Below are 52,938 nucleotides of genomic sequence, written 5' to 3'. Positions count from 1 at the left end.
GTGGCTCCCACCCAGGAAGGTACTGGCCCCCAACGGCAATATCAAAGGTCCCCAACGGCAATAATGGGTGGTCCCCAAACCGTCGAATACTCACCCCAGCAAGCCCTCAACGAATCCTGCAGCTGCGTCACTTACCCAACTGCTACCAAGAGGCTCAGGTCATGTCGTTCAGTCTACAGATCCTGAATCGACTGAACTACTCTTTCACAGTTATTAGAATCAATAAATGCAAATGCATTCTTCGCACGCTCTTGATAAATCTCCGCTCCTATGAAACCAGAGTCCGACAGCGAATCAATATTTTTCACTACTTCGTCTATTGATTTCAAAGTAGGACCAAAGCCAGCGGTCTCGTAATTGAAGTAGCCCTTTCGATAGCTGTGGCTACCGGAGAATATCGCTTCAGAGTCAAATTGGAAGTACAGAACCGGAGAACCTACAAAAGCTGCGTCGAACGCAATCGACGAATAGTCCGTTATAGTCATTGCGGACTTAGCAAGTTCGTCCTGCAGACTGCGTTGACTCGAGTCAAACACCCTGATGTGCTCGGGGAAGTCAATCACGTTGATAAGATCGCTCATTGCAGGGTGTGGAATGAAGACAAGATCCAAATTGTTACTTTCGGCTATAACCTTTAATCTCGGGTCGTTCAGGAGACCCATCCAGTTTTCCCCGAACTGTGACTCTTGGAAAATGGACTTCTTCTGTTCAAGGCTGCCCGCTTCGTTCATGTCGTCTCTTAGTGCCTGCCGCCACGTTGGCATGATGACCACTACGTTCCGGTCAATCCTGTCTCTTGTCCCACGCTTCTCAAGGAGGGCGTCAAACCTTGGCAATCCAGTAAGTTTAGTTTCCTTAGACGTGAACTTATATGGTGAGTAGTCACCAGCAATAGACTCGTATTCAGGCTTCGTGGACGTGACAAACATTGCCAAGTTTTTACCGTTCAACCACCGGGACAGATCGTCCTTAATAACGCCGTGCTGCAGGAAAATAATTTTTGCGGGACTAGAACCAAATCGTTTCTCGTCCAATGGATACTGAACACCATGCGTTGCATCTGAGGAAATCTGGAACTGAGCGGCGAGCGACAGAGCCACTGCCTCCCTCGATCCGTATTCCACAAGACGAAATCCCTCGTTAGCCAAACGAGTCCAGTCTTGTGAGGATCGCTGCAAAAGAAACCATGCATTTATGTCAGGACGGTTCTTCATCAAGTATCTGTATAGGTGCTCACCGTTGTCATCCGCTTTATCTACACGGTCCATGACAACCCAAGCATTCTCATACTTAGCCCTCATCGCCGCTGAATTTGCCCATGCCAGGGTGGCTTTATCAGCGTGTTTTTGGACCTTCGATTGCACCTGAGCCACCTTGCGTACGACTACCCGCTTGCCCACATTTAGAGTGGCTTGTGCGGCATTCCCACCATGAACCAAACGATCAATGGCTACGCGATTGGCAAGCTTGGCACGAATGACATCCGCGTGCCGAAGCTTATTCGAAACTGTGGCAACTCTCTTATTCAGCGTTGAGGAAGGTGCTGTTTGGGCGGTGGCAAGTTTGGCCGCCTCAGCTGGAGTTAGTGCTAAATCTCCTGACAGCACCGGGCGACCCCAACCCGGACGCTTCGGAGACTCAAAGCGAACAAACTCATTATTGAGGAGAACAGTGGGTCGATCGCTGGTAGTCAGCCAGACAGAGCGCTCAACCATGAAATTCTCGCCGTAGTAAGCGTGTATGACAGATTTGGTCTGACTAGGAGCAGTTATCGTCCCGTTAACCATAAACAACTCAGTGGGGGCCACGCCTCGGTAAGTATAGACGATTCGGGTCGGAGAAGTGCCCTCCTTAGACCACAGGTAGGCCCGCTGTACCTTCAGGCCCTGTCCTTTGTAATAGGCAAGAATCGCTTCCCGGGTGATCCAGGACCACGGTGTAACGTTATATCGGTCGATCGTGTCCCGTTCAATATAGGAGAACGTCTCTTGTAGTAGTTTGAGAAGCAACGCACGTTGATCGTTACTCAGCCAGGCCGTTGAGCTGTTCATTTTCTTGTCTTCAGACAAATACCATTGAATATCGTATAGGACCATATTTTGCGCCCAAACGGGCACATGGCCCAACCGCTCTTGTAGACCTTTGAAGAGGCCCAAGTAGCCGTATCGAAGAACTTCATCGTAGCGTTCAGGATGCCCCCACCCCGACTGAACTAACGACGATCCATCTCCTCTTTTTCTATACAGATATCTTGCGCTCGAGACTAAACCGACGACAGGCCGCTCCAGGTAACTCATAAAACGACCTATAAATTCGCCATCTTCAAATGTGGGTCTGATTCTCTCATCGAAACGAAGTTGATGCTTGTCAATTATCGACCTTCGCATGAAGATCGTAGCTCCGCCCAATTGTATGTTGTGGGGGTCTTGGTCCAGGTCTACAAGGCGATCTCCAAAAAAATACTTCCTCGCCAAAGGGTGATTGTCAGAGATCTTTCCTGTTTTCTCCTGCCAGATCATAACTCGAGTGGTGAGGATGGAAGCCATTTCACCGGTATCACGCTTTATGAAATTTTCAACATTTTCGAAATATTTTTCTTGCAGTGCGTCATCCGGATCAGAGAAAGTGATCCACTGGTTTTTGGCCATCCCAATGCCAATATTTCGGGCTGAAGCAGGGCCACCATTCGATTTGGTCGTATGACGGATTATACCGGGGTACTTTTCTGACCATTTTTTGACCTTGTCATATGACCCGTCAATGGACGCATCGTCGACAACGATTATATCCAAATCTTCGAAAGGGAATGTCTGTCTTTCAAGGGACGTCAGGAAAGTGTCGACATAGTTCTCAACGCCGTAAAGCGCCACTACTACAGAAAAAAGGCCTTTAGTCATGCTTCCTCATTAATGCTAGGATGTAAAGTTGACGTAAAACGTCCGACGCGGGTAAGTGCATTTTGCTAAAAACTTCCAACTGTTTGGCAACAATCCCGACGCCATGTAATTTCACTAATCAGGGCTTTGTCGGCCTGGGGATCGTTGTGTAGTTGATCAAGTGCCGAGGCGTAATTATGGAATGCCGATTCCCGATCATTAATTAGTTCGAAATTCCGCCCTGCAGAGATGTAAAGCGACGCTAGAGAAATATTTGGTTTGTCAAGTTCTACGTTCTCCGTCATGAGCGAAATCAGCATGGAATATTCTGTTGCCGCTAGCGCATGGGAACCCATGCTCTCCGCAGAAGCGGCTGACGATGCTTTGGCCCTTACAAAGAGATCGGCGTTTCGATAAACAGAGTCCTCCTGTTCAAAAGGAATGGACTCGAAGAGGTTGCGTGAGCCAGTGAAGTCCCCGGCTCTAGCCATTGCCTCACCATACTTCACTAATTTTTCAAGCTCGACACTATTTATGGGATCGAACTGTGATGCTGGCAGTTTGACGCAAATCTTGTACCACTTAGCAGCGCGCTTGTACTGACCCAACGCACTTAGCGTGTCACCAATTTCCGACATAACGTTGAGCTTGAATTTTCGATTGGACGTTGCGAAGCCACTTCCGCTTTCGATGGAAAGGAGATGGTCCAAGCACATTTCGTTATTGCCCACTAGTTGCCACGCCTTTGCCAAGACGAATAACGCTTTATAGTTCAACGGATGGGCAGCACCGAGATGCTGTTCAATATCATTTTGCAAACTGCTCATGATATCAATGGAATCCGCATTCATATTGTCTAGGTCTAGTTTGAATGTGACGTATCGGGCGAACAGATTGAGTTCATCGTTCTCGCCACTTACAACATCGATCCGCCCGAGCACAGGTAATACGACCGATCTTGCCGTCTCGGTCGCTGCCATATCGCTGCAAAGGCTTGCGAGATGGAGGCGATTTCTTAGATGCGTGTCTTCCCACATGTCGACGTCATTGGGTTCCAGCTCAACGAGCAACTGTCTCAACGCGAGTTCATCGCCGTTCAGTCCGCCATCGTTTAGAATTTTGCATTCGATTTCAATAGTTTTCCGGACAAGCGGAGTATGGGATCCAAGTGAATATTGGCCACGTCGGCGGAGGCTGCGTATAGATTTGAGACGAGACTTCGTTCCAGTCTCTTTGGAGACCGAAACCAGATCAATTCCATGCAACAGTCCCGTTGTAGAGATGGCGAGGTCTTCGGTCGTATGAAGACGAGTCACCTTTTTCAACGCTTCTCGCGCCTCATCCACGAACTGCAGCTCTTGGCATGTGTATATGAAACCTACAAGCGCAGACTCGCCGAGCAATATCATGGCGGGAAGTGCAGGAGCCTTGGAGTCATCGACCAGTTTTTTGAACATGGCGTGTGCAGCACCGATTCTTCCCGACTGCACCATCGACCAGGCACGATGAACTTGGGTCTCCCACCCAGCATCATCCGTTATGACCAAGCGTCTCGAACTGGTTCGGATCGCCTCACCCAGCACAATCCCGCGAGTAGCAGCGTCGACAAGGGCATTGACGTAGACAATAGCATTATGAGCATCAGGGTCGCGGAGTGGCGAATCTTCTAGATCCAGCTCATCATTAAGGCTCTTGACTGCCTCATAGTTGCCAGTCTCCACGCAGGTAAATGCGTGCAGCACACGGAGCTGAAAGAATTGACTCGGCACTTCACCTACTGCCTCGCCCGAAGACCCATCGATGATACGGCTCAGAAGTGCTGATGCTTTTGTGAATTCTTGGGAAAGGGCTAAATACCTAGCGGCATCCGAGGCCACTCGAAGCTGGATTTCTGTGTCCCTTTCCAATCGATGAAGGATGGAGAGGGTTATAGACGCGGCTTCGGAAATTCGCCCCCGCCGGAAGTACGTCAACGACAATACAGCCTGGGTTTTCGCCAACATCTCTTCAGGGACGTCCTGCCTCTGAAGAATATTTTCTAAATTGTTCTCATCATATTTATCATCTCCAAGCAAAAGATGCATTTCGGCCGCTAAGACCTCTATCTCAAACGAAAGCCAGCTCTCTGACACGCCGGATTGAGATAAACCAGTCTGCACACTTTTACAAAGAGCTAGGCCGTAGCCAGCCTCACCGCGCCTACCAACTTCACTAATGAATGCTAATAATTTATTATTCAGGACTGTATCAGTGTAGTCGGACGCACGGATGGCTGCTAAAATCTTGCTCTCCTTCAGTGCTCCATCTGAAGGGTAAAGGTGCGGTGCAAGTATTTCCGGGAGATGAGCTGTATTCATAATCCAATTCTATCAGTAAATTTTTTTATCATTTGATGCTGGCGTCTTTATGCAAGCATGGCGGTTCGCTTAATTGAATTCAGCTACACATTCGAAATTACCCTGCATAGTGCCTGCAAAACCCTTCCGCTAGCTCGGCCATCATCTAGCGGTGCGTAAGTATTCTTCACGTGGTACGACCCATCCGCATCGTCCGCCATCCTGCTCATTTCGGAAATTAATTTAGAAAGTTCAACCAAGGATTCGCTGTGATTCCCGCCAAATATCTGGCGCGCATCAATATACGTTCCCCGCATATTCTCATACTTTCCAATGTCCGGGATGTAACCAAAAATGGGCTTTCCTGTAGTGGAATAATCAAAAATGATGGAAGAATAATCCGTGACGAGGCAGTCTGACGCCAAGATCAAATCATTAATTTCCGGCCAGCCGGTCACATTTATGATGGACTCATTTAGTTTCGATCCCATCACGGCATCACTGTTATGGTGTGACCGTACAAGGAATTTGAAATTCTTGCCTATGAGGGCGGTTAATTTTCCAATGTCCAGGTCATGTTCTCCGACATTTGAGCCGCCTAAATATACATCATCTCGCCAAGTGGGTGCTAACAGCACGGCAATGTCCTGCTTACCAATACCCAGGGCAGATCTGAGCTTGTTCCTACTCTCAAGGTTGTTGAAAAGCGCATCATTTCGTGGATAGCCCTGAATGATCATGTCTCCATTAAAATTGAAGCTCTTTTTGAATATGTCTGATGCATATTCACTTTGAGCGACCATGGCAGACCACTGAACGGACTCATTAGCCAACACCCTCCGGTAGCTAGGTGAAGTGTATGTCCTGGGCGTGTCGGAACCGATTGTTTTTAGAGGAGTGCCATGCCATGTCTGAAGGTAGACCTGTGCGACGTCCTTTCTAAAATAGAAAGGGAAATTGTTGTTGTTGATGAGTAACTTGGCCGTCGAAACCTTCTGATACCATTGTTCCGTATTTCTTATTAGGGCGATTCCGTAGTTGGGAATAGGAACCGAGTGATCCACGACTGAAAAATAGAAGGGTACTTCAGGGTGAAATTTGTGGAATTCGTCCGCCAAAGCACGTGGACTGTCCGTGGCGAAGGTTCCGCTAAAACTCTCGATGACCACGTGATTCTCTGTTTTCCTGTCCTTCTGGAAATGCTGCTGCATCCGGCGCTGGTGATACTTGCTACGCTCCATTTCCGACAGAGGAGCGGCGATTGTGACAGCAAATTTTCCGGCCTCGGTTACCCACGCCGTGACGTTGGCGTGTCTGAGTCGCTGGTGAAGAGGCGTGACGAGAACGACATCACTGGACGCGCCAATGGACACCGGAGGGGAGCCATTTTTCTGAAACCTAAGCGTGTAAGCGCCGGAGCTGTACGAAAATACATCTTGTCCCCAGGAGCGATGGTTGAGTTTGAAGGTGTAGCGTATTCGGGCGTTGTCCAGCCTGGTACTGGAGCTCGGCCTAATCAAGGTGCGCCGGGTTGATAGAAACACCCCTGCTGTTTCTGAATGGTCTCCCCAGTCCATGGTGACCTCAAAAGCGTCTTCTGCCGGGGACGTTGTGAATGCAACGACATATGGAATTACCTTGGCAGATTGCATGGTCGGGTTTTTCGGCATCTGGTGCAGTGAACTGAAATTGGTGCCCTCGATCTTCAGCTCGATTTGCACACTCTCTACTTTCGAATCCCCCAGGTCTTGAAGGCTTGCCACGCGGAACCCTGATGATGCGTGAGATGCGTAGGGATCACCAGCAAGTACATCGATTTCATTATTGATCCGCGGATGGAGTTGGGCACCATGTTTGGAGCCGTCAATAAAATTGAATGTACACCTGGTATGGAAAGTAAGCCCTTGAATGTCGAGGCCACGTAAATAGGCGTACCCCTCTAGGAACTGGCCGTGCCCGTCTTGATGATCGCGCCATCGAATGCCGGAGTCAAAGGTGAGAAGTTCCGGTGCACATTCCAACGGTGCCATGTTCATAGCCTGGTTTATGTGACGCCAGTAGTTAGGAACTGCGACAATCCGGTTCTTATCCAGCCGGACCTCATACCCATGCCCCGAGTCGATCCGGTCGACAATGACTTCCTCGACTTGATCTCTTAGGCCCAACCGTGCCAGTTCCAGGAATACGCGCGCATGGGGGTCCATGCGTTGCATGGTCTGTGCCGAGATGAGTCCCCGCGATTGGAACTTCAGATATATCCGCTGAACTGCGCTGCTTAGCGCTTCCCAGTAGTCATCTCCCCTGTTGGCCACCAGATCAAAATATGGGACCAGGTCACTGCCAAAAAGCCTCAGATACCAAACCTGAGCCGATTCGTCGGGGCCTTCATTGAGGATCAAATCCGAAACCTCGGCGGCCACCGTTAACCTGTCCTGGAGGTTTTTTAGCTCGCCTTTACCCTGCGTAATGGACGATGATCCTGGACGTTGTCTCCAGCTATAGACGTTCTCCGCAAGTACATCGAAAGCCCTTGCGCGCAGGAAAGCACGGGCTGTGGTCTCTTGGTCCTCATAGAGAATGCCCTCTGGGATAGGGGCAACGCTCAAGTCCCAAAACGTTTTACGAAATAGCTTGTTCCACAGGAACACGTCATCGAGTATTGCCGGGAACTCTTCGAGTGATATAGCAATCCGCTCAGTTGCGTGCAACCTCGCGGCTTGCTTGGTTGAAACTTTTTTTTTGCCTATCAGGCGGTCAGATGATCCCACCACGAAGTCAGAGCCTGATGCTGTGATTTTGTGCATCATAGTTTGATAGGCGTTAACAGCCACCACATCATCCGAATCAGCGAACGTTAGGAAATCCCCCCAGGCATTATCGATGGCGACGTTGCGGGCACGGCCGTTGCCGCCGTGCTCCAAGGATATGATCCGGATGCGCTTGTCCCAGCGGGCATACTGCTGTGCAATCGCCATGGACCCGTCGTTGGACCCGTCGTCGACCACAATGATGTCCAAATGTGGATAGCTCTGTGAAATCACGCTATCCAAACAAGCGGCGAGGTAGTTTTCAACGTTAAACACGGGGATAACAACAGACAATGTTCCCAAGTTCGCCGCACGTTTCCCTGCAGCGCGTGCGAGAACCTGGCGCTGTGCAGGGTGTATCGCGGTGCGCAGCTTGCTCTTCACCCTAGCCGGCACCAAGGCAGCCATTCTTGTGCGTGTACTTCTCATGGCTGTGTGCCTACTTCGTTACCAGCTGGGGCCAGAAACCGCCCGTGTCCACCACATGTTTGCCGTTCAGCGTGCTTGGATCAATGTCCCCGAATTTGTCATGCTTTACCAACAGGGCAATGACATCTGCGGTGTTCAGCGCGTCATCCCTGGAGTTCAAGGAAACATTGGGTAGATCCCGCAGGTCCCTGGGAAGCACCGTGGCATGAGGTTCCATGACTTCGATAGTCGCATCGGGGCGGGCAAGGGCCAACTTTCGCACAATGCCAACGGCGGGTGACTCTCGCATGTCATCTATGTTGGCCTTGAAAGCAAGGCCAAGAGCTGCGATCACCGGCGACGAGATTTCTGCAATGGGCGCTAGAATCTCGCGCACCACGTGGTCTGGCTTGGCATCGTTGACTTCACGTGCCGTCCTGATGAGCCGGGCATTTTCCGGGTCCGCGGCAACAATGAACCAGGGATCTACTGCGATGCAGTGGCCGCCGACGCCTGGGCCGGGCTGCAAAATGTTAACCCGGGGATGGTGGTTGGCCAACTTAATGAGCTCCCACACGTCGACGCCCAAGTTCTTGCTGATAATGGACAGCTCGTTGGCGAAGGCGATATTGACGTCGCGGTAGGAATTTTCCACCAGTTTGGACAGCTCGGCGGTGGCCGCATCTGTCTGAAGGATCTCCCCCTGGCAGAACGTGCCATAGAGGGCGGTAGCAGCCGCGGCTGCACCAGCGTTGAGTCCGCCTACGATCCTGTCATTGGTTACGAGCTCAATCATGACCTTGCCTGGCAGGACACGTTCGGGGCAGTGCGCAAACATTACGATGGGACGTTGGTTTGAACCGTCCAGGCTCAAATCCGGACGGGCTGCCAGAATCACAGTGGCCATATGTTGCGTGGTCCCGGGAGGTGAGGTTGATTCGAGGATGATCAACTCGTTGCCCTGTAGTTTGGGGGCAATGGCGCGGGCAGCGTCTTCGATGTAACTTAGATCTGCTGATTTATCAGCCAGAAAGGGCGTAGGGACCGCAACTATGAAGACGTCTGCCTGGGGAGTTTCCTTCTGAGCCACCAACCGTCCCTGGGCCACGGCTCCGGCAACTTGGATTCCCAGGTCCGGTTCCACGAAGGGTACCTCGCCACGGTTAACAGCGTCGACAGTGGTGGAGGAGACGTCCACGCCAATGACTTTCAGCCCGTTGGCTGCCAAAATGGCTGCCGTGGGAAGTCCAATGTAGCCCAAGCCAATGACGGCTACCGTCTCCATGCTGGAGACGGCAGTGCTTTTTTCAGATATCAACATGTTTACTCGGTTCCCCATAGAATTTTAAATCGCCGGAAGCTAGAAGTTCGGCGTCGTTGACTTGCCAGGTGTGTCCATTGCCGGAGCGCACCTGATAAAAATTGAAGCGGTCTGCCGAGTAGATCTGCAGACCCGCTTTGCCCGCGCTGCGCAGGAATCCCGTGTCTTCACCCAGGCCGACAGCTTGAAAGGCATTCTCTGTAAAGGAACGGCGGTGCCCCATAATGGTGGGTCCCATGATGAAGTCAGTGAAGCGATGTTCCTTGTGGCCAAAACGCAGGATGGTGGCTTGGGAATCCTGCAGATGCATGTAGTGCGCCTGCTTCCCCACTATGTCCGCCCCGGAATAGTCAAGAGCGAACAATTGGTCGGACAGGTAATTTGCCCCGTAGTGGTCATCGTCATCCATCTTGGTCAGCACATCGCCCCCTGAGGCTTCCACACATAGGTTCAGGCACTCCCCCAGAGACACGCAACGGGGAGCGGTGAGGTGGACGACATCGGAGACGCCATGCTTGCGCTGCTGTTCCGCGATCTCCCGCTCCGTGACCTCAAAACCATGAGTAAGCAAGACCAATTGGGCAGCCACACCGCTTTGTGAGCCCACAGTACGGAAAATTCTGTCCAGTTGTTGCGGCCGGACGGTGGGAACCAATGCAGACACGGCAGGACGCACCGTTGGGGTTGCACGGTGCGGCAGCGCGCTCTGCAGGACCGTTTGCACCCGGTGGGCATAGGTGTGTTCTTGCCATATGCGGCGCTGTGCCAAGTGCGCAGTGCGGTCATTGAGCTCAGGGTTGGCTACCAGAGCTCGCGTCAGCAGGCCTGCTTCTTCTCGTGCATGGGCAACGGGCACTTCATCGGCAGTGAAGAACTTCCGGATGGCAGCACTTGGTGCCGACACCACGGGTGTACCTGCAGCAGATATTTCGAAAATTCTACGAGCGCACATGCTGGGCGATTCCACCACGGAGTTGACGTTCAGGAACACTTTGTAGGCCTTATAGGCCGTCAACATTTGCGGGTAGGTCAGCGATCCCACCACACGGGAATCCAATGGCGCCGGGAATTGATACTCCGGATTCCCGCCAAGCTGCCGGGAGAAGATCTCAAGTCCTGTTGCCATTTTTGCGGACGCGTCCATTGCGCCGGCAAGCAACAAGTCCATCTGCTCACGGCGTTCGGGATACTTGTGGGCAAAGTACATGCCTCCGAAGGCAACATCACGCTGATGCCATCCCCTGCGGGGGCGTACGGGATTGTGCACGGAAGGCTGTGCGGCGAAGGGTAGGACCGCTATGCGCTCGTGGCCCAAGTCTTTCTTGTAGGAATCGATCCGATCGGCATCAGAGGTGTAGACAAAGTCAAAGAGTTTGGCCGCTGGAAGAAAGTCGTCATAGTGCGGCGGGTCCTCCTTGTTCCAGAAAACGCTGGGGATCTTGGCTTCCCGGCAGGCCTGCAACATGGAAATCAGCTGGGCATCAGGGCCTTCCGGTCCGCCAATTTTTCCCCGCCAGAGACGTTCGTTGCCGGCCCAGGCGGACTCAACGAAAATGAAGTCCAGACCGGTCAACTGTTGTTGCCAGGATGCGGGGTTCAAGGCCACAGCTGTCCATTCGAAGCGGAAGGCCATGGCGGAGAAGTCATCCAGGATCACGCCCACGCGTAGATCGGCCCGACGCGGCGGGGCAGCAGGAATTGTGGCCTCGGAAAAGGACAAACGCCGTTTCTTGCCGCGGCCAATCCAGCCGCCTTCGGCTCCCTGCACACCAGTGGGTGCGGCAAGTCCCAGATCAACGCGGCGGCGGTTCTGCCACTCTTTGACCTGCTGGGGCCCACCAGCGCGTAGATGCCATAGTGCCGTTTTTGCCTCTGCTGCGGAATACATTAGCCGGCCACCTGCCGCAGTGGAGCATTGACAACCTGAATTTTGTTCATGGCGGCCATGGTTTCCGAGCGCATCTTTTGAGCCGTGATGTTGTTGCCCTTGGACAGGTGCTTGGTGAAGGTCATGTAGGCCTTGGCCACCTCCCGGGGATCGCCATCCATGATGAGATCTCCCTTGTCCAGCCAGACAACGCGGCCGGTCATGGACTTGATGGTGTCCAAGCTGTGGCTGACCAGGAGTACGCACCCGGCCTTGGAGCGCAGCTCGTCCATGCGCTTCTTGCTGCGGGCAGCAAATTGCGCGTCACCGGTATTCAAGGCTTCATCGACCAGCAGGATCTCCGGGTTGGCGCACGCTGCAATGGCAAAGCGCAGACGTGAACCCATGCCGGATGAGTAGGATTTCATGGGCAGGTGGATGGACTTCTCCAGGCCGGAGACCTCCACGATCTCGTCGAACCGCTCATCAATTTCCTCCCGTGTCAGTCCCATGGCGAGGCACCCCAAAACAACGTTTTGGTCTCCGGAAAGTTCAGGAACCAGCGCTGCGTTGACTCCCAGCATGATGGGGGTGCTGGACGCGTGAATGGCGCCGTGGGTGGGACGTATCTGGCCGCTCACCAGCTTCATCAGGGTGCTTTTGCCTGAGCCGTTACGGCCAATGACACCGACGGATTCGCCGCGGTTCACCACCAGGGAGAGCTCGTTCAGCGCGTTGACGGTTACCGTATTTGGCAAGGGATTGAATCTACGCAAAATCTTGAGCTTTGGGTAACGGGTATCCACCACAGCTTCTGTAGATGCAACCCGGTACCGCATGGCGACGTTTTGGGCCACAATGCACGGTGCTGGCTGGATGTTGGTGAGAAGATCAACCACGGACATAGGATTCCTCGGCTTTCCAGAAGTAGAGCATGCCGATGACAAACAAGCCCAGGGACCATGCAGACAGCAGGATCCAAGAATGGAGAGCGGGAACGGTGCCATACAAAATGCAGTCGCGTGCTATGTCAATAATGATGAACATGGGGTTTATTTGCATGATGTTCAGCAACACGGGATGGTCAATGAACCGCTCATAGGAAAAGAAAATAGCCGAGAGGTACATCAGTGCCCGCAGGGCGAAAGGCAGCAAGTGGGTGATGTCATTAACGCGAGAGATGAGACGCGCAAGTATCAGCCCGAGGCCCAGGTTGAAGAGGAACTGCAGGGCCAGCACTGGAATGAGAAGCAGCCACAAGCTGGTGATGTTTTCTGTGGGGGGAATGACCAGCACGATCAACAGCATGGCCAAGAGGAGGGGCACATTGGACAGCAGCTCACGCAGGTTTGCGCCAATGGGCAAGGCCGCCCGCGGGAAGCTGAATCCCTGCACCAGGGACCGGTTCTGGGTAATTGAGCGGGCCCCACTGGTTATGGCGCCTGCCGTGATTTGATACATGAAAATGCCAATGACAAGGTAACCGATAAAGTTTGGAATGCCCTTGCCGGTTCCTAAAATGAGCCCAAAGATCAAGTAATACGTTGCGCCGTTGAAGAGCGGATTCAGGATCAGCCAGGCGCTGCCCAACTTGTCCCGGCGCGTTCCGCTCTGGACACGGGCGCGGGCATCGTAGAAGATGAACTCGCGAAAGTCCCACAGCTGGACCAGATAATCCAGAAAACGTGGACGGGCTCCGACGCGCTGGAGTTGACCCAGATCAATGGGCACCTCCTGTGGCGCGCGGGGCGTAATAGTCTCTTGGGCAGCCGTCACGAGGCTAAACTCCCTTGTTCCAGTTCAATCCGCAAACGATGGTAAAGGTCGGCGTACAGTTGGGCGTTGGCTCCCCAGGTGCGGGTTTCCAGGACGAGCTCCCTGCCCTTGGCGCCCAGCCTTTGGCGCCCAGCGGGGTCGTTGAGGAGTTCAGCCAGCGTTGCGGCCAGTGCCTCAGGATTGCCCGCAGCGCTGAGTCTGCCGTTGACGCCGTCGAACACTATTTCCCGCAGGGCTGGCAGGTCACTGGCCACAACAGTCCTGCCACTGGCCAACGCCTCCACGGGTTTTAGTGGCGTCACGGCACGTGTCACGTCCAGGTCCTTGCGCGGCACCACGAAGATGTCCATGGCCTGGTGGTACAGGGATGTTTGTTCGCGGGGTACGCGGCCGGGGAAGATGACAGCCTTGGCCAATCCCAAGCGCGCAGCCTGCTCCCGCAGTGCAGCTGCAGCGGTGCCGCCGCCCACCAGCAGCAGCCTCAGACGGGGGAACTGGGGTGCCAGCAAGGCAAAAGCAGCCACCAGATCATCCAGACCCTCATAGTCCACGAGCGAACTGACAGTGCCAATGTAGTTCAGGACCGGATCCAGGCCCAGGGCGGCACGGGCGGATTCGGGGGAACCCGGTTCTGCCAGAAAGTCACCGCCTACGGCGTTGGGCGCCAACACGATCTTGTCCGCGCCAATGCCCTGTGCCTCAATGCTGGCCTGCATGGCCGTACCAAGGGTGGCCACCGCGCCGGCCGCCTTCATCACTGATGCCTCTGCGCCTTGGAACGCCAAGTAACGCTCGCTGTGCTTCGCCGACTCATGGCGCGTGGACGCCCATGTATCCGCCAACTGTCCGCGCACCTCATATACCCACGGGATGCCGAGAGCCCGTGCCACGGCACCCACCACCAGGCCGTTGACGAAGTGCGTGGTGGTGTGCAGGACTTCAGGGCGGAACTCCAGCGCCACCTGCAGCAACGCTTCCGCCTCCTGCTGCAAACGGGCATCGGCTGTCCTGGCCAGCGTGGCCGGGATCAGGCGTCGATACACCACGCCCTCCACCTCATCCTGCGGCTGGGACAAAATCCTGCCCACCTGAACGGGATAGCCCAGGCGTGTCACGGCCAGCACCTGCGCACCGGCAGCCTGTTGCGCGGCCAGAATGGAGTGGCTGCGCTGGGCGTACCCGCTGCCCGTGTGGGGAAGGGAATTGGTGAGAAAGTGCATCACCCGTCCGGAGACGGGTGTCATGGGAACCGAGGAAAGCTTGGGCTCCCAGCCGCTGAAGGTGGCTAGCTCCCCCGCCAGACGCTCGCGCTGGCGCCCGGCGGCACCACCTTGCCCGGCCAACGCGGCCACGGCCCCGCTCATGTCGCCGTCGTACCATCTGCGCCGGGCCAGGGTGGAGCTGTACCGCCGTGCAGTGCGGGCCAGGGGCAAGAACGTATCCGCCCACTGCGGCAACCCGGCTCCCAAAGCCACATCAGCAGCCCATCGGGCCGTATTGGCCGATGGATTGTGTGTGGCAGCCTGCCTGAACTTTTGTTCCAAGCCAGCCAGGTCTCCGCGGACATAGCAGGCCACCAGGGCCGGCGCCGAGCTGGAACGGGACATGACCTGGGTGACCGCCTTGGCCACCGGCTGCACCAACCCGGCAGGAAGGCGGCGGGAGAGTTGCAGGGCCAGCACAATGGGATCGTCGGCCACATGGTGCAGGACGGTGGAAGCCGCTAGCCGAATGTTATGCAAAGTACTCATTGGCGGCGTTTCTTTTCCTGGACCAAGCCAGAAATCAACTCCATGTAGGCCGCCGCCAGCACTGGATAATCAGCGTTCTCCTGCACCCACTCCCGGCCGGAGGAACCGGCCACCAGCCGCGACCGGTCTGCAGCCAACTCCCGCCACAAGGCGGCAATTTTCTCCGGCTTCCAGGCAACCACGTCTCCCCCGTCGGCATCTTCGACGATCCGGGCGGCCTCGCCGCGCACAATGGCCGTGACATGACGGCCAATGGCCAGCACTTCGTAGGTTTTGGAAGGAACGGTGGCCTCAAATGACTTCCAGTCATCCCGCAGGGACACAATGCAGGTATCTGCGGATTTATAGCGATTGAGGACGTCCTGCCCTTGCAGGGACGGGTGGAAGGTCACGGGAGCCTGCAGTTCTGCTGCAAGGATCATCAGTTCGGGACGGTGGGTGCCGTGGCCCACCATGTGCAGATGCATGGAGTCGCCCACCAGGGCGCTGGCGCGGATGATGGCATCCAGCCGCTGGCTCTGGCCGTGGTTGCCCAGATACAGCGCCTCAAATGTGTCCCGCTCGGCCGCGGGCGGCTCAAAATGCGGCATGGAAGCCAAATCAAGACCATTGCTGATGGTGGTGACGTTTTTCACGCCACGGTTCCGCAGCGTCTGCGCAAAACCCTCGGTCACCGCCACCACCAGATCGGCACGCATCTGGATGGCTTCCACCACGCGCTCGATCAAACTTTTGACATTGCCCTTGACCAGGCGCGCATCGCGGGCCAAATCCGGCCAAGCGTCACGCATTTCCACAATGAGCGGGACATGGCGAATCTTGGCCACAATGAATCCGGCCACCAGAATGGGCAGGCTTGGCGCCGTCACCACAACCACATCAGCCCTGCGCCACATCAAACCCGCGGGAATGGACATGGCAGCTGAAAACACCTGATCAATCAGGCGTGCGGCATGGAAATTACCACTGTGCGGGATAAAGGGAATGCGGATAAGACGTTCTCCGTGCGGTCCCCGCTGGACCTTGAATGCGGCGCCGGCAACCTTGAGCGGCAGTTGCCGTCTGCCATGAGGGAAATGGGCTACGGGAGTGACGACATCAATGGTCCATGAGGCTTTCCGAAACTCACGGATGAGGGAACCCCAGCGGCGCTGCGGCGGGCTGTGCTCTGGCCAGTACGAGTGGATCAACAACATGATGCGCAAGGGTTTGGGTGTTTTACCGTTTGAGCGGCGCGATCGACGTGAAGACGGAGACGTTGTCTCCGATGATGTTTGCGACAAAGACGCTTACTCTCCGACCTTCAGTGCCGTGGACGGGCCGCGTTTGCCACCGTGGCGCATGATGCGGAAGTACCCGAATCCCAACAGCAGCAAGAATGCAATAACCAGAGCCTGAACCACGGGTGAGCTTCCAGTGGCAACCACGGACTCCGTGATTTTCTGGGCTTGGACCTTCAAAGGTGCCGCAGCAGCTTTGGACTGTGTTGCCAGCGGCGATGGGGTTGCAACCGGCGCCACGGCGGCGGTCTCCGTAGGTGTTGCTTCCTCGGTGGGAAGCACAATTTCCTCTTCAGGCTCAGGTGTCTCCACAGCTTCCGTGGTTTCCACAGTGGCTTCAGGCACTGGTTCGCGCGATGGCGCCGGCGCGGGGGCTGGCACTGGTGCCGGTGCTGGGGCTGGTGGCGCAGGTGGGGGTACGACGATTACCGGCGGCGCAGGCTTGACCGGATCGGGCGGAGTCTCGGAATCGTTCGGGACATCCGTTGGCTGCCCTGGTGTGGTGGGCAACTCCGGCTCCGGTGACGGTGTGGCATCCGGAAAGTCAGTCGGGGTCGACTGCGCCGGTGGCTCATCATTCTCGGCCGCATGGGTGCCGGGAACAAAGAAAAAAGTCGAGACTATAAGGGACGCAAGCAGCACCGCTGTGCGAAAAGACCTCTTCTTTTTGCCAATTTTGGCCACAATTATCCCCCAGTACGGCAACGCATTTTTGCGCAGTGTAGAACTTTGCTTGATCCCTTAGGACCAAAACCGGCCACTGAGATAAACGTCGAATACCTTGATTATGCCACAATGTGGAAATCCCACCACTTGCTCGTTCAACGCCCGTTCAGCATCCGTTCACCTAAAATTCCGGCGGGGCCCGGAATCCCAGCTCCCAAGCCCCGCCGTCAATAACCGGATTGCGCCGGAAAACCCCTAGTACGTGAAGTTCATGACCGTCACGGTGCCCGCCGTCAGGGCAAAGCTTTGTTCTTGAACTCCCGGCTTGAAATTCATGGGCGCCGGGCGCTGGGCATTGTCCACTGGAGCGGTAGCCGCACCGTCAATGGCGACGCCGTCCTCTGCCCCGTATGAGGGTCCCGTCATCTGGGTCATGGTGGCGGTTGCCGGGATATTGGGCAGCTTCAGCGTCACCTGGGTTTGCGCGGACTGCGTGGGATCATTTTGGTTAATGAAGACCACCGTGGTGCTGCCGTCGTCCTTTTGGATAGCGTAGGCCTGATTAAGGCCGCCGCCTTCATTGCTGAGCTGCAGGAACTTTCCAGCACCGATGGAGGAAACCATGGAGATTCCGTAGTAGTTGGCCCGCACGCTCATGTCGCCGGTGGGTTGCAGGTAGGCGCCGTCGGCGCAAACCATGGACATGGGCGGGCCTCCTTGGCAGGTGATCATGGAGCTGTGGAAGTCGGCCTGGCCTATGCCCGTTTGGGCCGTGCTGAGTGCAAAGTCCGCCGCCCAGAGAGCTGAGGCATAAGTTTTAGTGGTCTCATTGCCGCCGGTGCAGGCAGAGATGCCGGACTCCGGAATCCATATGGGCATGCCAGCAGCATTGCCCTTGTCCACAAAGGTCTTGGCGTACTTGACCACTTCCTGGTTCATGGTGGACGACATGAGATTGGCCATGGTGGGCGCATCTTCTGCCTTGCCAGTGGTGCAGCCCGTAAGCGGGTAGTGGTGGAAAGTCAGCACCTTCTTTTGCTGCATGGGGATTCCAGCCCATTCGTCGGCCCAGTTGGCGGAGTAGGTGCCGGGACCGGAGATGGGGACATTGGGGGCCGTCTTGTACATAGCCGCCGCGTAGGCTTCAGCTTCCTGGGCGAACTGGTCCACCGTGTAGGCGCCCGCCCGCCTGTCTCCGTCGCCGAAACCGTTGGGCTCGTTTCCAATGGTGATGGCAACCAAGCGGTCGCCAAAGATTTCAGCACCGTACTTGGCCATGTCGGCTGCACGCTCGGGGTTGTAATGACCCAAATCCACGGACAGGCTGATGTAGGCATCTGCAGCTTCCAGCATGCCCATGATGCGCTGCAGGTCTTCCGGCCCGGCGGAGCGGACGGGGTGTGCCTTGTCTCCGGAGTAGTCGGCCGGGATGGCCTCACCCGTCGATGTCCAAAAGAAGCGCCTGTCCACCGCATTGCCACCAAAGCGGAGGACTGGCTGGTGCAGGCCGCGCAGGATCTGCACCATGGTCTGATTGTCGGCATTAAGGTTGGGATCCGCCAGGTCCGTGGCTTCCAAGGACAAGCCCACCTGCGAGGAGGACAACTGCGTACCCACCGGCTCATTACCGATGGTCACTGTTTGTGGATCCACCGGTGTTTGCGGTGAGCCGGCAGGCGGTCCGGCCTGTTGGTAAAAGCTGCTGACGGGCGGGTACGTCTTCACGGGATCCGGTGCGACCGCTGAGAAGGTGGGGGCGGGCGCCGTTGTTTGCGCAGCCTGGCTGTCCCCCTCGTCATTAAATAGCGGAGGCAGAATCACTGCCGATGCTGCAAGCAGGACGGCAACGGTGCCGCCGGAAATAATCCAAGCCTTCTTCTGACGCAAAAGTGCTCTCCAACTACTCAATACTGCTAGGGGTTCAGCGTTTGAGCCTACCAGCGGAAATAAAAAAGACCCCGGCTCCACTGGAGCCGGGGTCTTTCCTTATGCATTTATCTAGACTTTCTTTCGCGTCAAAAGTCCCCAAATTACAAGGACAATGAGCGAACCGCCAATTGCGAGCAACCATGTTGAAAGCGAGAAGAATTCTTTAGTGTCAACGCCAAACAAGGCGCTGCCAATCCAACCGCCCAAAAGGGCTCCAACAATACCCAGCAAGAGGGTTGCGAGCCAGCCGCCACCCTGCTCGCCCGGCTTGATCGCTTTCGCGATGGCACCGGCAATCAGGCCCAAAATGATCCAACCAATGAAACTCATGTCTTTTCTCCGTTCGGATGAAGTCTGTATGTCTCAGCATTAAATCGCAATGCACTCAGCTACCTTACAGCCTTCTGTAGTAGCTTGACTCCGCCACGCCCAAAATTTGCCTCCCAGGGGGGCAAGTGAGATGTTGTTCACTTTTTTGCCACTGCGTCCTGAACTTGAGGGGCAGCCGCGCACCACGTGATGCTCCGCTGCCAGCTCCGCCAGGCCGTCAACTCTGTGGCTAGTGTTGGGCTTCCTCGGCTGCTGCCTTTTTAGCTGCCTTCTCGGCATCCTTTTGCGCCCTGATGACCTCGGATTCGTGCTGTTCCTCGGCCTTTTCTTGGTGGATGACCTCGGCCAGGAGTTTTTCCATTTCCTTGGCCACGCCGGCCGCGGAGGCAGGATTTTGTCCGGTGACCAGGCGTTCGTCCACCACCACCATCTCCTCAAAAACGTCGGCAGCCACATGGGTGGCGCCCCGCTCCTGGAGCTGGTCGGCCAGGAAGAAGGGAATGACCTGGTCCTTCTGGGCAGCGACTTCCTCGTCATTGGTGAAGGCGGCCACCTTGCGGCCCGAGACCAGGCGGATGCCATTTTCCAAGGTCACGTTCAGCAGGCCTGCCGGACCGTGGCACACGGCGCCCACCACGCCACCGGCGTTGTAGATGTTGGCCACCAGGTCGCTCAGGCCTTCACTGTCCGGGAAGTCCCACATGGTGCCGTGGCCGCCCACGAGGTAAACGGCGTCGTACTGTTCTGCATCGATGACGTCAACGCGGGCAGTGTTGAAAAGCCCGGCCCGGGTGGTTTCATCTTCCGTGAAGGCCACCTGGATGGGATCTTGTGCATCGACCTCGTCCTGGGGCGGCTGGCCACCTTGGATGGAGGCAAAATCGACGAAGTGGCCGGAATCCTTGAAAACCTTCCAGGGATGGGCGGCTTCCGCGACGTTGTACCCGGTCGCCTCGCCCGTGTCAGCAATCTCGGAAACGCTGGTCAGTACCATGAGGATTTTCTTCATGAAGTGCTCCTTTCGTCCACCTTCCACCCTAGGCGAGTCCAGCGGCCCCTGCCACCAACCCTGCCTGTCCACGGCGGGGCCACGGCCCTGGGGATCAACGGCGCGGGGCAGCGGCTAGGCTTGAATCATGCGTTTTTTTGCCTCCCCAGCCCTTCGTTCCATCCCCGTGGCAGTCACAGCAATTCTGCTCCTGAGCGCCTGCTCGCCGAAAGTGACCCTGACTGAGGCGGCGGACGCCAACAATCCCGCCTGCGCCCCCATGATGGTGGCCCTGCCGGATGAGCTGGCCGGCGCATCCCGGCGCGCCACCACGGCGCAGGCAACCGCCGCCTGGGGCGAACCTGCAGCAGCGGTTTTGCGCTGTGGAGTGCAGGTGCCGGGGCCCACCACCGACCGCTGCGTCACCATCAACGGGGTGGATTGGGTCATCAAGGAGGGTGCGGAATCCTGGACCTTCACCAGCTATGGCCGCGATCCCGCCACGGAACTGGTGCTGGAGGAAAACAGGGTCCCCTCGGACACCGCCCTGTCTGAAATTTCCGCAGCGGTGGCAAAAATTCCCGCCGACGGCGGCTGCGTGGGCCGCGAAGACCTGCCTCCAGCCCCAGCGGCCTAGGACTTGATGCCCAGCCTCCACATCGAGGTGACCTCATGGGCGCGCGCTGCATAAAACGGGTCACTGGCATCCATGGCCTTGGGGTGGGCAGCAGTGGTGTCCACGCGCCCCAGCACTTCCAGGCCGGCTTGGGCAATCCAGGCCAGCAAATCCGCGCGCGAGCGCAGGCCCAGGTGTTCGGCGAGGTCGGAAATGATCAGCCAGCCCTCCCCCCCTGCGTCCAAGTGCTGGCCCAGCCCGGCCAGGAAGGCCCTGAGCATGCGGCTCTTGGGATCGTACACGGCGTTGTCCAGCAAGGTGTTGGCCGTGCCCGGCAGCCAGGGCGGATTGCACACCACCAGCGGCGCCCGGCCCGGCGGGAACATGTCACCCTGCACCACCGTGACGGCGTTGTCCAGGCCCAGTGCATGCAGGTTCTCCTCGGCGCAGGCCACGGCGCGCGGCTCGCTGTCGGTGGCCACCACCTGCTGCACGCCGCGCTTGGCCAGGATGGCAGCCAGCACCCCGGTGCCCGTGCCAATGTCGAAGGCCAGCGGGGCCGGTTGCCCCGCCACCACCGGCAGGGCGGTTTCCGCCACAAGCGCCAGGTATTCGCTGCGGATGGGGGCAAAGGTGCCGTAGTGGGGGTGGATTTTTGCGTCCAGTTCCTGCACAAAAAGCCCATTGCGGCGCCATTCGTAGGCCCCCACGGCGCCGAGCACATCCTGCAGCGGCGTCACTGTGGGTTCCTCCACCGCACCTGCCGCCGACATCCACGCCTGTGCAATGTCCGGAGCGCGGCGTAAAGCCACTGCCGGCCCCGGCACCAGGGGGATGAGCACCAGACCCAGCATGCGCGCACGGTGCGCACGCCCCTGCCGGTAGCGGTAAAACGCCTTGGCCACGTCCTCATCCTTGGCGCGGGCAAAGGTGGGCAGCCTTCTGGCCATGGCCGAGAGCAATTGGCGGGCATTGTGGTAATCGCCCTGCCACAGCATGGCCGTGCCATGGGCGGCCAGCCGGTGGGCGTCGTCGGCCGTAAGGGAATCATTGACGGCGACGACCTTTTTGGGGGCCGCCGCTCCGCTGGCCGAGAACCAGGAAGCAGTGTGTTCGCCGCCGTCCCCGCTCCAGCTCACGCCAGGAGCCGGTTGAAGAATGCTCATGAGACGGGCTCCTTGAAAAGGTTCGGGCACCAGGGACTCATGCAGTGCCTGCGTGGTGGGGGTGTGCACCAGTTTAGCCGGTGGGGGCGTGTTCCCCGCCCCGGGCCCAGCCGTGTCCGGAACCATGGCACCGAAGACCAGTGCGGCGCTCCCAAAGAACATTGGTTGTGCACAATTGAATTGTGTGCAATGCTTTTTCCATGGCAATTGTCAATGAAATGGTCTGCTTTTCCCTGTACTCCGCCACCCGCGCCACCACCCGGGCCTATACCCAACTCCTGGAGCCCTGGGGTTTGACCTACACCCAGTACCTGGTGCTGGTGGTTTTGTGGTCCGAAGGGGAGCAGCCGGTACACGCCTTGGGCGAGGCACTCCAGCTTGATTCCGGCACGCTGTCACCGCTGCTGCGCCGCATGGAGGACAAGGATCTGATTGTCCGCCGGCGCAACAGTGCCGACCACCGCCTGGTGAGCGTCTCCGCCAGCGGCAAGGCACAGGAACTGCGGGCGGAACTGGCCCACATTCCGCCCACCATAGCCCGCGGCACCGGCCTGCCGGACATGGCTGCGGCGCGGGCCTTCATTGACACCCTGGCGCAGCTGACGGCCACCATGCGCCACATTGCCGAGGCACCGCACTAGGCGCTCCATAATTTTCCAGGCAGCGACGTTGTCTGGTTACCGGAAAAATCACTGAAAGGCAGCAGAAATGCAAGCTCTGTACACCGCTGAAGCACTCTCCACCGGCCAGGGCCGGGATGGCCGTGTGGCCACCACCGACGGCCAGCTGGACCTGGTGGTGGCCCCACCCCGGGAACTGGGTGGAACCGGCGCGGGCACCAACCCGGAGCAGCTCTTTGCCGCCGGCTTCGCCGCCTGCTTCCACTCCGCACTGCATGCCGTGGCGCGGGGCAGGAAAATCAAGGTGGAGAACTCCTCCGTGGGCGGCCGCGTGCACATAGGCTCCAATGGCGAAGGTGGTTTCCAGTTGGCGGTGGAGCTGGAGGTGGTCCTTCCGGACATGGAGCCGGCGCTCGCCCAGGAACTGGCCGACGCCGCCCACCTGGTCTGCCCGTACTCCAACGCCACCCGCGGCAACATTGAGGTCACCGTGCGCGTGTCCGATGACTAGGCAGCCCCGGAACTTCCTGGCCAGGCTTGCTGGCCCGCAGCCGGCCACATCCAAGCCGCGGACCGTGGCCCGCGTTGTCCTGGGGGCGATGCTGGCCTTCGCCGGCGTCAGCCACCTGACGGTTTCCCGGCAGGAGTTCCAGGCCCAGGTGCCTGAATTTGTGCCCCTTGACCCTGATTTTGTGGTACTTGCCTCCGGCGCCGTGGAAATCACCCTGGGTGCGGCCCTGATCCTGCTCGCCAAGCGGCGTGTCCCGGTGGGGTGGGTGGTGGCCCTGTTTTTTGTGGCCGTCTTCCCCGGCAACCTGTCCCAGTGGCTCAACGCCCGCGACGGCTTTGGCCTGGATACCGACGCCAAACGTTTTGCGCGCCTGTTCTTCCAACCCGCGCTGGTGGCCGCGGCCCTCTGGTCCACCGCAGCGTGGCGCGACAGGCCCCGGAAGCTGCCCTGACAAAAATGCCCGCGGCACTTGGGCCGCCCGCTTGTGGGCGGCCCAAGTGCCGGGAGCCGGCACGGGTATGGCTAGCGCAGGCCCACCGGGCGGTTTAGGGCCAACTGCAGCAGTTCGTCAATGAGCTCGGAATAGCCCAATCCTGTTGCTGCCCACATTTGCGGGTACATGGAGCTGGGGGTGAACCCTGGCATGGTGTTGATTTCATTGATCAGCACCTCCCCGGCAGCGGTGTAGAAAAAGTCGACGCGGGAAAGCCCCTCAGCCCCCACGGCGTCAAAAGCCAGCGCGGCCTGCTCCCGGACACGGGCAAGGTCCGCTTCGGGCAGATCCGCCGGGCAGCTCAGGCTTGCGGCGCCGCCGGAGACGTACTTGGCCTCAAAGTCATAAAAGGCGTGATCCGAATCCACCATGGCAATTTCACCGGGCAGGGACACCCGCGGCCCCTCGTGTCCCCGGCCCTGCAGCACCGCAACTTCAATTTCACGGCCCACAATGGCCGCTTCAATGACCAGCTTCAAATCATGTTCGCGGGCAGCGGCAATGGCAAGATCCAGGCCCGCCAAGGAATCAACCCGGGAAATGCCCATGGAGGATCCGGCCCGGGCGGGCTTGACGAAGACGGGGAACCCCAAGGCCGCCACGCGCTGGCGCACCTGCTCGGGATCCACGCTCCACTGCCGGTCGGTGACGGCAATGTAAGGGCCCACAGCCAAACCGGCGGCTGCAAAAACCACCTTCATGAAGTGCTTGTCCATGCCCAGCGCCGAGGCCAGCACCCCGGCACCCACGTAGCGGGTGTCGCCCAGTTCCAGCACCCCTTGGACGGTGCCGTCCTCACCCCACGGCCCATGCAGCAGCGGGAACACCACATCCACCGCACCCAACTCCTGCAGCGGCTCCCCCGCCACGGAAGCCACCAACTGCTGGCTGCCGCGCAGATGCGCCAGGGCGAGGGTCCGCTCCCCGGCCTTGACCTCCGGCAGCTCGCCGGCCGTCAACGACCAGTTTTTGATTTCATTCCCCACCAGCACCCACTGGCCATTTTTGGCGATGCCGATGGGGACGACGTCGTACTTGCTGTCATCGATGGCCCCCAGCACGCCGGCGGCCGTCACGCAGCTCACGGCATGTTCGCTGGAGCGCCCGCCAAAGAGCAGGGCCACGCGGATGGGGGCAGGGGTGGCCGGTAACTCATTGCTCACGGGTCAGTCGCCTTCGGATTTCAGTTGGCGGGCCAACAGCAGCGGACCCAAATCATCGACAGTCAGTCTACCTTCCAACACACCCACCACTGCATTGGTGATGGGCATATCCACGCCCATCTTCGCGGCAAGATCGGACACCGCGCGGCCGGACTTGATGCCCTCGGCCGTCTGGGTCATGCGGTTGTTGACCTCCTCAAGGGTCAGCCCCTCCCCCAGCATGCGGCCTGCGGTGTGGTTGCGGCTCAGGGACGACGAGCATGTGGCGACAAGATCGCCCAGGCCCGCCAGTCCGGCCATGGTTTCGGCCTTGCCGCCCAGTGCCAATGCCAGCCGCGTGGTTTCAGCCAATCCACGGGTGATGACGGAGGCCTTGGTGTTGTCTCCCACCTTCTGGCCCTCGCAAATGCCCACACACAGGGCAATCACGTTCTTCACAATCCCGCCAATCTCCACACCCACCACGTCATCGACGGTATAGGGGCGGAAATAGGCCGGCTTGCACAGCCGCGCAACCCACTTGGCGGTGTTTTCATCCGCACATGCCACCACCGAGGCGGTGGGTTCCTGACGCGCTATTTCCATGGCCAGGTTGGGTCCGGAGACCACCACAATGCGCCCAGGCGGCAGGCTCAATTCCTCGGCTATCACCTGGGACATGCGCTGGTCGGTGCCCAGCTCCAGACCCTTCATCAAGCTGACCACCACGGCGTCCTGCGCCAGCTGCCCGGCCCATCCGCGGAGCTGCTCGCGCAGCGTCTGGGCGGGGACGGCCAAAACCACCAGCTGCGCACCCTGCAGCACGTCGCGGACATGGGTGGAGGCGGAAATGTTGGCGGGCAGCTCCGTGGAGGAAAGGTAGCGCGGATTCCGGTGGTGCTGGTTGATCTGGTCCACCACCTCCTGGCGGCGGCCCCACAGCATGATGCTGCGCTCCGTGCCCGCGGCGGCGTCGCCAAGGATTTTTGCAAAGGTGGTGCCCCAGCTGCCGGCCCCCAACACTGCAATCTTCTCCGGCGCCAACCCGTCCGCGTAGCTCACTAAAGATCCCCTGTTTCAGTTGTTCCGGCGCCGTGTTCCTGCTTTTTGGCCGGCTTTTTCCCAGGCGCGCCCTGCGCACCGCGTTCAACGAACCTGCCGTGGCTTGCCTGCTGGTGGGCGGAAGGATCCCAAATTTGCGCCGGGGCCTGCTCACCGCGCAGATCCGCCACCATCGCGGTGATGGCCTGCATGATCACTGCCGTCATGGCTTCCAGGGTTTCCTTGTCGCTGGGGCGGGCCATGAATGCGCTCAGGTCAATGGGCTCGCCCACCACCACATCAACCTTTTTGCGGGGGAAAATTTTGAAGCGCTTGGCATAGCGCGGGAACGCCTCCTGGGCGCCCCAGTGGACCACCGGAACCACCTTTGCCCCGGTCTTGAGCGCCAAGCGGGCAGCTCCGGTACGGCCACGCATGGGCCACAAGTCCGGATCACGCGTGAGCGTGCCCTCCGGGTAAATCACCACAGCTCCCCCACCATCGAGGATCTGCTGGGCCGCCACGAGGGACTTTCCGGCACCAACGCCGGAACGCTCGACGGGAATTTGCCGTGCCCCGCGCAAGACCGAACCCAGCACAGGTGCCTTGAAAAGGCTGTCCTTGGCCAAAAAGTGCGGCATGATGTTTTGGTTGTACAGCAGGTGGCCCACCACAACGGGGTCAATTTCCGTGCAGTGGTTGGGGACCACAATGAAGCCCTCATTGCGCGGCAGCTTGTCCAAACCATGCCACTGCTTGCCCACAATGACGTTCATGGCCGGCCGCGCCACGCCCGCAAGCACGGCGAAGAAAAGGCGCGTCCCCAGGGCCATGCCCTGGGGCTTGAAGGGCCGCTTGGGGCTGCCGCCGCGCTGCCGGGCGCTCATTGAATGGCTGCCATGGTGGAGCTTTCGTGGACATCAAAGTCGGCGCCCAGGCCGTTGAGCTTGGCTGTGAAGTGCTCATAACCGCGGCTGATGACATCTATCCCCGTCACCGTTGAGGTGCCCTGCGCCGCCAAGGCCGCAATCATGTGGCTGAAACCGCCGCGCAGGTCCGGGACATTGATGTTGGCGCCCTTTAACGGGGTGCGCCCGGAGATCACGGCCGAGTGGGTGAAGTTCCGCTGGCCGAAGCGGCAGGGAATGCTGCCCAGGCACTCGCGGTGCAGTTGGATGTTGGCGCCCATCCGGGTCAGGGCCTTGGTGAACCCGAAGCGGTTTTCATACACGGTTTCATGCACGATCGAGACGCCCTCAGCCTGGGTCAACGCCACCACCAGCGGCTGCTGCCAGTCGGTCATGAACCCCGGGTGGACATCGGTCTCCAACACCAGCGGCTTGAGGTCGCCGCCCTTGTGGAAGAAGCGGATGCCGTTGTCCTGAATGTCCATGCCGCCACCAATCTTGCGGAAGGTGTTCACAAACGTCATCATGTCACGCTGGCTGGCGCCCTCAACATAAATGTCCCCACCTGTCACCAGGGCCGCCGAGGCCCAGGAGGCCGACTCGTTGCGGTCCGGCAAGGCGGTGTGGTCGTAACCGCTCAGTTCCGTGACGCCCTCAATGCGGATGGTGCGGTCGGTCTGCACGGAAATGATGGCCCCCATTTTTTGCAAAATGGCTATGAGATCAATGATTTCCGGCTCCGTGGCGGCACCCGTCAGCTCTGTGATGCCCTCGGCGCGGGTGGCGGAGAGGAGCACCTGCTCGGTGGCGCCCACACTGGGATAGGGCAGGTTGATTTTAGTGCCCTTGAGCCCCATGGGTGCGGTGATGGAGATCCCGTCGCCGGTCTTGTCCACCACGGCCCCAAATTTGCGCAGCACATCGAGGTGGTAGTCAATGGGGCGGTCGCCAATCTTGCAGCCACCCAAATCTGGGATGAAGGCATGGCCAATGGAATGGATCAAGGGCCCGCACAGCAAAATCGGGATGCGGGAATCACCGGCATGGGTGTTGATCTCCGCGGAGCTGGCCTTCTTGGCGTTGGCTGGATCCATGGTGAGGTCTCCCGTGAGCGGGTCCTTTTCCACCGTGATGCCGTGCAGCTGAAGCAGGGAGGTGACAACTTCAACGTCCTTTATCTCCGGCACATTGCGAAGCGTTGAGGGCGCGTTGCCCAACAATGCCGCCACCATTGCCTTGGGGACCAGGTTTTTGGCGCCACGCACCTGCACACGTCCCTTGAGCGGCACTCCACCTCGGACAGTTAGAATCCTGCTCATTGTCACCTAATCCTTTTGTTGCACCTGCTCCCCGGCACCTGTCGGGGCTCAGTCAAGCATAGTTTCTTAGGTGTGGATGCTGAAATGGGCCCTGCTGCGTGCTGCGTGCGCGTCCCTTTATCCGCCTGGTCTCCGCACCCCGGCCAAACTCCGTGCCGGCCGCGCATCGTCCCGCCTTTCGCGCATGTCCGCCGATGCGCGGAAAGCGGGGAGATGCGCGGCGGCCGTGAAGGCCAGGCGCCGCGGGTCCGGTTAACAGCGGCTTAGAACCTCGCCGGCAGCGTGGTGGGCTTGATGGCGGGGCGTTGGGCTTCAAACGCGGTGATGTCAGGTTCATTGCGCAGCGTCAGGCCAATGTCATCCAGGCCTTCCAGCAGGCGCCACCTGGTGTAGTCGTCCACTTGGAAGGGGGCCACCACCGTGCCGGCGGTGACCATCTTGGCCACCAGGTCCACGGTGACCTCGGTGCCCGGCGCATTTTCCAGGACCTTCCAAATCAGCTCAATGTCATCCTGGGCCACTTCGGCGGCCACCAGCCCCTGCTTGCCCGAGTTGCCGCGGAAGATGTCGGCAAAGCGGCTGGAAAGGACGGCCTTGAAACCATAGTCCTTCAACGCCCAGACGGCATGTTCACGGGAGGATCCGGTGCCAAAGTCGGCGCCGGCCACCAGCACGGAACCGGTTTTGTAGGGTTCCCGGTTCAAGATGAATTCCGGGTCCTTGCGCCAGCTGGAGAACAGTGCATCCTCAAAGCCGGTGCGCGTGATCCGCTTGAGGTAGACGGCCGGGATGATCTGGTCCGTGTCAACATTGCTTTGGCGCAGCGGCACACCGATGCCGGTGTGGGTGGAAAACTTTTCCATGGTGAGCTCCTTAGGCTGCGTTTCCGGCGGGTACCCGGGCCGATTCAAGGTCCGAGGGCGAACTGAGGGTTCCGCGGATGGCGGTGGCCGCTGCCACCAGCGGGGACACCAGGTGGGTCCGCCCGCCCTTGCCCTGGCGGCCTTCGAAATTGCGGTTCGAGGTGGAGGCGCAGCGCTCGCCCGGGGCCAGCTGGTCGGGGTTCATGCCCAGGCACATGGAGCAGCCGGCAAAGCGCCACTCGGCACCGAAGTCCAAAAAGACCTTGTCCAGGCCTTCCGCTTCGGCTTCCAAACGGACCCGGGCGGAGCCGGGGACCACCAGCATGCGGATGTTCGGGTCCTTCTCGCGGCCGCGGATGATGTCAGCCGCCGCGCGCAGGTCCTCAATGCGGGAGTTGGTGCAGGAACCCAGGAACACCGTGTCAACACGGATGTCCTTCATGGGGGTCCCGGCCTCCAGGTCCATGTAGCTCAAGGCGCGCTCGGCTGCCGCCTTGGCGTTTTCATCGGCAAAGTCCTCCGGGAACGGCACCGTGTCACTGAGCGAGACGCCCTGGCCCGGGTTGGTGCCCCAGGTCACGAACGGTTCCAGCGTGTCGGCGTCCAGGAACACTTCGACGTCGAACTCGGCGTCGTCCTCCGTGGTGAGGGAGGACCAGTACTCCACTGCGGCATCCCAGTCGGCACCCTGGGGGGCGTGGGCGCGGCCCTTGAGGTAGTCGAAGGTGGTTTGGTCCGGGGCGATCATGCCGGCCCGGGCGCCGGCTTCAATGGACATGTTGCAAATGGTCATGCGGGCATCCATCGACAATGAACGGATGGCCGAGCCGCGGTACTCGAGCACATAGCCCTGGCCGCCGCCGGTGCCAATCTTGGCGATGATGGCCAGGATGATGTCCTTGGAGGTGACGCCGGGACGCAGCGTGCCTTCCACATTGATGGCCATGGTCTTAAAGGGTTTCAGCGGCAGGGTCTGGGTGGCCATGACATGCTCCACCTCGGAGGTGCCAATGCCAAAGGCCAGCGCTCCGACGGCGCCATGGGTGGAGGTGTGGGAGTCACCGCACACCACGGTCATGCCCGGCTGGGTCAGGCCCAGCTGCGGACCCACCACGTGGACAATGCCCTGCTCGGCGTCGCCCAAGGAGTGCAGGCGCACACCAAACTCCGCGCAGTTGTTGCGCAGGGTCTGGATCTGGGTGCGGCTGGTCAAATCGGCGATGGGCCTGTCAATGGCGAGCGTGGGGGTGTTGTGGTCCTCGGTGGCAATGGTCAAATCAGGCCGGCGCAGGGGCCGCCCGGCCAGGCGCAGGCCTTCGAAGGCCTGGGGGGAGGTAACCTCGTGAATAAGGTGCAGGTCAATGTACAGAAGATCCGGCTGTGCAGCGTCGCCGTGGCCTTCACCCTGGCGGACCACGTGGTCCCGCCAGACCTTCTCGGCCAGCGTTTTGGCACTCCTGCGCGGGGCAGCAACTGCCCCTTCCACTGCGTCGGTCGCAAATGACTCGCTCACAGCAGCTCCCTTCAGTTGTTGAATCCAGCCGGGCCTGCTTCCCGAGGTGGAACGGGTGCGGGAAGTGTTTGGCTGGTGTTCACCGGTTTGTATACCTCCACTGTCCCAGCACCATCGGCGCAGATGCCAGCCACTCGATTTGCATCTCACATAATGAGACTGCAATATCATTACATGGACAATTCTAGTGGCGTTGGCGTCATCGATAAAGCAGCACTTGTACTGGATGCCCTGGAGGCAGGGCCCACCACCTTGGCCCAACTCGTGGCAGCAACTGGTTTGGCACGGCCAACAGTGCACAGGCTGGCACTGGCACTGGTGCACCACCGGCTGGTCAGCCGAGACATGCAGGGCCGTTTTGTCTTGGGCAGCCGGCTCGTGGAGCTGGCCTCCGCGGCGGGCGAGGACAGGCTCATTGCCGCAGCCGGACCGGTTCTGCTGCAGTTGCGCGACTCCACGGGTGAAAGCGCGCAGATTTTCCGCCGCCAGGGCGATTCCCGGGTGTGCGTGGCCTCGGCCGAACGTCCCATTGGCCTGCGCGACACCATCCCGGTGGGCACCCAGCTGACCATGAAGGCCGGCTCCGCCGCGCAGGTGCTGCTGGCGTGGGAGGACCACGAACGCCTGCTGGAGGGACTGCACAATGCCCGCTTCACCCCCACGGTGCTGGCCGGGGTCCGCCGGCGCGGCTGGGGCCAGAGCCTGGGTGAGCGTGAACCCGGGGTGGCGTCCGTTTCCGCCCCGGTGCGCGGCCCCTCGGGACGGGTCATTGCGGCCGTTTCCATCTCCGGTCCGATCGAACGGCTCACGCGGCAGCCGGGGCGCCTGCACGCTGAAATTGTCTGCAATGCCTCCCGCATCCTGACCGAGGCGCTGCGCAAAAGTTCCTGAGCCTCCGGCCCGCCACACCGGGACAAGACGTAACGCGGGCAGCCCTCAGGCTCCTGCAGGTAGGGTGTGGGCATGAGCCATTTTGCCGTGTTCCTGCGCGGGATCAACGTGGGCGGCAACAACATGAAAATGGCCGCCCTGCGCACATCCCTGGCATCCCTGCCGCTGGATGGCGTCAAGACCCTTTTGGCGTCGGGAAATGTGATCTGCTCGGCCAGCGTTTCAGTGGATGAACTTAAATCCATGGTGGAACAGCGGCTGCGGGAATCCTTTGGCTATGAGGCCTGGGTGGTGGTTTTGGATGGGCCCCAACTGGAGCACATTGTGCGTGCCTGCCCTTGGCCGGCCCACGATCCCGCCGTCCACAGCTACGTCACGCTGGCCTCGGAACCGGCGGTTTTGGATGAGCTGGCCCGTCATGGCGGCGAAATTCCCGGTGTGGAACTGGCCCGGCTCAGTCCCGAAGCCCTGGCCTGGCCCGCGGTGCGGGGTGACACCTTGGCCAGCCCCTTTAGCAAGCTGTCGGCCCGGCCACGCTATAAAAGCACCACGACCACCCGCAACGTCCGCACGCTCCTCAAATGCAGTGAGGCGCTGGCTGCCCTGCCGTGACGGCGTGCCGGGCTAACGGGCGGCCGCAAGCGCCTTTTGAAAGGCCCGGCACCTTTCAATTTCAGCCTCCACAGGATCCACAATCAAGCTCTGCGCCGTGCCGGCAACGCCGCTGCGCAAGAGCCTGCGGGCACGGTTTGCCCTGTTTGCCGAGCCCAGCAGCGCCAGGAATTTGCTGCTGACGGCAAGGAAGACACCCGCCACGGCACCTCCCACGGCCATGAGGGTGGGCAGGGGCCAGTTTTGAACGCGCGGCGTTGGGGGCACGGGCATTTGGAAGAACCCCAGCATTGCCAGCCCCGCCAGCCACAGCAGCCCGCCGGCGGCCACCGCAAGCGCCAGCCACTGCAGCACGGCAAACAGCTGCCACCACCAGGGGCGGATGTTGGCTTTGAGGTCGGTGCCGGCAATGGCCTCATCCAAAGCGTCCGGCAGCTGCGCGCGGTGGCTGCGCGCCGCTGCCCGGATCGCGGCCCGCCACGGCCCGGGAGCGCCACTGCTGCCGGCCTCGGCAAAGTCCCGGATGGCGGCATCCAGCTGGGCCGATTCCGCCGGCCCGGCGGGAGGCAGCGAAGTCCTGTTGACCTCCCTGGCTCCTTCCCGGCGCAGGCTCAGCCGGCGCAGCGGATCCTGCCGCAGGTGCGAGAGCCACCTGGTGGGTGGCCACCCGGTCCTTTTACTGGCCTCCAGCCGGTGCGAAAGGCGCACTGCCGCCACCACATCCTCCACGTGGCTGGCCTGGGTCAATCCGGCCACCAACTGTTTGCGGTGCCGGCCGTCCACACCGGCGGCGCTGCCCTCCCCCGACGCTTCGTGCAGGCGGGTGGCGGCCAGCTGCACATCCGCTGCCAGCCTGGCTGATTGGGCGGCCCTGGCCTTTACCACTGCGGCCAGGCGCCGCCGCAATTCCGGCACGCCGGCCCCGGTGGCTGCCGAGACCGCGGCCACGGGCACCGAAGCCAGTCCGTCGCTGTCCAAAATGGCGGCAAGCGAGTCCAGCACCGGCTTCACCTCCTCAGCTTTGAGCCTGTCCACCTGGTTCAGCACCACCAAGGTGACGGCTCCATGGGCGGAATGGGGCGCGATGAAATCGTGGTGGATGGCGGCGTCGGCGTATTTTTGCGGATCCACCACCCACACCAGCACATCCACCTGCCCCGCCAGACGCTCCACCAGGCGCCTGTTTTCCGCCTGGACGGAATCAAAGTCCGGCAGGTCAAGCAATATCAAGCCGCCGTCCTGGGCCGCCAGCCCGGGCACCGGGCCGCCCGCACGCCGGTCGGCAACCTCCAGCCAGTCCAGCAGTGCCGCACTTCCCTCCTGCCCCCACACCATGGCCAGCGGCGCATTGGTGGTGGGGCGCCGGACCGCGACGCGGGCGGCGTCCGTGGCCGCCACGGCGTTGAAGAGGGAGGACTTGCCACTGCCGGTGGCCCCGAAAAAACCCACCACCGTGTGCTCGGCGCTGAGGGTCCGGCGCGAGGCGGCACGTTCCAGGGTGGCCAGAACCCCTGCCACCACGGGATCCTCCAGGCGTCCCTGGGCCAGTTCACGGGCCTCATTGAGCGCTTCGAGCCTGCGCGAAAGGGTGGATTCGGTGCGGACCTGCCGGTGCCTGCTCATGCCTGCTTCCCCCCGCCGGACGCACCGAGCGCGGCCAGCCCGCGGGCCAGTTCCGCCAGCTGCCCGGCCTGCCCCTGCCCGAGGTCCCCCAGGCGCAGGAGGAAGCGCTGCTCTTCGCGCTCCAACAGCCCCGAACAGCGGGCAGCAAGGGAGGTTCGGGCAGCCACCGTCAAACGCCGCACGGCCTCTTCCCCAAACACCGCCTCCAGCAGCTTTTGTCCCACCACGGCCGTGCCCCCGGCAATCCCCACCTCCGCCCCCGTCAGTCCCCCGGTGAGCGAAAACACCACGACCATCAACACCACGCCCAGCCCATTGACGCCCAGGGAAAGCCACCGGGCATGGGAGCGCTTGGTGGCACCCTCGGTGCGGATGAGGTCCAGGACCTCGCCCTGCCAGGCGCGGATTTCCGCAGCGACCTGTGCAGGGAAGCCCTCCCCCAAGGCACCAAGGTCATCACCGCCCAACAGGGCCCGGCCCGCCGGACCGGCGCGCCAGGCCCTGTCGGCGCGTTCGCAGGCGCGGGCTGCCTGGTCCACAATGACTGCTTGAAGTCCTGTCTCAATGGCCACCTCCACCTTCACGGCCGGGGCCGGCTGGCCTTTGAAAAAGGCGCCGATCCTGTCCCGCACCCGGCCGATGCCGCTTTCCAGGGCCCGGAACAAGTCCCCGGTGCCAACAAAGTCCTGCCAGCGTGCCAAAACCTCGCCCCGCAGCAGGGTGCCGCCGCTGGTGGCCTTGGCAATGTTCGCGCCGGCCTCGGAAAAGGCCGCACCGGCTTCCTGGCCCAGGCGGACGCCGGCGTCGTGCTGCTGTTGGGCCGCGGCGGAAAGCTGGGTCAGCTTCCCGGCCAACGCCCGGACCGTGCCGCGCAGTGTCCGCCGGGCTATTGCCGCCCGGCCTGCGGCGTCGGCGCTGATCTCCGCCAGCCAGGCGTGAATGGGCGCCACCACGGCCGGCGGCAGCATGCCAAGTTCATCAAGGGCCGCCTCCGGCACCGTGAACAGCTGCGCCCCGGCCAGGGACGCCTGCGCCAACATCCCACGGAGATCGGCCGAGACCTCCTGCTCCGCACCGGCCGGGACCCGGTCCAGGACCACGGCGAGCAAAATGTCCCGTGCGGCGGCATCCAACAGCAATTTCCACGGCACCGCGTCGGCATAGCGGTTGGCTGTGGTGACAAAGAGCCACAGGTCCGCCGCGGCCAGAAGCTGGCCCGCGAGCTGGCGGTTGTCGTCGGCAATGGAGTCCACGTCCGGCGCATCCAGCAGGGCCACGCCCGGGGGTATGGCGGGATCGGACACCAGCACCAGGGAGTTCATGGCACCGGGATCCGGGGTGGTGCCGGCATGCGAGGCGGGCGTGTTCGCCTGCCCTGCCCGGCCCTGCACCCGGTGCAGGGCCGGGAGCACCTGGGCGGAGGCGAACCAGGGCGCATCGTCCGGGTGGTGGAGCAAAATGGCTTGGCGGGTGGTGGGGCGGATGGCGCCGGAGCGCGTGACGGGATGGCCGGCCAGGGCGTTGACCAGGGTGGATTTGCCGGCGCCGGTGGATCCGCCCACCACTGCCAGCAGCGGTGCGTCCAGGCTGCGCCAGCGGGGCAGGATGTAGTCGTCCAGTTGGCTCAACGCCGCCGCGGCCAAGGCACGCTCCCCCACCGTGTCGGGCAGTTCCAGCGGCAGCTCCAGTGCGGCAAGTGCGGCGCGGACTTCCTCCAGCAGGTGGACCGCGGACTGCTGCGCCATCGCAGCTGCGGCGGGGCCGCGTGTTGGGCGCACATCAAAGTGGTTCACAGGGATCATCATGCCAGCAAAGTGCGGCGGGCACGCAAAAAGGCCGGAAACCCTTGAGTTTCCGGCCTTGCGTGGTGACCCCAGCGGGATTCGAACCCGCGTTACCGCCGTGAGAGGGCAGCGTACTAGGCCGCTATACGATGGGGCCCTAATACATTCATGTTCAGCACCATGAACCTGGAAGATATTACCAGTTTTTCATTATGCCCGCCACATGAAAAGGCGGCTTTTGCAAGCGCTGGGATACCAGGACTCGAACCTAGAATGTCGGTACCAGAAACCGATGTGTTGCCAATTACACCATATCCCAAAGACACGTTCTGCCCTGAAGCTGCAGCATTTTCCTGCTCCTTCAGCGGCCCTCGCGCCGGGATAAAACTATACCCGAGACTTTGGTGATCACCAAAACGCCACCGGGATTTGCCGCTGAGTCTCCCATCACAGTTGCGCCCGCCGCCGCGGGCACCCCGGCCCCGCCAAGGGTGGGGGTGCCCGGTGGCGCCAAGATCCCTAGCCCTGGAAGGCGCGCAGGCGTGCCAGGGAGGAATCCTTGCCCAGGATCACCATGGACTCAAACAGCGGCGGTGAGATGCGGCGGCCGGAGATGGCTGTGCGGACCGGGCCGAAGGCCAGGCGCGGCTTGACGCCCATCCCCTCCACCAGCGCGGTCTTCAGGGCCGTCTGGATGGACTCCGCGTCCCACTGCGCCAAGGACTCGAGCGCGGCAATGGCAGCCGCGAGCACCTCGTCCAGGTTCTCCGGCAGTCCCTTGCGGGCGTCGTCGGCGACGTCAATGGCATCGTCGGCCTTGAACAGGAAGGAGATCATTTCAGGCACTTCCCCCAGCAGGATGATGCGCTCCTGCACCAGGGGCGCCGCCTCGGTCAAAATGTGGTTTTCACGCTCCGTGAGCGTCTCCCCCACCAGCTTGCCGGCCTGGAGGTACGGCACCAGGCGGTTGCGGAAATCGCCGGCTTCCAGCCGCCGCACATGGGTGCCGTTGATGGCTTCGGCCTTTTTAATGTCAAAGCGTGCGGGGTTGCCCAGCACGTCATGGATGTCAAAGTTCGCCACCAGCTGATCCACGGTGAAGATGTCCTCGTCCGCGGACAGCGACCAGCCCAATAGTGAAAGGTAGTTCAGCAGGCCTTCGGGGATGAAACCGCGGTCGCGGTGCAGGAACAGGTTGGATTCCGGGTCACGCTTGGAGAGCTTTTTGTTCCCGGCCCCCATGACATAGGGCATGTGGCCGAACAGCGGCATGTACTTGGCCACGCCGATTTGGTGCAGCGCGGCGTAGAGGGCTATTTGGCGCGGGGTGGAGGAGAGCAGGTCCTCCCCCCGCAGCACGTGGGTGATGCCCATCAGGGCATCGTCCACCGGGTTGACCAGCGTGTACAGCGGGGCGCCGTTGGGGCGGACAATGGCGTAGTCGGGAACCGATCCGGCCTTGAAGGTGATCTCTCCCCGGACCAGGTCGTGGAAGGTGATGTCCTCATCGGGCATCCGCAGGCGCAGGGCCGGCTGGCGGCCCTCGGCCTTGAAGGCGGCAATTTGTTCGGCACTCAGCTCGCGGTCGAAGTTGTCGTAGCCAAGCTTGATGTCGCGGCCGGCGGCCGTGTGCCGTGCCTCGACCTCCTCGGGGGTGGAGAAGGATTCATAGGCGTGCCCGCCGTCGAGCAGCTTGGCGATGACGTCCGCGTAGATCTCCCCGCGCTGGGATTGCCGGTAGGGGGCGTGCGGGCCGCCCACTTCAACGCCCTCGTCCCAGGTGATGCCCAGCCAGGTCAGCGCATCGAGCAGTTGCAGGTAGCTTTCCTCGCTGTCCCGCTTGGCGTCGGTGTCTTCAATGCGGAAAACCATCTTTCCGCCGGTGTGGCGCGCGTACGCCCAATTAAAGAGTGCGGTGCGGATCAACCCCACGTGGGGGGTTCCCGTGGGCGAGGGGCAAAAGCGCACGCGGACAGGGGTCTCGGCGGTGACAAGGGGGATTTGGGCAGCAGTAGTCATGATGGAACCCAGTTTAGCCGCCGCATGGTTCCTTGCCCGCATTGCCTGCGGCAGGCACGACGCCGAAGCAGCCCGCCTTGGGCGCCTGCGGCGTCGTGCCTGTCAGCGGGCCGGCTCAGTCCATGAGGGGGGACAGGCAGCGGGCAAGTTCGGTGTCGCTGTAAAAGGTGCTGCCGCTTTCCACCGGGGTGCAGCCGTGGGCAAAGGGGATGACCTTCTCGTTGTAGAGCATGCGCACCAGGACGTTGTTGTCGGCGTCGGCAAAGACATCCCATTGGATGTTGGCGCCCATGGGTGCCACCTCGGCGCCGCGCCATTCATTGTTGGCGTGGGAGAACAGGGCCTGGGGATCCTGTTGCTGGGTGCTTCCGGGCAGCTGGAGCAGCGCGGCGAGGGGGATGATTTCCTCGGCGTGGGCAAAGCGGAAATCCGCGGCCTGGGTGGTCTGGCCGGTGCGCACCCCGGCGACGGCGTCAAGCATGTCCGCCAGCAGCACGCCGGCCATGCTGTAGGTGACGTCATTGCCTTTCATGCCGGGCCCCTTCTCATAAAAGTCCTCCGATTCGGAGACGATGGAAAGCTTCAGGGCGTCATCGGGGCTGAGGAATTCCTCAAATTCAATGGGGTGTTCCGCCGCCATGCCGGGGGCAATGACAAAGAGCTCGTACAGGTACATGGCGGCATCGACGCCGCTTTCCAGGTGTTTGTCGCCGTCGCCGCGGTCCACCAGGTCAATGGCGCCGCTGTCCAGGGTGTCCAGGAAGTCGGGGGCAAAGAGTTTTTCCAGGACCGTGCGGGCAACTTCTTCCGTCTCCGGATTGGATTCCACGGCATCGAGGGTTTGCGCCAGTTGCGGATCGTCTTCGATGTAGGCGTTGTAGTCCTCATCGCTGTCATGGAAGTACAGTGTTTCCGGATCCGCCACGGGCGCGCCGATCACCGCCTCAAGCCCGGTTTGGGCAGCTGCCAATCCCGCCGCGAAGCTCTTGGCGCTCTCCACGGCCCGGTCCACCCCGGAGGTGGTGATGGTGATGGCGGTGCCGTCTTTGGCTGCGGCCGCGAACAAGGGTTCCATCCGGTCCTGCACACGGGCGGCCATATCCAGGTGTTCACGCTCCCCCAGCCCGCTGAGGGAGCCGTACCCCAGTTCCTCATGGGCTGCCGTGATTTCCTCCACAACAGGTCCCAGCTTTGCTCCGGTCTCCGTCAGGGCATCGGCGTCCCGCGCCAGTTCCCACAGTTGGAGGATCAAGTCGTCATATTTTTTGCTGGAGAGCAGGCGTGAGCCGTGCCGGGCCACGTGTTCCACCAGGACGGGTTCGAAACCCGCCGGGGGTGCCGCCAGTTCCTGGTTCGCCGGGGCGCCGGGATACGTGGCCTTGGTGCCCAGCGCCAGACGCGCCACGCCGGCGTCCTGCCCGGCGCCGGTTCCGCCTGCAGCGGTCCCGGTGGCGCAGCCGCCCAGCGCCAGGGCGGCGGTGAGCAGGCCCGCAACCGCCAGCGCCCGGCGGCGGCGCGGCGGGAGCGCGGAATGGGAAGAACTGTTCGGCTTGAACTGCAAGGTTGAATGCATGGTTGCTCCTTGGATGGTCTCTAATGCAGGGGATGGGGTCAAGCGGGGGTCGAGGCGCGCAGCACCAGGGCCGGGGCATGGAATTCGCGGATTGCCTGCTCCCGCCCGGCCAGGCGTTCGGTGATGGCAGCGCCGGCACGTTCGCCCATGCGGTACTGGGGCTGGTTCACGCTGGACAGGCTGGGAAAGACGAGTTCGGCCAGGGGCGTGTTGTCGTAGCCAATCAGGGCCAGTTCCCCCGGCACCGCGATGCCGGCTTCCCGGGCAATCCGGATTACCTCGGCGGCGGTGAGATCGTTGTTGCACAGCATTGCGTCATGGGCACGGCCGGTGACCAGGGCCCGCAGGCCGGCGGCGTCGTGGTGCGCCAACTCGTGGACCTCGCACACCACGCCGGCAGACGCCGCAGCCTGCCGCACGCCCCTGATGCGTGCCCGGCTGGTGGCGCTGGCAGACCGCGTGAGGTAGGCGATGCGTTTGCGTCCGGCCGCGATCAGGTGCTCCACGGCCAAAACGGCCCCGGCCACGTCGTCGCTGGCGATCGTGTCCACCATCCCGGGCGGGTCATCGATCTGGGTCACCACCACTGTGGGAACCTCACGGCCGGCACGTTCCAGGGTGTGGTGCGGAACCCAGGAGGAAACAATGACCAGCCCGTCCACGCGCAGCTCGATCAGGGTGTCAATTTGCCGGCTCAGTTCCGCCGGGGAGTTCCCGCCGTGGCTGATGATGACACTGGCGTTGTGGCTCCTGGCGTGGGCTTCCACGCCGGCAACGATGCCGGTGTGGTGCTGATTGCCGATCTCGTTCAGGACCACCCCAATGAGCCCGGACACGCCCCGCACGAGCGAGCGTGCAGCTGAATTCAGCCGGTACGCAAGTTCCTGGGCCGCCTGCTGCACCCGCTCCCGGCTCCCGCTGCTGACGCCGGGGTCCCCGCGCAGGGCCCGCGAGGCCAGCGACTTTGAAACACCTGCATGCCGTGCCACATCAATGATGGTGGGCCGCCGCAGGGAAAGCGCGGCGGTGTCATGTGCCTGGCTCATGGTTTCCCTTCGCTACCCGGCTGCCCGGCGGGCAGCGATGCGGCCGGCAAAGGCGTCCAGGGCCGGGTAGTGCGCGCCCGGCCCGGTGGCGACAAAACCAGGTGCCAGGTGGTCGGGGCGCCCCGCCGCCCCACCGGCAAGCCACAGCGGCCGGTAATCACCCCCGGCCCGCCGCAGGATCAGGGCCGGCCCGGCCACATCCCAGGGGCTGACGGAGGAGCCGAAGGCGCTGTCCGCCCACCCGGCGGCAACATGTGCCAGGGTGAGGGCGCCGGAGCCGGTGCGCCGTACGGAGGAGTACGCGCAGATCAGTCCGCCCAGATCCAGCAGCGCAGCGTCGCCGTCCACGGCAAGATCGTTGGCTGTGGGGTAGCCGGTGATCAATGTGGCGGCTTCGGCCCGTTGGACCGGCGGGGTCAGCAGAGGTTCACCGTCCAGGTAGGCGCCGGCGTCGTCGGCGCTGAACATGCGCTGCGCCATGGGGTCGTACACCACTCCGGCGGCCAGCACGCCGTCGACCTCCACCCCAATGGCTACGCAAAAGAAGGCCAGGCCCTGGGCAAAGTTGGACGTGCCGTCAATGGGGTCGACGTACCAGGTGACGGCAGAAGCACCGCCACGGATGCCGCCCTCCTCCCCCACGATGCGCCACTGGGGGCAGTGCGAGAGCAGGAAGGGGACAATGAGTTCCTCGGCGGCCCTGTCGTGCTCGGTCACCAGGTCGTGCAGGTCCCTTTTGTAGTCGACGGTGAGCTCGCCGCGGAAGACCCCGCGCAGGTAGCTCCCGGCGCGCAGTGCCGCCTGCTCCGCGAGGATCCGCAGTTCCCGGGCACTCCAGAGGGGGTCTTCGCTGGTGGAGCTGCCGGGGACTTCCGGGCGCTCCCCGGGCGGGGTTTCAAGCAGCTGCGTCAAGGTTCCTCATTTCGTGTAAAAGTTCGCCCGGCGTGTTCACCACAAGGTCCGCCTGCACGGGCACGGCGTAGGGTTTGGGGCTGCTGCCAGGAGAGGGCATGAGCACGTTCGCACCCATTCCCGCGCGCACGCCGCACAGCACGTCACGGTCCAGATGGTCGCCCACATACCAGCAGTCGCCAACATCCAGACCCAGTGCCTGGGCTCCGAGTTTCAAAAAGTCGGGGTTGGGTTTGCGCAGTCCAAGTTCATCGGAGTACAGCTCCGCCACAAAGTGGCCGCTGAGCTCTGCTGCGCTCAAGTAGTCCCGATGCACCTGCCCGCACATGGAGTTGGAGACGATGGCCACCGGCAGCCCCACCTCCGTGCACCACGCCAGCAGTTCGCCAATGCCATCGCGCAGGGTCCGGTGTTCCTTGGTGGAGCTGATCAAGTAGCAGACCGCGGCAATGTGCTCCCCGATGGCGTCCCGGGCCCGCTGGGGCCAATCGGCGGCAATGAAATCCATGACGTAACTGTGCTGGTCCAGTTCCAGCGGGTGTCTGGGCCGTGACATGGCGTTGCGCCACAGCCCGGCGGCAACGGCACCGGCTGTGATGTCGGCCAGAACCCGCTCCCGCGGTGGCAGCAGCCCCGGCGCCACAAGGTCCAGCACCGCATCGGTGACCATCTCCTGCCACTGTTCGGGCTTGCTTGAATTGACAATGACTCCGCCGAAGTCCAACAGCAGCCCAAGCGGCAGGGTGGTGGGTGCGGTGGCGTTGTTCATGCTGTGATCTCCTGGTGTTCCATGCGTAGTCCTGCTTCGTTAAAAAAGTGGAGGTGCTCCTGCGGTGCCCACATGGTGGCCCGGCTGCCAAATTCCAGGGCCGGTGGTGCCGTGGCGGTGGCAAAGAAATTCCTGGCCCCGTCGGTCATTTCAACGATCCAGGAGCCGCCGGTGGGCAGCACCGCGCTCACCGTCACCCCAAGGCCGAGGCCATCGCCTTGGGATGGTTGGCCCGGGGCCAGCACTTGAAGCGTTTCGGGCCGGAAAGCCACCGCGTCCGCGGCCAGTGTGCGGCGTGCAAGCCACGCATCCACCTGACGCCCGGAAGGGGTCCCGGTGCCGCGTTCAATCATGTTGATGGGTGGGTTGCCCATGAATTCGGCCACGAAGCGGTTGACCGGCCGGTTGTAAATGTCCAGGGGCGTGCCCACTTGCTGGACCCGGCCCTTGTCCATCACCACGATCCTGGTGGCCAGGGTCATGGCCTCGAACTGGTCATGGGTGACAAACACCATGGTCGTGCCGGTCTCCCGGTGGATGCGCTGGAATTCCGCACGCATTTCCAGGCGCAGGCGGGCATCCAGGTTGGACAAGGGCTCGTCCAGCAAAAGCACGTCCGGCCTGGCGGCGAGGGTCCGGGCAATGGCCACCCGCTGCTGTTGGCCACCGGACAGGGCTGCGGGGTGGCGGGAGGCGTGGTCGGAGATGGCCAGGGCTGCGAGCGCCCCGTCGACGCGTTGTGTGCGTTCGGCCTTGGAGATCTTTTGCAGCGCCGGACCAAAGGCCACGTTTTCCCGCACGCTCAAGTGCGGCCAAAGGGCGTAGTTCTGGAAGACAAGCCCCAGCCCGCGCCGTTCGGCGGGAATGTGGGTTCCGGCGGCCACGTCATCGACGGTTTTCCCGCCAATGTCCACCTTGCCGGCGCTCAGGGTCTCGAGGCCGGCGAGCATGCGCAGCGTTGTTGACTTGCCGCAGCCGGAGGGCCCCAACAGGCATAGAAATTCTCCGTCCTGGATTTCCAGGCTGACATTGTCGACGCTGGGGGTCCGGGCGCCCGGATATGTCTTGCTCACCGCTGTCAGGGTGATTCGTGACATGGGTTGATGCTCCGTTCGGTGCTGATGGTTGTGGTGCCGCTTGTGTCGCTGCTGTTTGTCAGCCATGTGAGGTGCGCCAGAGGTCCAGCCAGGATTCCCGGTTGGCCCAGTCCGAATCCAGGCCCGCATTGTCGAAGTAGAACAGTTGCTCAAGGTGGTCAGCGACGTGGGCGGGATCCTCCGGCTGCAGGATGGCGCTGTTGGCGGAGATCTTGCCGTCGTTGATCTGCGGTTCAATGCCTTCGGCAGTCATGGCAAAGTGCACGAACAGTTCCGCGGCGTGGGGGCTTTTGGACCCTGTGGCGATGGCGATGGCCTTTGGTGCGGCCTTGCCGACCCAGGGTTTCATGCCCTCGCAGACTCCCAGGGCATAGCCCTTTTCCTCAATGTTGCGCAGCTTGGCACTGGACATCAGTCCCATGGGCGGATCCGTCTGGCCTGGTGCGCCCACCGCCTCCGAGGCTTCCTCGCTGGACTTGCTCAGGATGGGGTTGTTCTTTGCCATTCTGGCAACCCATTCGGCGGCGGCGGAATCCTGCGTGGTGACCAGTTTTTCACCAAATTGCTCCTGGTAGGCGGCTTGGAGCCCGTCTTCGCCAAATGCCGCGAGCTGGCTGTACCAGTCAAGTGCGCCATTGTCCCCCACTGGATCCTGGTAGGCCACCTTGCCGGAGAATTCGGGGGTGGTCAGTGCCCACATGTTGTCGGCCGGGCAGCTGCTGTAGCTTTCGGTGTTGTAGGTCCAGAAGCTGGGGTCCGTGATGAGCACCAGGGGATCCCGCATGCCTGCGTCAATGTTGTCCGCAATGTCCGCCGGCACCCAGCTGCGGACGAAATTGTTCGGCAGCAGCTGGTTCTTCAGGGCCGGCAGGTCCGAGATGGCAACCACGTCGCCCACCACGTTTTTTGCCTGGGCTTCGCGGGTGACCTTTTCAATGGCTTCCGCGGCGTCAACCTTCACCCCGGTGGCCTTGATGCCATATTTTGCGGAGAAGGCCTCGGCCATGCTCTCAATCTTGGAGGTGCTGTCATAAATGGTGATGGGTCCTTCCGCTGCGGCGGCGGCAACCAGGGCCTCCAAATCAAAGGGCTCAGTGGCACTGGAGGGTGCCTGCTGCGCAGGTCCAACGGTGGCCGCCCCGCCGGCGCAGCCACCCAGCAACAGCGCTCCCAGGGCAAGACCGGCCACGGTGGCCAGGTGGCGGCGGTTCCTTGTGCGGGCAAATGTATCCATGAAAGTTGTGCTCCATTTCAGTCGGTGGTGCGTTTGATGGGTGCTGGGTGGGGTGGGTTTCAGCCTGCCGGGGCCCGGGCAGTTTTCAGCCGCCAATGCCGTCCGCCAGATTGCTGCGGAAGAGGCGCTGGGCGGCCCAGGCACCACCAAGGGCCATGGCGCAAATCAGCACCACCACGGCGTTGGCCGCGTGGGTATAGCCAAAGTCAATGAGGTTCATTGACAGGGTGGTCATGAGCTGGGTGCCGGGTGTGGCCAGGATGATGACCAGGCTCAGTCCCTGGACGCCCGAGACGAAGGGAAGCAGGGTGGCACTGGCCAGGGCGCTGCGCTGGATGGGAACGAGGATGGTGCGCATGCGGCGCAGCCATCCCGCACCCAGTGATTGGGCCGCCTCTTCCGCCTCGCTGCCCAACTGCATCATGGCTGAGACGCCGGCACGGGAGGCAAAGGGCATTTCGTCGGCAACCATGATCAGGATCAGGATTGCCGCTGTCCCGTACAGGGCCGGGATGGGCCCGCGCGGCACGGCGAACAAGGACAGGTAGGCAACTGCAAAGGCCAGGCCCGGGACGAGGTATGGCGCAAAGGTGACCGCACGCAGCGCGCTGCCCAACAGCGGCACGGGCGAGCGGACAACAACATAACCCACCAGCAGCCCCAGGGCGCCGGTGATCAGCGCTGCCACCCCCACCATCCACAAGGTGTTCCACGCCGCACCCCAGGTGGCGCCGGACACCAGCACACCGTCGGTGAATCCGGCAGTGGGCAGCTGGTGGCCCACCCAGTAGTCCAAGGTGAAGTTGTCCAACGAAAATTTGCCGGGAACACGCATCACCGTGGACAGCAGCAAGGTCCCCAGGGGCGCCACCACCGACAGGGCGAACAAGGTGCATACTGCGAGCAGGGCGGGGGCACGCCAGCGTTTCAGGCGTGCGGTGCGTGCCGCCCCGGCACGTCCGGAGACTGTGGCGAAGCGCCGGGCCTCCCGCAGGAACCTCATGTCCACCCATAATGAGAGCGCGCCGAGGACCACCATCACCGCGGCCAGAACTCCGGCAATCCCGGTCTGCTGCGTTGAGATGCTCTGGTACAAGGTGGTGGCCAGGACCTGAAAATCCACTGGCAGTCCCAGTACATAAGCCACTCCGAACTCGCCGATCGCCTTGGCGAACATCAGTGTTGCCGCGGACAAAATTGCCGGTCGCAGCAGGGGAAAGGTGACCCGCCACCAGCGGGTGGAGGTGCCGGCTCCCAGCATGCGGGCGGCGTCGTCCAGTTCGCCGGGCAAATTTTTCATGGCATTGCTGACCAGAAGGATGACAAAGGGAACCAGATGCAGCGCAAAGATGATCACAATGGGCACCCGGCCATACGCCAGCCAATTGGGCGGCGCCCAGCCCAGGGCTTCAAACCAGCCCAGCTGTCCTGCCACCGTGCGGTTCTTGAAAATGGTCTGCCAGGCCAGGGCAAAGGTCCACGCCGGAAGCATGTAGGGCACAATCAAGGCCGTGGCGAACCACCGCCGGGCAGGCAGGTCGGTTCGTGCCAGGAGCCAGGCTGTGGGAATGCCGACCATCAGTGCCAAAAGGACAGAGACGACGGCGATCGTGATCGTGTTCAGCAAGGGGGTGTAGAAAATGATGGATGCCACGGGCGAGGTGAAGACGCGTTGCAGGTAATGGTTTGTGAACGATCCGGCGCTTTGACCGGTCTTCGCCTCGTCGCCGAAGCCCACCTGCACGCCGCTGAGCAGCATGGAGATGACCGGGGCCACGATGAGGTAGCCAAAGACGGCGAGCAAAATGATGCCGATGATTGTTGCTGGATGCCCGAAAGCAACCCGCAGCCGGTAACCATGGCTTGAAGCGGTTTTGGCCACACCGTCCAACGGTGTGGAACGTTCCCTTTCCGGGGCGGCAACTTCCATGGTGTTCCTTCCAATAACCCGTTTCCAGGGCACCGGAAGACAATTCCTGGACGGTGCGGCTTTGACGTTACGGAGCTTGGGCAAGCTGACGGTGACGCCAAGGTGAACGGGACAACAACCGGTGTGGAACGTTCCCACCCGAAGGATGGCGGCAGGCCGGGCAGCCGCGGGGCACTGCCTGTGCTGGGACGCTGGTGCGGGTACTGGTGCGGCAAGCCGAAAAAGTTCTTGACGATGGCAGCCCCACGGGAATAACGTATAACCAAATGGTTATAGATCAGTCCAGTGAAGCCGCCGTCGACCGCCTGTTTCAGGCCCTCTCGGACGCCACCCGGCGCGACATTGTGCGGCGGGTGGCTGAGGAACCGCTTTCACTGACTGCCCTGGCAGCTTTCCATGCCATGAGTTTTACCGCGGTCCACAAGCATGTGGCCGTACTGGAACGCGCGTCCCTCATTACCAAGGAAAAGCGCGGACGTGAGCAGTTGGTCCTGGCCAACCCGCAGGGATTGGCACTGGCCCGCCGCTTGCTCGATGAGTATGAGGAAATCTGGCGGCAACGTGCCATCCAGATCGATTTCATTCTGACTAAGGACGAGGAATAATCATGACTGTCACCGGCTCCAGCAAAAATACCGAGGCCCTGAGATTCAGCATCACGGCCGAGTTCGCGGCCCCCGTGGAACGTGTTTGGCAGATTTGGGCAGATCCGCGCCAGCTGGAGCGCTGGTGGGGTCCGCCCAGCTGGCCGGCTACCTTTGAGGCGTTCGACTTCCAGCCCGGCGGCAGGGCCAGCTACTTTATGACCGGCCCCGACGGCACCAAGGCCCGTGGTTGGTGGAAGTTCACCGCCATTGCCGCGCCTGCGCAGCTTGAGCTGGACGACGGTTTTGCCAACGAGAAGGGCGAACCCATGGCGGACATGGGCACCACGCGCATGTTGGTCACCCTGGAAGACGCCGCAAAAGGGACCGTCATGCGCGTGAGCTCCCAATTTGAAAGCGCCCAACAAATGGAAAAGATGGTGGCCATGGGCATGGAGGAGGGAATGGGTCAGGCCATGGAACAGATTGATGCCATTCTGACGCAATAGGCCGCACTTGAACCGGGTGCAGGTCCCTGACGTCAAACACCCTCTGGACGCGCCGTCGAGCTGGCCGCTGCTGTCATTTTCAGAAGTCGAGTGCACCGAATTTCAGAAGTGCACTGCACGGAAATTCAGGGGTTGCCGTAACTAGCTAGTATCAGCTGGTGGCGTTCAATGGCGCGGTAGACGATGGAGCGAACGATGCTAAACAGCTCTGCAAGCTCGGCCTTACTGTGTTCTCCAGCTGCGTGCAGTTCAAAGAGGTGTTTTTCCTGCTTGGGGAGAGCTTGGGTTGCCTCCCGCCGGGTCGTCCCTTGGCCCTGGTGACCTTCATGACTTCGCGGGTGCGCATGCTGATGAGGTCTGCTTCGAACTCGGCGATCATCGCCAGGACGTTGAACAGCAGTTTGCCCATGGGGTCGGTGGGGTCACGGACGGAACCGCCAATGCTGAGCTTCACTTCGCGGCTGGCAAGGTCATCCGCAATTTCATGGGCATCTTTGACGGAACGGGCCAGGCGGTCCAGCTTGGTAATCACGAAGGTGTCCCCGGTCCGGCATGCGGCCAGGGCTTCGCGGAGTCCGGCGCGGTTCTTGTTGGTGCCGGTAAAGCCGTGGTCAACATAAATGCGGTCCGGTTCGACGCCAAGGGCAGCCAGGGCATCACGCTGGGCGGTGAGGCCTTGCGACTCGGTGGAGACACGGGCGTAGCCAATCAGTATTTTGGACACGCAGATTGGTGCGTCATATAACGCGGCCGGTCATCTCACCGAACGGGTGTTATGGGACTGTGGCGGGCCGGACTTCACAAGTACGCAGGTCAGCAGCATGTGTGACCAGTCAAGGACCGGCTTGCGGGACACTCCGAAATGCCTATCCGGACGGACCCCTTGCGGGTACTTCTTGCGAGGATGGGATGCGGGAGATCGACCACCCTCATGAAAGACCAAGGCTATTTTCCAAAAAGCGAGCTCTTGTGTAACGCCCAGGGCAACGGCTAAATTGATGTCGTCGGTGATTATTGATAGCGGTCGTCACGACACATAGGGCAGGGGGACCCCATGAAGATCCGTAAGTTTTGTACGTCGAGTGCTGCCATCCTGATGGCAGTAGTTTTCGGGATGTCAGGACAGGCAGCGTCCGCCTCATCGCTCACGTCGGAAACAACGGTAGGCGTCACCACCGTTGCCGCGACCCCGGGTCAAGTCACTGCCCTGGTGGCGGCGGCAGAATACAGGCCGTATACGTCGGCGAATTTTCGGTACAACCTGATCCAGCGAACCGGTTATGACCCCGGGTCGCGGTGCCAGACGCACCACGCCATGCCCCAGATCTACAACGAATACTTCGGCGCTAAGGGCATTCTGATCCACGACCCGAGTTTCGGTCTGTGGTGGGTTTCGTCTGCTGGGGTGGCCAACAACCACTCCGATCTTTCCGCCGCGTACAACCGTGACTGGAAGAGATGGATTGACCAGAACCCGAACGCAACGAAGGCAACCGTCCTTCAGTTCAATGCGGCGATTAAGGCGGTTTACGCGGGGTTCTACCGTTGCTGAAAGGTGAGCGTATGTCCGAGTGGTTTCGCATAGAGGCCAGATCAAAACGCAACTATGTGTGGCTCGGCGTCTGCGGACAAGGTAAGCCGAAGATCACCGGAGATCCCTGGTACATGCCCGACGGTGTCACCAGTGTCTACCCGTTCATCGAGGACTGGCGTCCTGAAGAGCTTCCCTTCCCGGTATGGCTTGCTCCCTACAACGGAGGCAAGAAGTACGGGGACATGCTGTGGACCGGTGGGATGGCATTGAAGATTGCCTCCACTCGTTTCGTCGAGGCACTTCGCGCCGCTGAGGTCACCGGTTACCGAACCTTCGACGTCGAGGTTCGTGACCACGCCGGCTCGCCTGTGGAGGGATATATCGGCTTCGCGACTGACCCGTTCCCGGGGTCTGACATTCAGAATCTCTACGGCCAGCCATATCAGAACTCTGCTTTCATCGCCACTCAGCGTGTCGTCAGGGCATTGCACGATCACGGGGTTGACCAGCTGGAGATCAGCCCCTACACCCCCGACTGACGTCGAAGCCCTCGCGCAGGGAACGAATCGCGCGACCGCAATCTGGTGTCGGACCACGCACCAGTCTCAGGCGCCGCGGCCACAAGAGTACGAGACTATCGAATCCATTAGAGACTTGTGTCGATTAGCGTGAAATTAGCGATGTTGGATCTTGAAAGATTTGCTGTGACAACGAGTAGTTTTCGGGTCAATTAGTCGGTTCGAAACAATTCTGGCGAAGGTTGTCCTGCTGGAGGTTCCCCATAGGAACTGCTAAAGGAAGTGCAGCCACCTTCGGAATAATGACAGGTCAAGAAGATCGCGCCTTGGGGTTAGACGCCCATACCGAATCCGTCGTCCCGCAACGTTTCTCGTAGGTGAAGGCTGGTCTCGGGCCAGATCTGGATCAGGAAGTGCTCGGGTGAGGTGAGCGTGTATTCGGCGTAGTCCTCGCCGCGGCCCCGGACGCTGGCCCGGACCCGGTGCGGTCCGGTTTTTTTGGGTTCCAGGAACCATGGGCTCCCATCAGCCCGTCTGGTGAAGCCCCCAGTGGGTGCCCAAATGTAGAGAGGAGTGTCAATGGTGATGCTTACCGATTCCTGTACCTCCCACGAGTCGTCTGCTAGAGGAGGTACGTCCTCTAGGGAGATCGTCAGATGAACAATTCCATCGGTGCAGCCTGTGAACAAGATGAGGGCGGTGGATTCATCGACAACACCCAGCACTGGGCCAATGTCCCGACCGTCGTAGATCGGGGTGGTGTTAAGTGGGGCCAGGAAGACCTGGTGGTAGGAAGCCTCCGCCTCTAGATGTTCGGGACTCCCGGTTTGGCGCATCATGATAATGCCCTCCCCTCCGTCGATCCCCTCATGGCACGAACCTACTTGAAATATGACAATCCATCCACCAAACGGGACCGACAAAAGTGAATTTGGGGGTGGACCACAAGATGCCGTCTGTCCGCTCAAGGTTCCCGCTACGGACGGCACCATTGATCGCGCTGACGTCGTTGTTTTTGTGAGATCCGACCGGCTGGTTCCGGGCCGGCTTATGGAACGCTTTGGCAGGCTCAATAGGGAACACCCTTTAAGGACATTTCCGGATGCTCTTAGCATCTATGCCAATTTTGCCGTGAAGCAATACCTAGAGACGCTGGTTCCACGGCTGTATCGTACATTCATGGAACAATCGCCATTTTTGGTGACCTCAGGGCAGGTGAAAGGTAGTCAATCATGACTAAGAAATCATCTCCGCCGCGCGACAATTGGTTCTCAGCTTGGTGTGGTCTGGTTGTTGGCGTATGCATTATCCTTCCAGCCCTATTTCGGTCGGAAGAAGAAGGCTGGACAGGACCAAACATATTCTTCATGGGGGCAGGCGTGGTGCTCACCATTGTCTGGGCCGCCAAGCTAGTTTCGCTTGGGAGGGCCAACAGCAGAAGGCCTCATCAAGAACAAGACGATCGTTCTGGCAGCGAATAATTGCCACGAACAGGGTTATCTGGTCATTGCCATCACCCCATCCACAGCTCCGCGCAGTGCTAAAACAATAGTTTCTGCGAGACAGGCATGTTCCGCAAACCGTTCGGCTTGCGGGCGGCGAGGCCGCTATTCTGCGGCAATAGAGCGCCGCCACTCTTCTTCTATAGCCACAGGTGTGGGCGGGAAAATTCGGCTGTGTCAGCCGACGGTGATGAGTGTCGACCAGGCAACATCGATCACGCAGAGACCATCGTCGGTTTCGCGGTAAAAGACGTCTCCGGGATGCTTGTCACCGGGAGTCGCCCCCTCGGGCAGACCCTCCAGATTGATGTTCCACTGCGGTTCGAGTGGTACTTGCTCATCCCAGTAGTCGGCAACGAACCGTTCCGGCTCGCCTGCGGAGCGGCCTTCCCAATCTTTTGCCGTACCGAGGTCGGCTTCAGCGTCTTCGCAGATGAGAGCAGATGTTCCGCCAGGAGCGAGGTCTTTGATGAGGTTCTCGGTAGTTCGGATAACTTGAGCACCGTCGTTCCCCCAAATTAGCGAGTCTACGGAGCACCCGCTCAAGGCTACTGCGCACACAGTTGCGAATCCGGCAAGAGCGAGAGCGCGATGATTCTTCATGCCTTGAGACTACAAGATGGCACGTAGGCGCCTCACTTCAAGCGGAAATTCCTAGAGCCCGCGTGATTCTTTATATGTGCCCGCTCCGCGTTCCCCATCTGGAGGTTGGTTAGTCATTTCTACGACCGAAAGGCCCATTTACATTCGAGCAACTACTTGTCGCTGGTTCCACGCATTCGCGCTGGAATATGTTTTGGGAAGTCTTGTTCCCCTATGCCTCCGGTCTCGTAGAACGGATCCAAGAACGAACGAGCCTCTTCAAACAGAACTTCCCTGGACATCCGTGAAGCACTGTCTGGATCGTTTGGCACCGCCTCTCCACCACTACGCGCGATCGTGAACCCGTAGGCTCTGTCCGCTGGCCCATTGAGCCAGGAAAAGTCGTAGCCGAGCCTCCCGTCAGGCTGATACCTCTCGCTGATACGGAACAGCTCGTGATCAACGAGGATTTCGAAATCGTCCATACGACGAGCCTAAACCGATTCTCAGGACTCACCCATCACTCACTCCCGTTGGCGGTACTCAGTGCCAGAGGCTGTGGGACTGCCATCGTCACGGCACACCAGCCACTTCCCGTTCAGGGTTCGGCTAGTGGGACACTCTTTTACGACTGCGTGTCGGCTCGTCCTGCTGAATCCGAGGACTGGGTCACGTGAAGTAGCTATAGGCCCTTGAAAAGGGCTGCGTCACTCGAGTTCTGCGCCTCGCTTTGGTTCGTCTTCGCCGGTCGCGTCTGGCCCGGCGGCCCCTTGGAAAGGGAACGCCCCGGACCCAAGTAAGCCGCGGCAGACCCGGCTTACTTGGGCCAAGACTGATCTATTGGTTTGTCTAACTCAGCCATCAGCAAATCGAGATTGGCAGCTAGACGTGTCCTGTTCCCAGGCGAAAGCCGTCTGAACTGACAATCGAGGATTGCCCTTGCGCCCATGGCAGAAGTCCCGACCAGAGACGCCAAACCCACTTCAAGAGATTCCTCATCGTGGGAAGCAATAAAATTTGTCACCTCGTCTATGCGGTTGATGGCACCGAGTATTGCGCGGTGCTGTTCAATGCTGTCTTCTATCTGTCGTCGATAGCCGGGATCAAGCATTCCTTAGCGCCTCCATCCATGAACTTATCTGCGGATTCTAGCTCGGTTGACCATCCCGGGTGCCGGTGTCCCTTAATCGCGCCGCAACAATTTCACGCCCGTGCCCCGCAGACCCTTCCTTTGACGGACGGCCTCAGCATCTGGAACCTTGACCCTCTAGAGCAGGGGGGCACGCCATAGGGCTAACAATGCTCGTCCACGTCGTTCCCAATCATCCTGCTCGGCAGCTTCCTCATCCCAGAAGTGGCCGTCGTGATGACGAACATGCAGGAGGTAAATCAGGCTCACGATGCCTAAAAGGAGCCCGGCGAGGAACGCGTAGTCGCCGATACTCCACTCCCTAAGGGTGGCGAAGCGCAACACCACAATGGCCAGCTGCAATACAGTCCATGCGGTCCACACAACCAGCAGGACGCGGAAACTGCCGCGCGTCATCCTGAATTGAAGTCTTTTAGAACGCCGAACCTGACTCATGGGTTGAAGGCTTGAGGTTATCCGCAAATCGTGGACGGTTGGTCAGGCGGCTTTTGCCGTCTGAAGTTGGTCGAGCTTGACCTGGTTTTCGTAGGCGACCGGGCTGA

Annotated in this window: 47 protein-coding genes, 2 tRNA genes and 1 pseudogene; 12 read left to right on the top strand and 38 right to left on the bottom strand. The window is 60.7% G+C overall.

Annotated features, from left to right (window positions below):
- Positions 1–173: 173 nt before the first annotated feature.
- The 13 genes from ACFUCV_RS12720 to ACFUCV_RS12660 form a co-directional block, all read right to left on the bottom strand.
- Entirely contained in the window at positions 174–2,897 is a 2,724-nt protein-coding gene (locus ACFUCV_RS12720) for a CDP-glycerol glycerophosphotransferase family protein (RefSeq protein ID WP_380816242.1), read from the bottom strand.
- Between the two features lie 65 nt (positions 2,898–2,962).
- A complete protein-coding gene (locus tag ACFUCV_RS12715) occupies positions 2,963–5,233 on the bottom strand; it encodes a hypothetical protein (protein ID WP_380816241.1) in 2,271 nt (756 codons plus the stop codon).
- 83 nt (positions 5,234–5,316) lie between these two features.
- Positions 5,317–8,448 carry a CDP-glycerol glycerophosphotransferase family protein gene (locus tag ACFUCV_RS12710; protein WP_380816239.1) on the bottom strand — a complete coding sequence of 1,044 codons (3,132 nt, stop codon included), beginning with the start codon at positions 8,446–8,448 and terminating at the stop codon, positions 5,317–5,319.
- A gap of 10 nt (positions 8,449–8,458) precedes the next feature.
- Positions 8,459–9,748, bottom strand: coding sequence for a UDP-N-acetyl-D-mannosamine dehydrogenase (gene wecC / locus ACFUCV_RS12705; protein WP_380816236.1), 1,290 nt, complete (start codon positions 9,746–9,748; stop codon positions 8,459–8,461).
- Positions 9,735–11,636: a glycosyltransferase gene (locus ACFUCV_RS12700; protein WP_380816234.1), complete on the bottom strand. Its 1,902-nt coding sequence runs from the start codon at positions 11,634–11,636 to the stop codon at positions 9,735–9,737. The genes wecC and ACFUCV_RS12700 overlap by 14 nt, the downstream gene beginning before the upstream one ends.
- Positions 11,636–12,373: an ABC transporter ATP-binding protein gene (locus tag ACFUCV_RS12695; protein WP_380816232.1), complete on the bottom strand. Its 738-nt coding sequence runs from the start codon at positions 12,371–12,373 to the stop codon at positions 11,636–11,638. The genes ACFUCV_RS12700 and ACFUCV_RS12695 overlap by 1 nt, the downstream gene beginning before the upstream one ends.
- A gap of 133 nt (positions 12,374–12,506) precedes the next feature.
- Positions 12,507–13,391: an ABC transporter permease gene (locus ACFUCV_RS12690; RefSeq protein ID WP_380816231.1), complete on the bottom strand. Its 885-nt coding sequence runs from the start codon at positions 13,389–13,391 to the stop codon at positions 12,507–12,509.
- On the bottom strand, positions 13,388–15,142 hold the full coding sequence (locus tag ACFUCV_RS12685) for a glycosyltransferase (protein ID WP_380816229.1): 1,755 nt from the start codon (positions 15,140–15,142) through the stop codon (positions 13,388–13,390). Before ACFUCV_RS12685 ends, ACFUCV_RS12690 begins: the two co-directional genes overlap by 4 nt.
- Positions 15,139–16,338 carry a glycosyltransferase family 4 protein gene (locus tag ACFUCV_RS12680; RefSeq protein WP_380816250.1) on the bottom strand — a complete coding sequence of 400 codons (1,200 nt, stop codon included), beginning with the start codon at positions 16,336–16,338 and terminating at the stop codon, positions 15,139–15,141. Before ACFUCV_RS12680 ends, ACFUCV_RS12685 begins: the two co-directional genes overlap by 4 nt.
- Positions 16,339–16,431: 93 nt before the next feature.
- Positions 16,432–16,752, bottom strand: coding sequence for a hypothetical protein (locus tag ACFUCV_RS12675; protein WP_380816227.1), 321 nt, complete (start codon positions 16,750–16,752; stop codon positions 16,432–16,434).
- A 591-nt stretch (positions 16,753–17,343) separates the two neighbouring features.
- The gene (locus tag ACFUCV_RS12670) at positions 17,344–18,975 is read right to left on the bottom strand and encodes a hypothetical protein (RefSeq protein ID WP_380816226.1); all 1,632 of its coding nucleotides are present in this window, start codon (positions 18,973–18,975) and stop codon (positions 17,344–17,346) included.
- 111 nt (positions 18,976–19,086) lie between these two features.
- Positions 19,087–19,347, bottom strand: coding sequence for a GlsB/YeaQ/YmgE family stress response membrane protein (locus tag ACFUCV_RS12665; protein ID WP_380816224.1), 261 nt, complete (start codon positions 19,345–19,347; stop codon positions 19,087–19,089).
- 229 nt (positions 19,348–19,576) lie between these two features.
- Positions 19,577–20,356 (bottom strand): type 1 glutamine amidotransferase domain-containing protein, encoded by a 780-nt coding sequence (locus tag ACFUCV_RS12660; protein ID WP_380816223.1) that lies wholly within the window; start codon positions 20,354–20,356, stop codon positions 19,577–19,579.
- Between the two features lie 127 nt (positions 20,357–20,483).
- On the opposite strand from ACFUCV_RS12660, the gene ACFUCV_RS12655 reads away from it, so the two are divergent.
- A complete protein-coding gene (locus tag ACFUCV_RS12655) occupies positions 20,484–20,972 on the top strand; it encodes a DUF3515 family protein (protein WP_380816220.1) in 489 nt (162 codons plus the stop codon).
- Here ACFUCV_RS12655 and ACFUCV_RS12650 read toward each other — a convergent pair.
- Positions 20,969–22,117, bottom strand: a complete 1,149-nt coding sequence (locus ACFUCV_RS12650; RefSeq protein ID WP_380816218.1) for a methyltransferase — start codon at positions 22,115–22,117, stop codon at positions 20,969–20,971. The two genes, ACFUCV_RS12655 and ACFUCV_RS12650, sit on opposite strands and share 4 nt — an antisense overlap.
- Before the next feature lie 200 nt (positions 22,118–22,317).
- On the opposite strand from ACFUCV_RS12650, the gene ACFUCV_RS12645 reads away from it, so the two are divergent.
- The 3 genes from ACFUCV_RS12645 to ACFUCV_RS12635 all read left to right on the top strand — a co-directional run bounded on the left by ACFUCV_RS12645 (position 22,318) and on the right by ACFUCV_RS12635 (position 23,699).
- Entirely contained in the window at positions 22,318–22,758 is a 441-nt protein-coding gene (locus tag ACFUCV_RS12645) for a MarR family winged helix-turn-helix transcriptional regulator (RefSeq protein ID WP_380816216.1), read from the top strand.
- Positions 22,759–22,825: 67 nt separating this feature from the next.
- Positions 22,826–23,248, top strand: coding sequence for an organic hydroperoxide resistance protein (locus tag ACFUCV_RS12640; RefSeq protein WP_380816214.1), 423 nt, complete (start codon positions 22,826–22,828; stop codon positions 23,246–23,248).
- On the top strand, positions 23,241–23,699 hold the full coding sequence (locus ACFUCV_RS12635; protein ID WP_380816212.1) for a DoxX family membrane protein: 459 nt from the start codon (positions 23,241–23,243) through the stop codon (positions 23,697–23,699). Before ACFUCV_RS12640 ends, ACFUCV_RS12635 begins: the two co-directional genes overlap by 8 nt.
- A 71-nt stretch (positions 23,700–23,770) precedes the next feature.
- On the opposite strand, the gene ACFUCV_RS12630 is transcribed toward ACFUCV_RS12635, so the two are convergent.
- The 6 genes from ACFUCV_RS12630 to leuC form a co-directional block, all read right to left on the bottom strand.
- Positions 23,771–24,904 carry a D-alanine--D-alanine ligase family protein gene (locus ACFUCV_RS12630; protein WP_380816210.1) on the bottom strand — a complete coding sequence of 378 codons (1,134 nt, stop codon included), beginning with the start codon at positions 24,902–24,904 and terminating at the stop codon, positions 23,771–23,773.
- Between the two features lie 3 nt (positions 24,905–24,907).
- The gene (locus ACFUCV_RS12625) at positions 24,908–25,945 is read right to left on the bottom strand and encodes an NAD(P)H-dependent glycerol-3-phosphate dehydrogenase (RefSeq protein WP_380816208.1); all 1,038 of its coding nucleotides are present in this window, start codon (positions 25,943–25,945) and stop codon (positions 24,908–24,910) included.
- On the bottom strand, positions 25,945–26,757 hold the full coding sequence (locus ACFUCV_RS12620; RefSeq protein WP_380816248.1) for a lysophospholipid acyltransferase family protein: 813 nt from the start codon (positions 26,755–26,757) through the stop codon (positions 25,945–25,947). The genes ACFUCV_RS12625 and ACFUCV_RS12620 overlap by 1 nt, the downstream gene beginning before the upstream one ends.
- Positions 26,758–26,807: 50 nt before the next feature.
- Positions 26,808–28,151 (bottom strand): UDP-N-acetylglucosamine 1-carboxyvinyltransferase, encoded by a 1,344-nt coding sequence (gene murA, locus ACFUCV_RS12615; RefSeq protein WP_380816206.1) that lies wholly within the window; start codon positions 28,149–28,151, stop codon positions 26,808–26,810.
- 263 nt (positions 28,152–28,414) lie between these two features.
- A complete protein-coding gene (leuD, locus tag ACFUCV_RS12610) occupies positions 28,415–29,014 on the bottom strand; it encodes a 3-isopropylmalate dehydratase small subunit (RefSeq protein WP_380816204.1) in 600 nt (199 codons plus the stop codon).
- A 10-nt stretch (positions 29,015–29,024) separates the two neighbouring features.
- The gene (leuC, locus tag ACFUCV_RS12605; protein WP_380816246.1) at positions 29,025–30,500 is read right to left on the bottom strand and encodes a 3-isopropylmalate dehydratase large subunit; all 1,476 of its coding nucleotides are present in this window, start codon (positions 30,498–30,500) and stop codon (positions 29,025–29,027) included.
- A 201-nt stretch (positions 30,501–30,701) separates the two neighbouring features.
- Between leuC and ACFUCV_RS12600 the strand changes: the two genes are divergently transcribed.
- Positions 30,702–31,418: an IclR family transcriptional regulator gene (locus tag ACFUCV_RS12600; protein WP_203315162.1), complete on the top strand. Its 717-nt coding sequence runs from the start codon at positions 30,702–30,704 to the stop codon at positions 31,416–31,418.
- Between the two features lie 72 nt (positions 31,419–31,490).
- Positions 31,491–32,030: a DUF1697 domain-containing protein gene (locus ACFUCV_RS12595; RefSeq protein ID WP_380816203.1), complete on the top strand. Its 540-nt coding sequence runs from the start codon at positions 31,491–31,493 to the stop codon at positions 32,028–32,030.
- Positions 32,031–32,042: 12 nt separating this feature from the next.
- Here the strand turns inward: ACFUCV_RS12595 and ACFUCV_RS12590 are convergent, their stop codons facing one another.
- The 12 genes from ACFUCV_RS12590 to ACFUCV_RS12535 form a co-directional block, all read right to left on the bottom strand.
- The gene (locus ACFUCV_RS12590) at positions 32,043–33,653 is read right to left on the bottom strand and encodes a GTPase (protein ID WP_380816201.1); all 1,611 of its coding nucleotides are present in this window, start codon (positions 33,651–33,653) and stop codon (positions 32,043–32,045) included.
- A complete protein-coding gene (locus ACFUCV_RS12585) occupies positions 33,650–35,455 on the bottom strand; it encodes a dynamin family protein (RefSeq protein ID WP_380816244.1) in 1,806 nt (601 codons plus the stop codon). Before ACFUCV_RS12585 ends, ACFUCV_RS12590 begins: the two co-directional genes overlap by 4 nt.
- A 63-nt stretch (positions 35,456–35,518) precedes the next feature.
- Positions 35,519–35,594: transfer RNA gene (locus ACFUCV_RS12580), tRNA-Glu, on the bottom strand.
- Between the two features lie 90 nt (positions 35,595–35,684).
- A tRNA-Gln gene (locus ACFUCV_RS12575) sits at positions 35,685–35,756 on the bottom strand.
- A 200-nt stretch (positions 35,757–35,956) separates the two neighbouring features.
- Positions 35,957–37,456: a glutamate--tRNA ligase gene (gene gltX / locus ACFUCV_RS12570; protein WP_380816199.1), complete on the bottom strand. Its 1,500-nt coding sequence runs from the start codon at positions 37,454–37,456 to the stop codon at positions 35,957–35,959.
- 115 nt (positions 37,457–37,571) lie between these two features.
- Positions 37,572–39,029 (bottom strand): histidine-type phosphatase, encoded by a 1,458-nt coding sequence (locus ACFUCV_RS12565; protein ID WP_380816197.1) that lies wholly within the window; start codon positions 39,027–39,029, stop codon positions 37,572–37,574.
- Positions 39,030–39,067: 38 nt separating this feature from the next.
- Positions 39,068–40,075: a LacI family DNA-binding transcriptional regulator gene (locus ACFUCV_RS12560; RefSeq protein WP_380816195.1), complete on the bottom strand. Its 1,008-nt coding sequence runs from the start codon at positions 40,073–40,075 to the stop codon at positions 39,068–39,070.
- Between the two features lie 12 nt (positions 40,076–40,087).
- On the bottom strand, positions 40,088–40,987 hold the full coding sequence (locus ACFUCV_RS12555; RefSeq protein WP_380816193.1) for an inositol monophosphatase family protein: 900 nt from the start codon (positions 40,985–40,987) through the stop codon (positions 40,088–40,090).
- Positions 40,971–41,756: an HAD family hydrolase gene (locus tag ACFUCV_RS12550; protein WP_380816191.1), complete on the bottom strand. Its 786-nt coding sequence runs from the start codon at positions 41,754–41,756 to the stop codon at positions 40,971–40,973. The genes ACFUCV_RS12555 and ACFUCV_RS12550 overlap by 17 nt, the downstream gene beginning before the upstream one ends.
- Positions 41,753–42,853, bottom strand: a complete 1,101-nt coding sequence (locus ACFUCV_RS12545; RefSeq protein ID WP_380816189.1) for an ABC transporter ATP-binding protein — start codon at positions 42,851–42,853, stop codon at positions 41,753–41,755. The genes ACFUCV_RS12550 and ACFUCV_RS12545 overlap by 4 nt, the downstream gene beginning before the upstream one ends.
- A gap of 58 nt (positions 42,854–42,911) precedes the next feature.
- Positions 42,912–44,087: an ABC transporter substrate-binding protein gene (locus ACFUCV_RS12540; RefSeq protein WP_380816186.1), complete on the bottom strand. Its 1,176-nt coding sequence runs from the start codon at positions 44,085–44,087 to the stop codon at positions 42,912–42,914.
- An 85-nt stretch (positions 44,088–44,172) separates the two neighbouring features.
- Positions 44,173–46,017, bottom strand: a complete 1,845-nt coding sequence (locus tag ACFUCV_RS12535; RefSeq protein ID WP_380816185.1) for an ABC transporter permease — start codon at positions 46,015–46,017, stop codon at positions 44,173–44,175.
- A 266-nt stretch (positions 46,018–46,283) separates the two neighbouring features.
- Between ACFUCV_RS12535 and ACFUCV_RS12530 the strand changes: the two genes are divergently transcribed.
- On the top strand, positions 46,284–46,622 hold the full coding sequence (locus tag ACFUCV_RS12530) for an ArsR/SmtB family transcription factor (protein ID WP_380816183.1): 339 nt from the start codon (positions 46,284–46,286) through the stop codon (positions 46,620–46,622).
- Between the two features lie 2 nt (positions 46,623–46,624).
- Complete coding sequence (locus ACFUCV_RS12525) at positions 46,625–47,110, top strand: SRPBCC domain-containing protein (protein WP_380816179.1); 486 nt, start codon at positions 46,625–46,627, stop codon at positions 47,108–47,110.
- A gap of 125 nt (positions 47,111–47,235) precedes the next feature.
- Here ACFUCV_RS12525 and ACFUCV_RS12520 read toward each other — a convergent pair.
- Positions 47,236–47,825: pseudogene (locus tag ACFUCV_RS12520) on the bottom strand (recombinase family protein).
- Between the two features lie 339 nt (positions 47,826–48,164).
- Here ACFUCV_RS12520 and ACFUCV_RS12515 point away from each other — a divergent pair.
- Both ACFUCV_RS12515 and ACFUCV_RS12510 read left to right on the top strand, forming a co-directional pair.
- Positions 48,165–48,662 carry a hypothetical protein gene (locus ACFUCV_RS12515; RefSeq protein ID WP_380816174.1) on the top strand — a complete coding sequence of 166 codons (498 nt, stop codon included), beginning with the start codon at positions 48,165–48,167 and terminating at the stop codon, positions 48,660–48,662.
- 11 nt (positions 48,663–48,673) lie between these two features.
- Positions 48,674–49,183: a hypothetical protein gene (locus tag ACFUCV_RS12510; protein WP_380816172.1), complete on the top strand. Its 510-nt coding sequence runs from the start codon at positions 48,674–48,676 to the stop codon at positions 49,181–49,183.
- 311 nt (positions 49,184–49,494) lie between these two features.
- Here the strand turns inward: ACFUCV_RS12510 and ACFUCV_RS12505 are convergent, their stop codons facing one another.
- Positions 49,495–50,001: a hypothetical protein gene (locus tag ACFUCV_RS12505; protein ID WP_380816170.1), complete on the bottom strand. Its 507-nt coding sequence runs from the start codon at positions 49,999–50,001 to the stop codon at positions 49,495–49,497.
- Between the two features lie 52 nt (positions 50,002–50,053).
- Here ACFUCV_RS12505 and ACFUCV_RS12500 point away from each other — a divergent pair, with 52 nt between their 5' ends.
- Both ACFUCV_RS12500 and ACFUCV_RS12495 read left to right on the top strand, forming a co-directional pair.
- Positions 50,054–50,398, top strand: a complete 345-nt coding sequence (locus ACFUCV_RS12500) for a hypothetical protein (protein ID WP_380816168.1) — start codon at positions 50,054–50,056, stop codon at positions 50,396–50,398.
- Complete coding sequence (locus tag ACFUCV_RS12495) at positions 50,395–50,643, top strand: hypothetical protein (RefSeq protein ID WP_380816167.1); 249 nt, start codon at positions 50,395–50,397, stop codon at positions 50,641–50,643. The genes ACFUCV_RS12500 and ACFUCV_RS12495 overlap by 4 nt, the downstream gene beginning before the upstream one ends.
- Positions 50,644–50,841: 198 nt before the next feature.
- On the opposite strand, the gene ACFUCV_RS12490 is transcribed toward ACFUCV_RS12495, so the two are convergent.
- The 4 genes from ACFUCV_RS12490 to ACFUCV_RS12475 all read right to left on the bottom strand — a co-directional run bounded on the left by ACFUCV_RS12490 (position 50,842) and on the right by ACFUCV_RS12475 (position 52,831).
- On the bottom strand, positions 50,842–51,267 hold the full coding sequence (locus tag ACFUCV_RS12490) for a hypothetical protein (RefSeq protein ID WP_380816165.1): 426 nt from the start codon (positions 51,265–51,267) through the stop codon (positions 50,842–50,844).
- Between the two features lie 152 nt (positions 51,268–51,419).
- A complete protein-coding gene (locus tag ACFUCV_RS12485; RefSeq protein WP_380816163.1) occupies positions 51,420–51,731 on the bottom strand; it encodes a hypothetical protein in 312 nt (103 codons plus the stop codon).
- Between the two features lie 332 nt (positions 51,732–52,063).
- Positions 52,064–52,357 carry a hypothetical protein gene (locus ACFUCV_RS12480; RefSeq protein ID WP_380816161.1) on the bottom strand — a complete coding sequence of 98 codons (294 nt, stop codon included), beginning with the start codon at positions 52,355–52,357 and terminating at the stop codon, positions 52,064–52,066.
- 156 nt (positions 52,358–52,513) lie between these two features.
- Positions 52,514–52,831 (bottom strand): hypothetical protein, encoded by a 318-nt coding sequence (locus tag ACFUCV_RS12475; RefSeq protein ID WP_380816159.1) that lies wholly within the window; start codon positions 52,829–52,831, stop codon positions 52,514–52,516.
- Positions 52,832–52,938: the final 107 nt, after the last annotated feature.

The organism is Specibacter sp. NPDC057265 (genome assembly GCF_042668835.1).
In the GTDB taxonomy this organism is placed as follows: domain Bacteria; phylum Actinomycetota; class Actinomycetes; order Actinomycetales; family Micrococcaceae; genus Specibacter.
The sequence above is the reverse complement of the archived record's forward strand: the minus strand, read 5'-3'. Positions and strand labels throughout refer to the sequence as shown.

Bases quoted from the DNA above. Each gene is read 5' to 3' on its own strand.
- ACFUCV_RS12700 (WP_380816234.1), bottom strand. From the start codon at position 11,636: ATGTATTCCGCAGCAGAGGCAAAAACGGCACTATGGCATCTACGCGCT.
- ACFUCV_RS12650 (WP_380816218.1), bottom strand. From the start codon at position 22,117: ATGAGCATTCTTCAACCGGCTCCTGGCGTGAGCTGGAGCGGGGACGGC.
- ACFUCV_RS12685 (WP_380816229.1), bottom strand. From the start codon at position 15,142: ATGAGTACTTTGCATAACATTCGGCTAGCGGCTTCCACCGTCCTGCAC.
- ACFUCV_RS12600 (WP_203315162.1), top strand. From the start codon at position 30,702: ATGGACAATTCTAGTGGCGTTGGCGTCATCGATAAAGCAGCACTTGTA.
- ACFUCV_RS12565 (WP_380816197.1), bottom strand. From the start codon at position 39,029: ATGCATTCAACCTTGCAGTTCAAGCCGAACAGTTCTTCCCATTCCGCG.
- ACFUCV_RS12620 (WP_380816248.1), bottom strand. From the start codon at position 26,757: ATGGCCCTGGGGACGCGCCTTTTCTTCGCCGTGCTTGCGGGCGTGGCG.
- ACFUCV_RS12475 (WP_380816159.1), bottom strand. From the start codon at position 52,831: ATGAGTCAGGTTCGGCGTTCTAAAAGACTTCAATTCAGGATGACGCGC.
- ACFUCV_RS12680 (WP_380816250.1), bottom strand. From the start codon at position 16,338: ATGTTGTTGATCCACTCGTACTGGCCAGAGCACAGCCCGCCGCAGCGC.
- ACFUCV_RS12510 (WP_380816172.1), top strand. From the start codon at position 48,674: ATGTCCGAGTGGTTTCGCATAGAGGCCAGATCAAAACGCAACTATGTG.
- ACFUCV_RS12640 (WP_380816214.1), top strand. From the start codon at position 22,826: ATGCAAGCTCTGTACACCGCTGAAGCACTCTCCACCGGCCAGGGCCGG.
- ACFUCV_RS12525 (WP_380816179.1), top strand. From the start codon at position 46,625: ATGACTGTCACCGGCTCCAGCAAAAATACCGAGGCCCTGAGATTCAGC.
- ACFUCV_RS12505 (WP_380816170.1), bottom strand. From the start codon at position 50,001: ATGATGCGCCAAACCGGGAGTCCCGAACATCTAGAGGCGGAGGCTTCC.
- ACFUCV_RS12560 (WP_380816195.1), bottom strand. From the start codon at position 40,075: ATGAGCCAGGCACATGACACCGCCGCGCTTTCCCTGCGGCGGCCCACC.
- ACFUCV_RS12480 (WP_380816161.1), bottom strand. From the start codon at position 52,357: ATGCTTGATCCCGGCTATCGACGACAGATAGAAGACAGCATTGAACAG.
- wecC (WP_380816236.1), bottom strand. From the start codon at position 9,748: ATGTTGATATCTGAAAAAAGCACTGCCGTCTCCAGCATGGAGACGGTA.
- ACFUCV_RS12515 (WP_380816174.1), top strand. From the start codon at position 48,165: ATGAAGATCCGTAAGTTTTGTACGTCGAGTGCTGCCATCCTGATGGCA.
- ACFUCV_RS12490 (WP_380816165.1), bottom strand. From the start codon at position 51,267: ATGAAGAATCATCGCGCTCTCGCTCTTGCCGGATTCGCAACTGTGTGC.
- ACFUCV_RS12585 (WP_380816244.1), bottom strand. From the start codon at position 35,455: ATGATCCCTGTGAACCACTTTGATGTGCGCCCAACACGCGGCCCCGCC.
- ACFUCV_RS12715 (WP_380816241.1), bottom strand. From the start codon at position 5,233: ATGAATACAGCTCATCTCCCGGAAATACTTGCACCGCACCTTTACCCT.
- ACFUCV_RS12660 (WP_380816223.1), bottom strand. From the start codon at position 20,356: ATGAAGAAAATCCTCATGGTACTGACCAGCGTTTCCGAGATTGCTGAC.
- ACFUCV_RS12645 (WP_380816216.1), top strand. From the start codon at position 22,318: ATGGCAATTGTCAATGAAATGGTCTGCTTTTCCCTGTACTCCGCCACC.
- ACFUCV_RS12655 (WP_380816220.1), top strand. From the start codon at position 20,484: ATGCGTTTTTTTGCCTCCCCAGCCCTTCGTTCCATCCCCGTGGCAGTC.
- ACFUCV_RS12535 (WP_380816185.1), bottom strand. From the start codon at position 46,017: ATGGAAGTTGCCGCCCCGGAAAGGGAACGTTCCACACCGTTGGACGGT.
- ACFUCV_RS12720 (WP_380816242.1), bottom strand. From the start codon at position 2,897: ATGACTAAAGGCCTTTTTTCTGTAGTAGTGGCGCTTTACGGCGTTGAG.
- murA (WP_380816206.1), bottom strand. From the start codon at position 28,151: ATGAGCAGGATTCTAACTGTCCGAGGTGGAGTGCCGCTCAAGGGACGT.
- leuD (WP_380816204.1), bottom strand. From the start codon at position 29,014: ATGGAAAAGTTTTCCACCCACACCGGCATCGGTGTGCCGCTGCGCCAA.
- ACFUCV_RS12495 (WP_380816167.1), top strand. From the start codon at position 50,395: ATGACTAAGAAATCATCTCCGCCGCGCGACAATTGGTTCTCAGCTTGG.
- ACFUCV_RS12635 (WP_380816212.1), top strand. From the start codon at position 23,241: ATGACTAGGCAGCCCCGGAACTTCCTGGCCAGGCTTGCTGGCCCGCAG.
- ACFUCV_RS12540 (WP_380816186.1), bottom strand. From the start codon at position 44,087: ATGGATACATTTGCCCGCACAAGGAACCGCCGCCACCTGGCCACCGTG.
- ACFUCV_RS12545 (WP_380816189.1), bottom strand. From the start codon at position 42,853: ATGTCACGAATCACCCTGACAGCGGTGAGCAAGACATATCCGGGCGCC.
- ACFUCV_RS12595 (WP_380816203.1), top strand. From the start codon at position 31,491: ATGAGCCATTTTGCCGTGTTCCTGCGCGGGATCAACGTGGGCGGCAAC.
- ACFUCV_RS12530 (WP_380816183.1), top strand. From the start codon at position 46,284: ATGGTTATAGATCAGTCCAGTGAAGCCGCCGTCGACCGCCTGTTTCAG.
- ACFUCV_RS12550 (WP_380816191.1), bottom strand. From the start codon at position 41,756: ATGAACAACGCCACCGCACCCACCACCCTGCCGCTTGGGCTGCTGTTG.
- ACFUCV_RS12710 (WP_380816239.1), bottom strand. From the start codon at position 8,448: ATGAGAAGTACACGCACAAGAATGGCTGCCTTGGTGCCGGCTAGGGTG.
- gltX (WP_380816199.1), bottom strand. From the start codon at position 37,456: ATGACTACTGCTGCCCAAATCCCCCTTGTCACCGCCGAGACCCCTGTC.
- ACFUCV_RS12500 (WP_380816168.1), top strand. From the start codon at position 50,054: ATGACAATCCATCCACCAAACGGGACCGACAAAAGTGAATTTGGGGGT.
- ACFUCV_RS12665 (WP_380816224.1), bottom strand. From the start codon at position 19,347: ATGAGTTTCATTGGTTGGATCATTTTGGGCCTGATTGCCGGTGCCATC.
- ACFUCV_RS12485 (WP_380816163.1), bottom strand. From the start codon at position 51,731: ATGGACGATTTCGAAATCCTCGTTGATCACGAGCTGTTCCGTATCAGC.
- ACFUCV_RS12590 (WP_380816201.1), bottom strand. From the start codon at position 33,653: ATGAGCAGGCACCGGCAGGTCCGCACCGAATCCACCCTTTCGCGCAGG.